This is a genomic window from Microbacterium sp. Ru50 (assembly GCF_002920555.1).
Lineage (GTDB): Bacteria > Actinomycetota > Actinomycetes > Actinomycetales > Microbacteriaceae > Microbacterium > Microbacterium arborescens.
Window position 1 is genome coordinate 1 of sequence record NZ_PQSV01000005.1, and the last position, 56690, is coordinate 56690.

General features: G+C 71.1%; 52 protein-coding genes, 1 pseudogene and 1 riboswitch (1 of these 54 running past the window's edge). Of the genes and pseudogenes, 28 read left to right on the top strand and 25 right to left on the bottom strand.

Annotated features, from left to right (window positions below):
- From C3481_RS14320 to C3481_RS14340, 5 genes are all read left to right on the top strand, one after another.
- Positions 1–367 (top strand): hypothetical protein (locus C3481_RS14320; RefSeq protein ID WP_219817673.1); only part of this gene is annotated, 367 nt, incomplete at its 5' end.
- The gene (locus C3481_RS14325) at positions 364–1491 is read left to right on the top strand and encodes a hypothetical protein (protein WP_023955666.1); all 1128 of its coding nucleotides are present in this window, start codon (positions 364–366) and stop codon (positions 1489–1491) included. The genes C3481_RS14320 and C3481_RS14325, both read left to right, overlap by 4 nt.
- Positions 1491–2132 carry a hypothetical protein gene (locus C3481_RS14330; RefSeq protein ID WP_064955740.1) on the top strand — a complete coding sequence of 214 codons (642 nt, stop codon included), beginning with the start codon at positions 1491–1493 and terminating at the stop codon, positions 2130–2132. Before C3481_RS14325 ends, C3481_RS14330 begins: the two co-directional genes overlap by 1 nt.
- Before the next feature lie 10 nt (positions 2133–2142).
- Positions 2143–2817, top strand: a complete 675-nt coding sequence (locus C3481_RS14335) for a hypothetical protein (RefSeq protein WP_023955662.1) — start codon at positions 2143–2145, stop codon at positions 2815–2817.
- Between the two features lie 43 nt (positions 2818–2860).
- Complete coding sequence (locus C3481_RS14340) at positions 2861–3670, top strand: hypothetical protein (protein WP_103843004.1); 810 nt, start codon at positions 2861–2863, stop codon at positions 3668–3670.
- 31 nt (positions 3671–3701) lie between these two features.
- Here C3481_RS14340 and C3481_RS14345 read toward each other — a convergent pair whose 3' ends face one another.
- Positions 3702–5129 (bottom strand): NAD(P)/FAD-dependent oxidoreductase, encoded by a 1428-nt coding sequence (locus C3481_RS14345; protein WP_103843007.1) that lies wholly within the window; start codon positions 5127–5129, stop codon positions 3702–3704.
- A gap of 274 nt (positions 5130–5403) precedes the next feature.
- Here C3481_RS14345 and C3481_RS14350 point away from each other — a divergent pair, with 274 nt between their 5' ends.
- The 8 genes from C3481_RS14350 (at position 5404) to C3481_RS14385 (ending at position 14900) form a co-directional block, all read left to right on the top strand.
- The gene (locus C3481_RS14350) at positions 5404–5697 is read left to right on the top strand and encodes a hypothetical protein (protein ID WP_023955656.1); all 294 of its coding nucleotides are present in this window, start codon (positions 5404–5406) and stop codon (positions 5695–5697) included.
- Positions 5694–7385 (top strand): alpha/beta hydrolase, encoded by a 1692-nt coding sequence (locus C3481_RS14355; protein ID WP_088380576.1) that lies wholly within the window; start codon positions 5694–5696, stop codon positions 7383–7385. The genes C3481_RS14350 and C3481_RS14355 overlap by 4 nt, the downstream gene beginning before the upstream one ends.
- Before the next feature lie 57 nt (positions 7386–7442).
- A complete protein-coding gene (locus tag C3481_RS14360) occupies positions 7443–8087 on the top strand; it encodes a hypothetical protein (protein ID WP_141097151.1) in 645 nt (214 codons plus the stop codon).
- On the top strand, positions 8065–8733 hold the full coding sequence (locus C3481_RS14365; RefSeq protein ID WP_146053663.1) for a hypothetical protein: 669 nt from the start codon (positions 8065–8067) through the stop codon (positions 8731–8733). Before C3481_RS14360 ends, C3481_RS14365 begins: the two co-directional genes overlap by 23 nt.
- A gap of 147 nt (positions 8734–8880) precedes the next feature.
- Positions 8881–10395 (top strand): AlkA N-terminal domain-containing protein, encoded by a 1515-nt coding sequence (locus tag C3481_RS14370; protein ID WP_103843011.1) that lies wholly within the window; start codon positions 8881–8883, stop codon positions 10393–10395.
- A complete protein-coding gene (locus tag C3481_RS14375) occupies positions 10392–10952 on the top strand; it encodes a methylated-DNA--[protein]-cysteine S-methyltransferase (protein ID WP_103843013.1) in 561 nt (186 codons plus the stop codon). The genes C3481_RS14370 and C3481_RS14375 overlap by 4 nt, the downstream gene beginning before the upstream one ends.
- Positions 10953–11256: 304 nt before the next feature.
- Entirely contained in the window at positions 11257–13092 is a 1836-nt protein-coding gene (locus C3481_RS14380; RefSeq protein WP_103843015.1) for an ABC transporter ATP-binding protein, read from the top strand.
- Positions 13089–14900, top strand: a complete 1812-nt coding sequence (locus tag C3481_RS14385) for an ABC transporter ATP-binding protein (RefSeq protein WP_103843017.1) — start codon at positions 13089–13091, stop codon at positions 14898–14900. The genes C3481_RS14380 and C3481_RS14385 overlap by 4 nt, the downstream gene beginning before the upstream one ends.
- Positions 14901–14986: 86 nt before the next feature.
- On the opposite strand, the gene C3481_RS14390 is transcribed toward C3481_RS14385, so the two are convergent.
- Together C3481_RS14390 and C3481_RS14395 are read right to left on the bottom strand one after the other, a co-directional pair.
- On the bottom strand, positions 14987–15904 hold the full coding sequence (locus C3481_RS14390) for an N-acetylglucosamine kinase (protein ID WP_103843019.1): 918 nt from the start codon (positions 15902–15904) through the stop codon (positions 14987–14989).
- Positions 15901–16881 carry an acetylxylan esterase gene (locus tag C3481_RS14395; RefSeq protein ID WP_103843021.1) on the bottom strand — a complete coding sequence of 327 codons (981 nt, stop codon included), beginning with the start codon at positions 16879–16881 and terminating at the stop codon, positions 15901–15903. Before C3481_RS14395 ends, C3481_RS14390 begins: the two co-directional genes overlap by 4 nt.
- 115 nt (positions 16882–16996) lie before the next feature.
- Between C3481_RS14395 and C3481_RS14400 the strand changes: the two genes are divergently transcribed.
- Positions 16997–19213, top strand: coding sequence for an NADP-dependent isocitrate dehydrogenase (locus C3481_RS14400; RefSeq protein WP_103843023.1), 2217 nt, complete (start codon positions 16997–16999; stop codon positions 19211–19213).
- Positions 19214–19288: 75 nt separating this feature from the next.
- On the opposite strand, the gene C3481_RS14405 is transcribed toward C3481_RS14400, so the two are convergent.
- From C3481_RS14405 to C3481_RS14415, 3 genes are all read right to left on the bottom strand, one after another.
- Positions 19289–19741, bottom strand: coding sequence for a GNAT family N-acetyltransferase (locus C3481_RS14405; RefSeq protein ID WP_103843024.1), 453 nt, complete (start codon positions 19739–19741; stop codon positions 19289–19291).
- A gap of 68 nt (positions 19742–19809) precedes the next feature.
- Positions 19810–21249 carry a L,D-transpeptidase family protein gene (locus C3481_RS14410; RefSeq protein ID WP_103843026.1) on the bottom strand — a complete coding sequence of 480 codons (1440 nt, stop codon included), beginning with the start codon at positions 21247–21249 and terminating at the stop codon, positions 19810–19812.
- Positions 21250–21371: 122 nt separating this feature from the next.
- The gene (locus C3481_RS14415; protein WP_023955636.1) at positions 21372–21809 is read right to left on the bottom strand and encodes a hypothetical protein; all 438 of its coding nucleotides are present in this window, start codon (positions 21807–21809) and stop codon (positions 21372–21374) included.
- A gap of 173 nt (positions 21810–21982) precedes the next feature.
- Here C3481_RS14415 and C3481_RS14420 point away from each other — a divergent pair, with 173 nt between their 5' ends.
- From C3481_RS14420 to C3481_RS14440, 5 genes and pseudogenes are all read left to right on the top strand, one after another.
- Entirely contained in the window at positions 21983–23131 is a 1149-nt protein-coding gene (locus C3481_RS14420) for an ROK family transcriptional regulator (protein WP_071919188.1), read from the top strand.
- Positions 23132–23226: 95 nt separating this feature from the next.
- A complete protein-coding gene (locus tag C3481_RS14425) occupies positions 23227–24486 on the top strand; it encodes an extracellular solute-binding protein (protein WP_064955728.1) in 1260 nt (419 codons plus the stop codon).
- Positions 24487–24550: 64 nt separating this feature from the next.
- Complete coding sequence (locus tag C3481_RS14430) at positions 24551–25489, top strand: carbohydrate ABC transporter permease (protein WP_023955630.1); 939 nt, start codon at positions 24551–24553, stop codon at positions 25487–25489.
- A complete protein-coding gene (locus tag C3481_RS14435; protein WP_023955628.1) occupies positions 25486–26451 on the top strand; it encodes a carbohydrate ABC transporter permease in 966 nt (321 codons plus the stop codon). Before C3481_RS14430 ends, C3481_RS14435 begins: the two co-directional genes overlap by 4 nt.
- Positions 26448–27206: pseudogene (locus C3481_RS14440) on the top strand (ROK family protein); the annotation flags it as partial. The gene C3481_RS14435 and the pseudogene C3481_RS14440, both read left to right, overlap by 4 nt.
- A gap of 113 nt (positions 27207–27319) precedes the next feature.
- Here the strand turns inward: C3481_RS14440 and C3481_RS16815 are convergent.
- The 5 genes from C3481_RS16815 to C3481_RS14465 all read right to left on the bottom strand — a co-directional run bounded on the left by C3481_RS16815 (position 27320) and on the right by C3481_RS14465 (position 32273).
- Complete coding sequence (locus tag C3481_RS16815) at positions 27320–27733, bottom strand: NUDIX domain-containing protein (protein ID WP_258039134.1); 414 nt, start codon at positions 27731–27733, stop codon at positions 27320–27322.
- Positions 27730–29097: an FAD-binding oxidoreductase gene (locus C3481_RS14450; RefSeq protein WP_023955622.1), complete on the bottom strand. Its 1368-nt coding sequence runs from the start codon at positions 29095–29097 to the stop codon at positions 27730–27732. Before C3481_RS14450 ends, C3481_RS16815 begins: the two co-directional genes overlap by 4 nt.
- A complete protein-coding gene (locus C3481_RS14455) occupies positions 29094–29492 on the bottom strand; it encodes a YrdB family protein (RefSeq protein WP_023955620.1) in 399 nt (132 codons plus the stop codon). The genes C3481_RS14450 and C3481_RS14455 overlap by 4 nt, the downstream gene beginning before the upstream one ends.
- Before the next feature lie 61 nt (positions 29493–29553).
- Entirely contained in the window at positions 29554–30714 is a 1161-nt protein-coding gene (gene nagA, locus C3481_RS14460) for an N-acetylglucosamine-6-phosphate deacetylase (protein ID WP_103843028.1), read from the bottom strand.
- A complete protein-coding gene (locus C3481_RS14465; protein ID WP_103843030.1) occupies positions 30702–32273 on the bottom strand; it encodes a family 20 glycosylhydrolase in 1572 nt (523 codons plus the stop codon). The genes nagA and C3481_RS14465 overlap by 13 nt, the downstream gene beginning before the upstream one ends.
- Positions 32274–32341: 68 nt before the next feature.
- Positions 32342–32425: riboswitch (ZMP/ZTP riboswitch) on the top strand.
- Positions 32426–32477: 52 nt separating this feature from the next.
- Between C3481_RS14465 and glyA the strand changes: the two genes are divergently transcribed.
- Both glyA and C3481_RS14475 read left to right on the top strand, forming a co-directional pair.
- Positions 32478–33752: a serine hydroxymethyltransferase gene (glyA, locus tag C3481_RS14470; protein WP_088380563.1), complete on the top strand. Its 1275-nt coding sequence runs from the start codon at positions 32478–32480 to the stop codon at positions 33750–33752.
- Between the two features lie 168 nt (positions 33753–33920).
- Entirely contained in the window at positions 33921–34802 is an 882-nt protein-coding gene (locus C3481_RS14475; protein ID WP_023955612.1) for a bifunctional methylenetetrahydrofolate dehydrogenase/methenyltetrahydrofolate cyclohydrolase, read from the top strand.
- Positions 34803–34885: 83 nt separating this feature from the next.
- Here the strand turns inward: C3481_RS14475 and C3481_RS14480 are convergent, their stop codons facing one another.
- From C3481_RS14480 to C3481_RS14490, 3 genes are read right to left on the bottom strand one after another with little or no spacing between them, the layout of a single operon-like run.
- Positions 34886–35665, bottom strand: coding sequence for an amino acid ABC transporter ATP-binding protein (locus tag C3481_RS14480; RefSeq protein WP_103843032.1), 780 nt, complete (start codon positions 35663–35665; stop codon positions 34886–34888).
- Positions 35662–36507 (bottom strand): amino acid ABC transporter permease, encoded by an 846-nt coding sequence (locus C3481_RS14485; protein WP_023955608.1) that lies wholly within the window; start codon positions 36505–36507, stop codon positions 35662–35664. Before C3481_RS14485 ends, C3481_RS14480 begins: the two co-directional genes overlap by 4 nt.
- Before the next feature lie 20 nt (positions 36508–36527).
- Entirely contained in the window at positions 36528–37382 is an 855-nt protein-coding gene (locus C3481_RS14490) for an ABC transporter substrate-binding protein (RefSeq protein ID WP_023955607.1), read from the bottom strand.
- Positions 37383–37617: 235 nt separating this feature from the next.
- On the opposite strand from C3481_RS14490, the gene C3481_RS14495 reads away from it, so the two are divergent.
- Complete coding sequence (locus C3481_RS14495; RefSeq protein ID WP_181021948.1) at positions 37618–38745, top strand: winged helix DNA-binding domain-containing protein; 1128 nt, start codon at positions 37618–37620, stop codon at positions 38743–38745.
- A 90-nt stretch (positions 38746–38835) separates the two neighbouring features.
- Here C3481_RS14495 and C3481_RS14500 read toward each other — a convergent pair whose 3' ends face one another.
- On the bottom strand, positions 38836–40278 hold the full coding sequence (locus tag C3481_RS14500) for an XRE family transcriptional regulator (protein WP_103843036.1): 1443 nt from the start codon (positions 40276–40278) through the stop codon (positions 38836–38838).
- Between the two features lie 118 nt (positions 40279–40396).
- On the opposite strand from C3481_RS14500, the gene C3481_RS14505 reads away from it, so the two are divergent.
- Positions 40397–42295 carry a phosphoenolpyruvate carboxykinase (GTP) gene (locus tag C3481_RS14505; RefSeq protein ID WP_071919197.1) on the top strand — a complete coding sequence of 633 codons (1899 nt, stop codon included), beginning with the start codon at positions 40397–40399 and terminating at the stop codon, positions 42293–42295.
- Between the two features lie 101 nt (positions 42296–42396).
- On the opposite strand, the gene C3481_RS14510 is transcribed toward C3481_RS14505, so the two are convergent.
- Positions 42397–44349 (bottom strand): ABC transporter ATP-binding protein, encoded by a 1953-nt coding sequence (locus C3481_RS14510; protein WP_103843038.1) that lies wholly within the window; start codon positions 44347–44349, stop codon positions 42397–42399.
- 96 nt (positions 44350–44445) lie between these two features.
- On the opposite strand from C3481_RS14510, the gene C3481_RS14515 reads away from it, so the two are divergent.
- The gene (locus tag C3481_RS14515) at positions 44446–44982 is read left to right on the top strand and encodes a hypothetical protein (protein WP_103843040.1); all 537 of its coding nucleotides are present in this window, start codon (positions 44446–44448) and stop codon (positions 44980–44982) included.
- A 4-nt stretch (positions 44983–44986) separates the two neighbouring features.
- Here the strand turns inward: C3481_RS14515 and rraA are convergent, their stop codons facing one another.
- The 5 genes from rraA to C3481_RS14540 are packed head-to-tail and all read right to left on the bottom strand — an operon-like array spanning position 44987 to position 49781.
- Positions 44987–45454, bottom strand: a complete 468-nt coding sequence (gene rraA / locus C3481_RS14520; protein ID WP_103843042.1) for a ribonuclease E activity regulator RraA — start codon at positions 45452–45454, stop codon at positions 44987–44989.
- A 22-nt stretch (positions 45455–45476) separates the two neighbouring features.
- Complete coding sequence (locus tag C3481_RS14525) at positions 45477–46328, bottom strand: sulfurtransferase (protein WP_088380556.1); 852 nt, start codon at positions 46326–46328, stop codon at positions 45477–45479.
- Between the two features lie 60 nt (positions 46329–46388).
- Positions 46389–46772, bottom strand: coding sequence for a RidA family protein (locus tag C3481_RS14530; protein ID WP_023955592.1), 384 nt, complete (start codon positions 46770–46772; stop codon positions 46389–46391).
- A 43-nt stretch (positions 46773–46815) separates the two neighbouring features.
- The gene (locus C3481_RS14535; protein ID WP_103843044.1) at positions 46816–48408 is read right to left on the bottom strand and encodes an amidohydrolase family protein; all 1593 of its coding nucleotides are present in this window, start codon (positions 48406–48408) and stop codon (positions 46816–46818) included.
- The gene (locus C3481_RS14540) at positions 48405–49781 is read right to left on the bottom strand and encodes an MFS transporter (protein ID WP_258039135.1); all 1377 of its coding nucleotides are present in this window, start codon (positions 49779–49781) and stop codon (positions 48405–48407) included. The genes C3481_RS14535 and C3481_RS14540 overlap by 4 nt, the downstream gene beginning before the upstream one ends.
- Before the next feature lie 187 nt (positions 49782–49968).
- On the opposite strand from C3481_RS14540, the gene C3481_RS14545 reads away from it, so the two are divergent.
- Entirely contained in the window at positions 49969–50652 is a 684-nt protein-coding gene (locus C3481_RS14545; RefSeq protein ID WP_023955586.1) for a transcriptional regulator, read from the top strand.
- Between the two features lie 14 nt (positions 50653–50666).
- Here the strand turns inward: C3481_RS14545 and C3481_RS14550 are convergent, their stop codons facing one another.
- The 3 genes from C3481_RS14550 to C3481_RS14560 are packed head-to-tail and all read right to left on the bottom strand — an operon-like array spanning position 50667 to position 53439.
- A complete protein-coding gene (locus C3481_RS14550) occupies positions 50667–51887 on the bottom strand; it encodes a putative amino acid aldolase or racemase (protein WP_023955584.1) in 1221 nt (406 codons plus the stop codon).
- Complete coding sequence (locus C3481_RS14555) at positions 51884–52504, bottom strand: bifunctional 4-hydroxy-2-oxoglutarate aldolase/2-dehydro-3-deoxy-phosphogluconate aldolase (RefSeq protein ID WP_103843048.1); 621 nt, start codon at positions 52502–52504, stop codon at positions 51884–51886. Before C3481_RS14555 ends, C3481_RS14550 begins: the two co-directional genes overlap by 4 nt.
- A complete protein-coding gene (locus tag C3481_RS14560; RefSeq protein WP_258039136.1) occupies positions 52501–53439 on the bottom strand; it encodes a sugar kinase in 939 nt (312 codons plus the stop codon). Before C3481_RS14560 ends, C3481_RS14555 begins: the two co-directional genes overlap by 4 nt.
- 176 nt (positions 53440–53615) lie before the next feature.
- On the opposite strand from C3481_RS14560, the gene C3481_RS14565 reads away from it, so the two are divergent.
- From C3481_RS14565 to C3481_RS14575, 3 genes are read left to right on the top strand one after another with little or no spacing between them, the layout of a single operon-like run.
- Positions 53616–54557, top strand: a complete 942-nt coding sequence (locus tag C3481_RS14565; RefSeq protein ID WP_103843050.1) for an ABC transporter ATP-binding protein — start codon at positions 53616–53618, stop codon at positions 54555–54557.
- Positions 54554–55414 (top strand): ABC transporter permease, encoded by an 861-nt coding sequence (locus C3481_RS14570; RefSeq protein WP_023955576.1) that lies wholly within the window; start codon positions 54554–54556, stop codon positions 55412–55414. The genes C3481_RS14565 and C3481_RS14570 overlap by 4 nt, the downstream gene beginning before the upstream one ends.
- Positions 55411–56238, top strand: coding sequence for an ABC transporter permease (locus C3481_RS14575; RefSeq protein WP_103843052.1), 828 nt, complete (start codon positions 55411–55413; stop codon positions 56236–56238). The genes C3481_RS14570 and C3481_RS14575 overlap by 4 nt, the downstream gene beginning before the upstream one ends.
- 22 nt (positions 56239–56260) lie before the next feature.
- Here the strand turns inward: C3481_RS14575 and C3481_RS14580 are convergent, their stop codons facing one another.
- Positions 56261–56690, bottom strand: the 3' end of a protein-coding gene (locus tag C3481_RS14580) for an NADP-dependent oxidoreductase (RefSeq protein WP_181021949.1). Its footprint extends 551 nt past the window's final position; the window shows 430 of its 981 coding nt (coding positions 552–981); its start codon lies off the right edge, out of view; the stop codon is at positions 56261–56263.

Genomic DNA, 56690 nt, shown 5'->3' on the forward strand with positions numbered 1-56690 from the left:
TCTCGTCTTCCCGGAGCCGAGGCGTCCTGGGCGCCTCGGCTCCGCTCGATTCTCGGAGGTGACCATGGTCGACGTGCGGATCGACTACGGCGCGATGCGCGCCAGCCGCAACGCTTACGCGAACATGCGGGATGTTCTCGACGGGGCGACACGGGCGATGTCGAACGTGTCGGGCGCGGCCGTGCCCCAAGACGTGCTGCGGCGGCGTCTCGAGGATCTCCACGATTCGTGGGGTGGCGGTATCGACAAACTCGCCCGCTATGCGGAAGACGCGGGCACGGGACTCGAGGGCATTCTCGAGGCATTCCAGCAGCTCGACACCGAGCTCGGCAACAGCATGGTTCCGCAGGAAGGATCGGCGTCGTGACCGACTTCTCCGCTCTCGGCTTCGACCCCGCCCCTGGCGATGTCGCGACGCTCTCCGGATATGTGGATGCGCTCACCACCAGCTGCGACGGCGTCGATGACGCGCTGTCGATGATGGACGGCTCCGACGACGGCGCCTGGATCGGAAAGTCGGCGACGGCGTTCCGCGCCGCACTCAGCGAGGACTTCCGACCGCACCTCAGTGACACCGGCGAGGCGTTGCGCACATCGCGGACCGCCCTCGCGACCTGGACCGATCAGCTCACCAACTATCAGCGGCGTGCCGCAGCGCTCGCGGAGGAGGCCTCAGCGGCATCCGCGAGCGTCGCCTCATCGGAATCGGCCCATGCGCAGGCACAGGCGAACAAGGACGCCGAGGACGCCGACCCGGATGCCGTGTCGAACGCGTCGACGGCGCTGGCGAACGCGCAGGGCGAGCTGGAGTCGATCCGCGCGCGTGCTCGTCAGCTCAAGGACGAGGTCGACGCCGATGCTGCCGCCGCGGCCGGAGCGCTGCTGTCCGCGAGCGACACGCTGAACTCCTACGCCGGCAATCCGGTCATGAACTTCCTGGGCTCGGCCGGCGACTGGCTCGCCGACGCAGGCAACTGGCTCATGGACAACGTGGTGCCGATCCTGGAGGACATCCTCCGGGCGGCGCTGCCGATCATCGCGATCCTCTCGCTCTTCATCCCCGTCCTCGGCACGGTGGCGCTCATCATGTCCATCGCGCTCGTCGCGATCGACGGCCTGCAATGGGCGACCGGTCGCGGAACGTTCGCCGAGTTCGCCACCGGCGCCCTCGGACTGCTCGCGGGTGGCGCGCTCGGGCAGGCTGCAAAGGCGCTGATCGGCCCCGGTGGACAGGTGCTCATCCCGTCGATCCAGGGCATGACGCCGGCCATGGCCGGCGGTGGGGCCGCGGCGGGAAGCGTCGCCGTGGCGCTCAACGTCAATCTGCCCAACATGGTCGCGAACACCTACTGGACCGTGAACAGTGCGATGGACGCCCACAGCAAGGGGACGGACTTCGTCGACAGTCTGACCGGGCCGTGGCAGAACCTCTCCGAGCGGTTCAACAACACCCTGCGCGGCAACGGTCCGCGCACCGACGAGGAGGTCTGATGACCGAGCAGGAGGCGACGCTCGACCCGATCGCGGCTGAGGGTGCGCCGCTGCGGGTCTGGCAGCGCGTGCCCCAGGGGTGGATCGAGTTCCGCTCGTTCGGCGATCGTTCGCCGCAGGAGTGGCTCGACTGGTACCTCGTGAGTGCCGAGGGCTGGCTCCCGGATGCTGCGCGCGACGCGATCGTCGACGGCTTCCGCGCCGGCGTCGAGCTGTTCGCCGACACAGCCTTCGCCTTCGCCGGTGTCTCGCTGACGTTGGGCGAGCGCCCGGCGGCGTTCTTCCTCTGCACGAACGTGGTGCCGGGGACGGCCGAGACCGACGCCGCCGCGACGGCGTTCCACCGGCTGCTCCCGCTCGCGCGGTTCGGCGAGGGCGGGCGCAGCGAGAGCTTCACCACCCCGGACGGCCGCGTCGGCACCATCACCCTCGGTGCGTCGGCGGACGGCGGGATGCCGCACCTCACGGCGGTCGGCGAGATCCGTCTTCCCGGCGGGGCGGGCACCGCCGTCGTCATGGGGTTGTGCTCCGACCCGCAGCAGTCGGCCGAGCTGGCGCTGCACGTCGCGTTCGCGCTCACGACCACTCAGGCTCTGCCCGAGGGTGTCGAGCCCGCGGAGCCCGAGCCCGCCGCCACGTAGCATTCTGTCCATGGCGTTCGCTTTCATCCAGGCAGCATCCCGCCCGCTCCTCGAGACGGGCGAGGCGGGGGAGCCTGCGGCATCCGCGGGGCCGTCCGACGCCGATCGTGCTGTCGCCGTCCTGCGTGCCGACTACGAGCGATGGTCGCGCTGGGCGCTCGGAATCGTCGGATTCGTCGCTGCCGCGGGCGGCGTGTTCTTCGCGGGCGGGCTGGTCGCGACCGTCGTGGCGATGGGCGTCGTGACACCGGACACCGTCATCGTCATCGTCATCGCAGCGGCGATCGCGCTCGGAGGCGTCGCACTGCTCGTGGTGTTGTGGCGCACGGGTCGCGCTTTGACTCGCGCTGCGTCGTTCTGGCTGCGCGCACCGTACGTCGCGGGCCAGCGCGCGCCGCGCGCCGCAGGATGGGTACAGGCACGTACCGTCAACCTCGAGCCGCGCATCCTGGTCCGTCTGAGCACGGCGACCTTGGCGCTGCTCGTCGCCATCGGCGGTGTCGCGGTCTTCGTGCGCGACCTCGGCGCCGGCGTCTCGGTTTTCACGGTGCCGGTCCTGCTGGTCGGCATCTGCGGCGCCCTCAGCGGCATCGGTCAGATCGGCGGCGTATTGCGCATCGTCAACGGCCTGAGTGCGGGTGACCCGCTGTGGGCGTGGCTGACGGGCTCGGTGCGCGCGCGCTGAGGCACGCTTCACCTGCCGCATACGCTGACGCTGCCGGTGGCTCATGAGCTTTCTCCACACCACGGCTCGCGGCTGGGCGGAAGACCACTCGCTCGCCGCCGACGTCCGATTCGCTCAGCTCGAGGCCGTGGCCTACCAGCGGCATCCGGAGATCTTCCAGCACTTCGGCGCCGACGGGGCCGCGATGGCGCACCGCCTGCACGCGAACGCGAAGAGGTCGCCAGTGCGCGGCGTCCTCGACGTCGTGCTGTGGGCCGTCGTGATCGGCGCGTTCTTCGCACCGATCGCGGGTCTCGCCGTGCTCATGGGCGACCGCTTCGACTTCCACCGCATCGAGGCCCAGCGGGCGATGCCGATCGCGGGCGCGATCTTCACCGTCGCGGCGGTCGCCCAGACCATCCTCCTGGTCATCTGGCTGGTCCGGGGCGCCCGGTTCTCGTGGCCGGAGTTCTCCATCCACCTCGTGGCGGGGACGATGGCCATTCTCGCGCTCGGCACGATGCCGGGCATCGCCGAGCTCGACGACTACATCGGGTGGCAGCAGTGGCGGGGTCCGGTCCTCATCGCGCTCGGCGTCGCCGGGCTGGCAGCCCTCGTGATGCTGGTGCGTTTCCGCGTGCGCGAGCCCGATGGCGACGGCGAGGCCGTGCCCGAGACGGGTCTCAGCGTCGGCGGCATCCGCGCCCGCATCGCGGCGCTGCCGGGGGATGAGCGTCAGGCCATCGTCGACGACCGCAACGCGGCCCTCGCGGTGCTGCACGAGCGCGGCCTGATCGATGCCGGCACCCTCGAGCGGGCCCTCGGGTGCGAGCCGGGAACGCTGTTCCTCCTCGACGCCGAGCGGCGCGCGTGAGGCGGTGGCTGCGGCGGCCGGCCGTTCCGGCTCAGACGGTCGGACGGCCGTAAGTCTCGAGGAAGCGCAGCCACACCTCGCTGAGCGTCGGGTACGCCGGCACGGCGTGCCACAGACGTGCGAGCGGAACCTCGCCGACGACCGCGATCGTCGCGGACTGCAGCAGCTCGCCGACATCCGCCCCGACGAAGGTCGCCCCGATGAGAACGCCGCGGTCCTCGTCGACGATCGCGCGTGCCTGCCCGGTGTAGGCGTCCGACCGCGTCGACGCGCCCGCGATCCACGAGAGGTCGTAGTCGAGCACGCGGATGTTGCGTCCCGCAGCACGCGCGGACGCCTCGGTCTCACCGACCGAGGCGACCTCGGGGTCGGTGAACGTCACCTGCGGCACGGCGCCGTGGTCGGCAGTCGCGACGTGCGCACCCCACGGGGCGTCGTCGACGGTGCCACCGGTCGCCCGGGCGACGATGACGTCGCCGGCTGCGCGGGCCTGGTACTTGCCCTGGTGCGTGAGGAGGGCGCGGTGGTTGACGTCGCCGACCGCGTAGAGCCAATCGGATCCGCGGACGAGCATCGTGTCGTCGACATCCAGCCACGAGCCGGGCTCCAGGTCGACGGTATCCAGCCCGAGATCCTCGGTTCGCGGGACGCGTCCGGTCGCGACGAGCACCTCGTCGGCGCGGACGCGCGTGCCGTTCGACAGCTCGAGCTCGACCTGACCGTCGTCGACGCGCTGCGCGGAGACGAGGTCGGTGTGAAGCAGCACCCGCGCACCTCGGTCGGTGAGGGACTGCGCGACGAGGTCGCCCGCGAAGGGCTCCATCGGTCCGAGCAGCCGGCTGCGAGCGATGAGCGTCACCTCGCTGCCGAGGTCGACGAAGGCCGTCGCCATCTCCGCGGCGACGCCGCCGCCGCCGACGATCGCGAGCGAGCCCGGGACCTCCTGCACGGCGGTCGCTTCGCGGCTCGTCCACGGAGACACATCGGCCAGGCCGGGGACGTCGGGGAGGAGCGCCGCCGAACCGGTGCACACCGCGACGGCGTGACGTGCGACGAGGGTGGTGAGCGAGCCGTCGGGTCCGGCGACCTCGACGCGCTTCTCGCCGGAGAGGCGGCCGTGCCCGCGCACGAGGTCGACGCCGGCTCCCTGGAGCCACTCGACCTGCGACGCGTCGTTCCAGTCGGAGGTCAGCGAGTCGCGGCGGCGAAGCACCCCGGCGACGTCGATGTCGCCCGTCACGGCCTGCTTCGCGCCGTCGACCGCGCGCGCTGCGCGGAGGGCGGCGCCGGCCCGCAGGAGACCCTTCGACGGCATGCACGCCCAGTACGAGCACTCGCCGCCGACCAGTTCGCTCTCGACGATGGCGACGCTCAGGCCGCCCTGCACGGCGCGGTCGGCGACGTTCTCTCCGACAGGACCGGCTCCGATGACGACGAGGTCGTAGGTGCGTTCGCTCATGTCGCGACGCTAACCCCGGTTGCCGGCTGTGCGCCAGCACTTGCGCTCAGCGCGGTCGCGCATTGCCGGTCGTCGCGGGTGCGCGTGCCGCCAACAGGCTGAGAGGCTCGATGCGACCCGTGAGCGGGCATGGCGAGGGGGTGAGCCTGTTTGGGGCACGAGGCGACGGCGGGTCGCCGGCCGGCGAGGCAGGGGAGTTCTCCCCATCGACGCGGCGTGCGGGCCCCCGATAGCGTGTGAGCGTCGGCCGGACCGAGCCGGCGGAGGGGGCCCGATGTCAGACGTCGAGATCTACTACCACGCGCTCACGAGCGCCGCGGATGCGATCCAGACGCGGGTCTCGAGCGCGGTGATGGACAACGCCGACATCCAGGGCGACGACACCGGTGTCGAGAACCCCGCGCACCGGGTCGCGCTTCGTCTCGAGATGAACCGGCGGCTGAGCGGGCTGAATCGCGCCGTGCTCGAGCGCACGACCGCAGCATCCGAGGTCGGCGCCCTGCTGACCGCGATCACGACGCGCTACTCCGACCTCGATGTCGAACTCACCGGTCAGGAGCAGCCGTGACGCTCACCTCACCCAACCGCGGCTACCCGCTCGAGCGCCTCGAGGGCAATCCTGGGTCGATGAGCTGGTGGAGCGGCGCGTTCAGTCGCGTGGCGGCGTCGCTCGGCGACCTCCGCACCACCGTCCAGGCCGCGACCGACCTCGACGGTGTCGGTGCATCGATCCGCTCGGCACGCTCGAAAGCGCAGGAAGTCGCCAACGGGCTGGCTACGGAGATCGCCGAGGCGGAGCTTCTCGCGGGGGTGCTGCAGCGGTACGCGGACGCGTTCTCGTCGTCGGCGGAGTCGGCGAACCGGCTCATTGACGACATCGAGTCGGCCCACGCGTCGTTGTCGTCGGCGTCAGCCGCGGCCGATGAAGCCGGGCTGAACGCGCTGTGGACCTCTCGCTCCGGCGAGCCGGCCGACGTCCGGCGCGCGAATGACGCCGCACAGGATGCCGTCGCGACCCGGGATGCCGCGGCGCGGGATCTCGCCGATCTGTGGGAGCAGTTCGAGAGCCACTACTCGGCATGGGACGCGGCCTACGACGCGGCGCTCGCCGAGCTCGCCGGCGGTGCGGGGCCGGCGATGACGTCGCAGGCGCAGAACCTGCTCGACCAGCTGCTCGCGGCGGACACCCCGCAGGCCGTGCTCGAGCTGTGGCTCGCGCATCCCGAGCTGCAGGATGAGATCGCCCGAGCGCATCCCGATATCATCGGCAACCTCGACGGCATCCCTTACGACGTCCGCGGACGGATCAACCGCGAGCGCCTGGAGGCGCTGCGCGCCACGAACCCGGACGGTGCGCTCGGCGACGATGTCGCGGCGTTGTGGGAAGAGCTGACGGATGGCCCTCCCTTCCCGCTCCTCGTCTCGTTCGATCCCGACGGCTCAGCGCAGACCACCGCGGCGTTGGCATACGGCGATCTCGCTGCTGCAACCGACATCAACGTGCTCGTCCCCGGTATGAACTCGTCCGTGGCGGGTATCGGCGAGTGGGGAGACTCGGCTCGCGCTCTCAACAACGCGGGGCCGGGCCTGGCGACGATCGCATGGTTCGGTTACGACTCTCCCAACGAGATCGAGGAGCCCGGGATGGAACGGGCGCGCGATGGCGCGGCAGCGCTCCGCTCGTTCCTGCTCGGGATCGATGCGGTGCATCCCACCGCGGAGAAGGCCGTCATCGCGCACTCCTACGGCAGTACGACCGCTGCCCTCGCGATCGGGTCGCGTCCGGACGCACTCGGCGTCGACCAGTTCATCGCGGTCGGATCGGCCGGGTTCCCGAGCGACCCGCAGATCCTGTCGAATCTCCAGAACGCCGGGGGCCTGCGCATGTACGCGACGCTGTCGGAGAACGACGCCTGGGCCCGGATCGGCCGTGACACGAGCTGGGGCGGCGCGCACGGCACGGTTCCCGAGACGCTCCCCGGCGTGACCGAGTTCGGCAGCGACGGCGGTTATGCGGACGGCGAGCACCTCGCACCCACCCCGGGACACGGCGCGCACGAAGGCGGCAACGGCCCGCTTCCCTCCGGCGACGGCGAGGGGTACCTCGTGCAAGGATCGGAGTCGTTCTACAACATCCAGCAGATCGTCCTGACCGGTGAGCCTGGAACGGAGATGGACGGCGAAGGCAGCGAGCGCGGCTTCTGGGATCTGCCCGATTGGCTGGAGTGGCTGCCCGTTGACCCTTACCGGACGTGATTGATGAGATCGACCTCGCGAATGACGATGACGGCCTTCGCTGTCGGATTGGTGTTGATGATGAGTTCGTGTGCGGCGACACCGGGTGACGAACAGCCGGCCGCAGACCTGTACACCCAGGCGCGCGAGCAGTTCACGGCGATGGCCGACGAACTGCACACCGTGATCATGGCGATCGAGCCGACCGAGTGGCGCGTCGATCAGGGGCAGTACGGAGCGCGCCCGAGCGGATGCCAGCTGGGCGTGAGCTCGGAGACCGGATACTCGTTCACGGCGGTGCGCGCGCTCGAGCTGCCGGATCGGGATGCCGCGGAGATCGCGGCAGCGGCATCGAAGGGCTTCGCCGAGCTCGGTATCGACGCGGAGACCGTCGAGCGCGGTTCGGGGGATGCGCGAGAGGTGACGGTCGTGGGTGAGAGCGACGCCGCCCGTACCGTGGTCGTGATCCGGCCCCTCGATGGTCGTGTGCTCGTCTCCGGTGAGACCGCCTGCACGGCGGGCGCGAGCTCGGACATCCTCACGACGATGTTCGGTGAGGAACTGTACCCCGACGACGTCTGGCGGCGGCTCCCCGCGACGGAAGGCCCCTTGTCGGTGCCGCAGTTCTTCTTCCCGCCCGACGGCCCGATCTACTACAACGAAGACGGAACGCCGGTGCAGCCGCAGCCGGTCGTGACGGATGCCCCGGTCCCCTCGCGATGAAGGCCTGCGCCGCTGGCGGACGTTGCGCGAGACGAGCGCGGGCCGCCTCGGCATCGCCGCCGTCGTGATTCTCCCCGTGCTGCTGGCGAGCGGATGCGCGAATCCGGTCGGGCTCGAAGGCGGCGAGACGTATGCGCAGGCGCGGGACCGCTTCGTCGCGATGGCGACGGGCGTGCACACGGTGGTCATGGCGATCGAGCCGACCGAGTGGCGCGTCGTGGACGGGTCGTACGGCGCTCACCCGACGGGATGTCAGCGCGCGCTCAACGAGGGCGGGGGATACCGCCTCGTCGCCGTCCGCGGTCTCGAGCTGCCGGGACGCGACCCTCGGGAAGTGGCCGGGGTGGCAGTCGAGGCTTTCGCCTCGTTGGGCATCGACAGCCACATGGCCGACCGGGGGCAGGGCGAGGCGCGAGAAGTGACCGTCGTAGCCGAGGGCGGCATAGCCGAGCGGGCGGTCGTCAGCATCCGTCCCGCGACGGGCCAGGTGCGGGTTTCGGCCGAGACAGAGTGCGCCCCAGGATCGGCGCACGATCTCGCGACTGAGGTCTTCGCCGAAGAACGCCTACCGGACGATGTCTGGCGCCGCCTCCCCGCCGTCGACGGTCCGGCCTCCAAACCGTCGTTCTCGTTCCCGCCGCCGTGACCCGCCGCCCCCGTCGACTCGCCAGAAAGCGCGGATTCGGAGGGGGCGGCATCCGCATTCTGTGGCGAGTCGACGGGGGAGGGAGCCGGGGACAGTCGTGTCCGATTTCCGCGAGCCGGTGTCGGCGGGGCATGTCAGGCTGGGGGCATGGCCAGTGACGGGATGACGTTCGACGAGCGGTACCGCGCGATCGACGCGCGCGACCGCCGCTTCGACGGCCAGTTCGTCACGGCGGTGCGCTCGACGGGCATCTATTGCCGCCCGAGTTGCCCCGCGCGCACCCCTCGGCCCGCCAACGTGACCTTCTATCCGACGAGCGCCGCCGCCCACGAGGCCGGATACCGCGCGTGCAAGCGCTGCCTGCCCGAGGCCACCCCCGGGTCGCCGCAGTGGAACCTTCGCGGCGATCTCGCAGCACGGGCCATGCGCCTCATCGCCGACGGTGTCGTCGACCGCGAGGGCGTTCCGGGGCTCGCATCCCGCCTCGGGTACTCGTCGCGCCACCTCACCCGGCTCCTCACGGCGGAACTCGGCGCGGGCCCGCTCGCCCTCGCCCGCGCCCACCGGGCCCACACCGCGCGCACGCTGCTGGTCGACACCGACCTGCCGATCGCCGACGTCGCCTTCGCCGCAGGGTTCGCGAGCATCCGGCAGTTTAACGAGACGGTCGGCGAGGTCTTCGCGATGCCTCCCGGCCAGCTGCGTGCGCGACGGCAGGCGGGGGAGCGGATGCCGGGCCGCATCGACCTCGTCCTGCCGGTGCGCGAGCCGTTCGACGCCGCGGGCCTGTTCGGATGGATGCGGGCCCACGCGATCCCCGGCGTCGAGTCGGGCGACGAGCGCTCGTTCGCCCGCGTGATCCGTCTCGCCGGCGGGCCGGCGTGGTTCGAGGTGCGCCAGGATGACGCGGGGCGTGTGCGCCTGCGTGCCGAGCTGGCCTCGCTGGCCGACCTGTCGACCCTCATCGCCCGCGTGCGTCGGCTGTTCGATCTCGATGCCGATCCGACGGCCATCGACGAGGCCCTCGCGCGGCATCCCGAGATCGCGCCTCTCGTGGCGCGGATCCCGGGCGTGCGCCTGCCGGCGGCGATCGACCCCGACGAGATGCTCATCCGCGCGATGATCGGCCAGCAGATCAGCGTCGCCTCCGCCCGCACCGTGCAGGGGCGCCTGACCGCCGAGCTCGGCGAGCCGGTCGAGACCGCCGCCGGCCCCGCCACCCTCTTCCCGACGATGGCGGCGATCGCCGAACGAGGCGCCGAGGTCCTGCGCGGGCCCGGGGCCCGCATCCGGGCGATCGTCGGTGCCGCCACCGCGCTCGCCGACGGCTCGCTGCGCCTGTCTGCCGGCGACGACACCCACGAGCAGCGCGCTGCGCTCCTCGCCTTGCCCGGCATCGGGCCCTGGACCGCCGACTATGTGCGGATGAGGGTGCTCGGCGACCCGGACATCCTGTTGCCCGGCGACGTCGCGGCACGCGCGGGCGCTGCCGCCGCCGGCATGCCGGCCGGCCCGTCCGAGCTGGTGGCCTGGGCCGAACGCACGGCGCCCTGGCGCAGCTACCTCATGGCGCATCTCTGGTACGCCGCACCCGTCACGCAGGCTTGGCGCGAAAGCGCGACCGAGCCGACCCTCCCGACGTCTCGAAAGGCCCGCACATGACCGCCGTCTCCGACGCTCCCACGTCGCTCGAGCCTGCCGCGACCGCGGCCGCGCGGGGCGAAATCGCCTCGATCCAGACCGTCGCGACCCCCGACGGTCCCTTCACGATCCTCGAGGCCGGCGGAGCGGTGCTGGCGTCCGGGTGGACGGCCGACCCGGTCGCGATCCTCGACCGACTTCGGCCCGCCGCCCGCCCCGCACAGGTGGTCGAGGGAACGACGGATGCCGCCGCCGCGGTCGCCGCGTACTACGACGGCGACCTCGCGGCGATCGACGCGGTGCCGGTGCGCCAGTCGGGCACGGCGATGCAGAGCGCCGGCTGGCAGGCGCTCCGCGGGATCGCGCCGGGCGAGCCGCTGACCTACACCGGCTTCGCGGCGGCGCTCGGCTCGCCCGGCGCGGTGCGCGCGGCGGCATCCGTCTGCGCGCGCAACGCCGCGGCCCTCTTCGTGCCGTGCCACCGCGTACTCCGCACGGGTGGGGCGCTCGGCGGGTTCGCCTGGGGCGTCGAGGTGAAGCAGCGACTGCTGGCGCGGGAGGCGCGGCACAACGGCTGAGCGCGGATTCGTCCTTGCACTCAGCGAATACTCAGGTATAGCCTGGAGGGCTCCCGTGTGTGCAGCGGGTGCTCTGTCCGCTCGACCTCAGGAGGAAGCCATGTCCCCGGCCATCGTCATCACGAAGTCCGTCGCTCTCCTCGTCACGGCCGACGGACGCCCCGCACACGGAGGAATCGCCCGGTAGCTCCGGGAAGCGCTTCGCCGCTTCCGACGTTTCCTCCCGCGGGGCCCCGGTCCCGCTTCGCCGCGCTCGCGCGCGCCCCTCGCCGTCTTCGGCATCCGCTCGACACACCTCAGGATCATGACTTCCTCGACGCCCCCTCGTCTGTCCACGCCGCGCGCGCTCGCGCGTCTGCTCCCCTTCGCCAAACCGGTGCTGCCCCGGCTGAGCCTCGGCTTCGTCAGCGCGCTCATCGCGAGCCTGCTCGCCCTCGGCATCCCGCTCGTCCTCGAGGTGATCGTCGGTCCCGAGGGCCCGATCAACTCGGGCGACCCGTGGCTCATCGTCCTCGGCGCCGGCGCCGTTCTCGCCCTCGGTCTGCTCGAGGCACTCATGGTCTGGGCGCGCCGCTGGTTCGTCCTCGCCCCGGCGACCAAGGTCGAGTACGAGCTGCGCACCGACTTCTTCGCCCGCCTGCAGCGACTGCCGGTCGCCTTCCACGACCGCTGGCAGTCGGGTCAGCTGCTCAGTCGGATGATGCAGGACATCAGCCTCATCCGCCGCTGGCTCGCCTTCGGCATCGTCCTGCTCGTGGTGAACATGCTGACCATCGTCGTCGGCTCGATCATCCTGTTCCGGTGGCACTGGCTGCTCGGCACGATCTTCGTCGTGGTCTCGGCGCCGCTGTGGATCGCGGGATTCGTCTTCGAGAACCGCTACGGCCTGCTCTCCCGCCAGAGCCAGGACCAGGCGGGCGACCTCGCCACGGCCGTCGAGGAGTCGGTGCACGGCATCCGCGTGCTGAAGGCGTTCGGCCGCGGCGGACACGCCCTGCAGAAGTTCACGCGTCAGGCCGAGACCCTGCGCGAGACCGAGGTGAAGAAGGCCAAGGCGGTCGGCTGGATCTGGTTCTGGCTCGTGCTGCTGCCCGACATCGCCTTCGCGCTGTGCCTCGGGGCGGGTATCTACCTCGTCCAGGCCGGTGAGCTCGGTGTCGACTCGCTCATCGCCTTCTTCGCGATGGCGACGATCCTGCGCTGGCCCGTCGAGTCGATCGGCTTCCTCTTCTCGTTCCTCGTCGATGCGCGGACGGCGACCGACCGTATCTTCGAGGTCTTCGACGAGCAGAACACGATCGTCGACCCCGAGAACCCGACGACCATCGCGCAGCCGCGGGGCGCGCTCGTCTTCGAAGGCGCGCACTTCCGGTACCAGGACGCCCCCGAGAGCGAGCGCGACCTGCTCGACGGCATCGACCTGGCGCTGCGACCGGGCGAGACGATGGCCCTCGTCGGCCTCACGGGTTCGGGCAAGACGACGCTGACGACCCTGCCCGGGCGCCTGTACGACGTCACGGGAGGCCGCGTGCTGCTCGACGGCGTCGACGTGCGCGACCTGCGGCTCGACGAGCTGCGCCGTCACGTCGGCATGGCGTTCGAGGACGCGACGCTGTTCTCGCAGACCGTCCGGGAGAACGTGCTGCTCGGTCGCGAGGACCTCGAACGCGGCAGCGCGGAAGCCGAGCGCGTCATGCGCGAGGCGCTGTCGGTCGCGCAGGCGAACTTCGTCGACACGCTTCCCGAGGGAGTCGACACGGTCATCGGCGAGGAGGGGTTGAGCCTGTCGGGCGGACAGCGCCAGCGCCTGGCGCTCGCCCGTGCCGTGGCCGCCCGCCCGGCCGTGCTGGTGCTCGACGACCCGCTGTCGGCGCTCGACGTCGACACCGAGGCGCTCGTCGAAGACGCGCTCCGCGAGGTGCTGGCCGACACGACGGCGCTCATCGTCGCGCATCGCCCCTCGACCGTGACCCTCGCCGACCGCGTGGCACTGCTCGAGGAGGGGCGCGTGACCGCCGTCGGCACGCACTCCGAGCTGCTGCGCACGAGCGAGCACTACCGGCACGTCATCTCGAGCCTCGAGGACGAGCAGGAACGACACGACCAGGAACGACACGACGAAACGGAGGTGACCCTGTGAGCACCGTCACCGGGACGAGCGGCGAGGACCGCTCCGACTACACCCGCGAGGAGAGCCGCGAGATCCGGCGTCGCTCGCTGCGCCTGCTCGGGTCGCTGGTCTCACCGCTGCGTGCGCAGCTCGCGCTGGCCGCGGTCGTGCTCGTCGTCTCGACGGCGCTGCGCGTCGCAGGCCCCGCACTCGTCGGCTGGGGCATCGCCAACGCGCTGCCGGCCGTACAGCAGGAAGCGGACTGGATGCCGACCATCGCGGTCGTCATCGTCTTCCTCATCACCGCTCTCGGCGGTGCCGCGCTCATCGGCTGGTACGCCGTGGTGGCGGCGCGCCTGACCCAGGCGGTCATGATCGACCTCCGCAAGCGCATCTTCCGCCACACGCAGCGGCTCAGCCTCGAGTTCCACGAGTCGTACACGTCGGGACGCATCATCTCGCGCCAGACGAGCGACCTCGACACCATCCGCGAGCTGCTCGACGGCGGCCTGAACGAGCTCGTCTCGGGTCTGCTCTACGGCGGGTTCACGCTCATCGCGCTGCTGCTGCTCGACTGGCAGTCGGGGATCATCCTCGCGGTCATGGGCATCCCGCTGTTCCTGCTCATGCGCTGGTTCTACCTGCGGTCGCAGGTCGTCTACCGCGAGTCGCGCGTCATCAGCGCGAAGGTGATCGTGAAGTTCGTCGAGTCGATGACCGGCATCCGTGCGGTCAAGGCGTTCCGCAAAGAACCCGCGAACGACACCGAGTTCGGGGGGCTCTCGAGCGACTACCGCGATGTGAACATGCGCTCGATCCGCCTGTTCGGAACGTTCGAGCCGGCGCTCATGGCGGTGGCATCCGTCTCGCTCGCCCTCGTGCTGGCCTGGGGCGGATTCCGGGTGGTCGACGGCACGCTGAGCCTCGGATTCCTGCTGTCGGCCGTGCTGTACGTGCGGAACTTCTTCGCGCCGATGCAGGAGGTCGCCTTCTTCCTCAACTCGTACCAGTCGGCGACGGCGGCGCTCGAGAAGGTCTCGGGTGTGCTCGAGGAAGACCCGACCGTCCCCGACCCGACCGATCCGGTCGAGCTGCGCGAAGCCCGCGGGCACCTGCGCTTCGAGGACGTGACGTTCGGGTACTCGGATGCCGTGACGATCCTGCCCGACTTCGCGCTCGACATGCCCGCCGGGCAGACGATCGCGCTGGTCGGCACGACAGGTGCGGGCAAGTCCACGCTCGCCAAGCTCGTCGCGCGGTTCTACGACCCCACGAAGGGGCGCGTCACGCTCGACGGCGTCGACCTGCGCCAGCTGCACCCGAAGGATCTGCGCCGGGCGATCGTCATGGTCACGCAGGAGGCGTACCTGTTCAGCGGGACGGTCGCCGACAACATCGCGCTCGGCAAGCCCGACGCGACGATGGACGAGATCCAGGCGGCGGCGAAGGCCGTCGGGGCGCACGAGTTCATCGAGCGGCTGCCCGACGGTTACGCCACCGACGTCAACAAGCGCGGCGGCCGGGTGTCGGCGGGGCAGCGTCAGCTGATCTCGTTCGCCCGGGCCTTCCTCGCCGACCCTGCAGTGCTCATCCTCGACGAGGCGACGGCGTCGCTCGACATCCCGAGCGAGCGGCAGATCCAGGAAGCCCTGGGCACGCTGCTGGCCGACCGCACGGCGATCATCATCGCGCACCGCCTGTCGACGGTCGCCATCGCCGACCGGGTGCTCGTGATGGAGCACGGTCGCATCATCGAGGACGACACCCCCGCCGCGCTCATCGCCGGCACCGGCAAGTTCGCCCAGCTGCACAGCGCCTGGCGCGAGTCGCTCGTCTGAGGCCCGCCGAGAACGCACCGCCGTCGCGAGAACGCACCCGAAACGGTGCGTTCTCGCGGGCGCGGTGCGTTCTCGGTCGCGGCGGCTCAGCCGGCGCGGTGGGTGACCGCGGCGAGGGGATGCGCGGCGTCGAGGTCGGCGAGGGCCACGACCCCGTCGATGCCGACGCCGACGGGCGCCACCAGGCGCACCGACGCGTCGCCGGCGTGCAGGTCGGCGGTGAATGCCTCGAGCAGCGGTGCCGAGCCGAAGACACCGCCGATCGCGCACACCGGGAAGGTCTCCTCGTCGGTGCGGACCTGGGCGATCGCCGCGCGCACACTCTGCGCGAGCTCGTGCGCGGCACGCACCGAGATGTCCTGCGCGACGGCGTCGCCGGCGACCGCGGCACGCGCGACGACGGCGGCGAAGCTCGCGACGATGCGGACCCGGTCGGGGTCGGCCTGCAGACTCATGTAGGCCTGCGACAGGTCCGGCCAGTGGTCCGAGACCGCCGCCGTCAGCTCGGTCGTCGGCCCCCGGCCGTCATAGGCGCGCATCACGGCATCCAGGGCCTCACGGCCGATCCAGTATCCGCTGCCGGCGTCGCCCATGATCCAGCCCCACCCGTCGACGCGAGCGGTGGTCTCCGCGCCGACGGCGAGGGTGACGACCCCGGTGCCGGCCGCGACGACAGCCCCACGCCGGTCGCCGAGCGCGCCGAGGAACGACGTCGTCGAGTCGTGGGCGAGGACGACGCGGCGCACGCCGTGGGCCGCCGTGAGAGCGAGCATCGCGTCGGCGTCGGCATTCGCGTCGGTCAGCCCCGAGATGCCCGCGACCACCACGTCTGCCGGTGCGCCCGTGCGTGCGATCGTCTCGGCCACGACGGATGCGAGCTGGGGGAGGAGCGGCTCGCCGGTCCGGATGCCGGGAAAGAGCAGGTCGCCGCCGGATGCCGCAGCCGCGCGCACCTTGATCCCGCTCTGTCCCGCGTCGATCGCGAGCACTCGCCGTGTGCTCATGCGCTGCCGCCGAGCACACGACGCAGGAAGGCGGCCTGCGCCTCCCACTGGTATCCCTGGCCGCCCTCGTGCTCGTTGAAGGGGAAGACCGACATCTCCTTGTGCTCGACGCGGTAGGCGTTGAACGCGGCGTAGACCGTCGAGGGCGGGCACACGGGATCGAGCAGTCCGACCGAGAACAGGGTCGGCGCGTCGGCGCGGCGAGCGAAGTTCACGCCGTCGAAGTACGACAGTGTCTCGAAGGCCCGCGCCTCGGCGCCGCGGTGCACGGCGAGCCAGCGCACGACCTCCTGGTAGGGGTCGCTGCCGGTGAAGCCGATGGCGCGCTCGAAGTGGCAGAGGAAGGGGACGTCGGGCATCGCCGCGACGAGACCCTCGCTCAGGCCGGCTGCGGCGATCGCGATGCCGCCGCCCTGGCTGCCGCCGGTGACGGCGACCCGGGAGGCGTCGACCTCCGGCAGCGATCGCACGGCGTCGACCGCGCGCACCGCGTCGGTGAACACCCGCCGGTAGTAATAGGTCTCGGGCGACTCGATGCCGCGCGTCATGAAGCCGGGCACGGCCGGGCCCGAGCCGTGGGGGTCGGGGGTCTCGCCGCCGCTGCCCCACACGCTGCCCTGTCCGCGGGTGTCCATGACGAACGAGGCGTACCCCGCGGTGGCCCAGGCGAGCCGCTCGGTCGGCAGACCGCGTCCGCCGCCGTAGCCGACGAACTCCACGACCGCCGGCAGCGGCCCCTCGCGATGCGCGGGGAGGATCAGCCACGCCTTCACGGGGTCGCCGCCGTACCCCGGGAAGGTCACGTCGTGCACGTCGACCGTCGCGTACAGCTCGGATGCCGCAGACACGGTCACCTCGCCGCCGGCCTCACGCGAGCCCGCGATCGTGGCGGACCAGAAATCGTCGAAATCGCTGGGCTCGCTCACCTCCGGGCGGTAGTCCTGAAGTTCGGCGAGCGGGAGATCGAAGCGCGGCACGCGCTCACCCTAGCGCGAAGCCCGCAGGCGTGAGAGATATCTCGACATCGAGAGAACCACGCCCGTGCGATACGCTGAGGATCGACCCTCGACGCGCTTTTTGGAGAGACGACACGTGCCCGACTCGACCATCATCTACACGTACACCGACGAGGCGCCGGCACTGGCCACCGCCTCCTTCCTGCCCATCGTCGAGGCCTTCGCCGGCGCGGCCGGCGTGGCCATCGAAACCCGCGACATCTCGCTGGCGGGCCGCATCCTCGCCGCCTTCCCGCAGAACCTCACCCCCGAGCAGCAGGTCGGCGACGCCCTGGCCGAGCTCGGCGGCCTGGCGACGCTGCCCGAGGCCAACATCATCAAGCTGCCGAACATCTCGGCCTCGATCCCGCAGCTGAAGGCGGCCATCGCCGAGCTGCAGGCCGCGGGGTACGACATCCCGAACTACCCGGACGAGCCGCAGAACGTCGACGAGAAGGACGTCCGCGCGCGCTACGACCGCATCAAGGGCTCCGCCGTGAACCCCGTGCTGCGCGAGGGCAACAGCGACCGCCGTGCGCCCCTGTCGGTGAAGAACTACGCGCGCAAGCACCCGCACCGCAACAAGCCGTTCGCCGAAGGGTCGAAGACCCGCGTCGCGACGCTGGGGCACGACGACTTCAAGTCGAACGAGACCTCGACGGTCATCGAGGGCGACGACGTCCTCGCCATCCGCTTCACGGCTCAGGACGGCACCGTCACCGAGCTGAAGTCGGGCCTGAAGGTCCTGCCGGGCGAGGTCGTCGACGCGACGTTCCTCTCGGCCGCGGCCCTCGACGCCTTCCTCGCCGACACCGTCGCGCAGGCCGCATCGGATGACGTGCTGTACTCGGTGCACCTGAAGGCGACGATGATGAAGGTCAGCGACCCGATCATCTTCGGCCACGTCGTGCGCGCCTTCTTCGCCGACGTCTTCGCGCGCTACGGCGACGACCTGGCCGCCGCCGGTCTCACCCCCAACGACGGTCTCGGCGCCATCCTCGCGGGGCTCTCGCAGCTCGCGAACGGCGACGAGATCCGCGCGGCCTTCGAAGCGGCCATCGCCTCCGGCCCGCGCCTGTCGTACGTCAACTCCGACAAAGGCATCACGAACCTGCACGTGCCCTCCGACGTGATCGTCGACGCCTCGATGCCCGCCCTCATCCGCAACGGCGGCAAGCTGTGGGGCGCCGACGGCGGCGAGGACGACACGATCGCCGTCATCCCCGACTCCTCCTACGCCGGCGTCTACCAGGCGACGATCGAGGACGTCATCGAGCACGGCCCCCTCGACCCCGCCACCATCGGCTCGGTGCCCAACGTCGGTCTGATGGCTCAGGCCGCCGAGGAGTACGGCTCGCACGACAAGACCTTCGAGATCCCCGCCGCGGGAACCGTCGAGGTCGTCGACTCGTCGGGCGGTGTCCTGCTGTCGCACGAGGTCCAGGCCGGCGACATCTGGCGTGCGACGCAGACGAAGGATGTCGCGGTGCGCGACTGGGTGAAGCTCGCCGTCACCCGCGCGCGTGCGACGGGCGTGCCCGCCGTGTTCTGGCTCGACGAGAACCGGGCGCACGACGCGAACCTCATCGCGAAGGTGAAGACCTACCTCGCCGACCACGACACCGACGGCCTCACGATCGAGATCCTGGCTCCCGCCGACGCGACGCGCTACTCGCTCGAGCGCATCCGTCGTGGCGAGGACACCATCTCGGTCACCGGCAACGTGCTGCGCGATTACCTGACCGACCTCTTCCCGATCCTCGAGGTGGGCACGAGCGCCAAGATGCTCTCGATCGTCCCGCTGCTGGCCGGTGGTGGTCTGTTCGAGACCGGCGCGGGCGGTTCGGCTCCGAAGCACGTGCAGCAGCTCGTCGCCGAGAACTACCTCCGGTGGGACTCGCTGGGCGAGTTCTTCGCCCTCGCCGCCTCGTTCGAGCACCTCGCCGAGTACACCGGGAACGCTCACGCGAAGGTGCTCGCCGACACGCTGGATGCCGCGACCGGAACGTTCCTCGAGCAGGACAAGTCGCCGGGCCGCGCGCTGGGCACGATCGACAACCGCGGCAGCCACTTCTACCTCGCGCTGTACTGGGCCCAGGAGCTGGCGGCTCAGACGGTCGACGGCGAGCTCGCCGCGGCCTTCGCTCCGGTCGCCGAGGCCCTCGCCGCGAACGAGTCCACGATCGTGGAAGAGCTGATCGCGGTGCAGGGTTCGACGGCCGAGATCGGTGGCTACTACCGTCCCGACGCCGAGCTGGTCGCCGCCGTCATGCGCCCCTCGGCGACGCTCAACCGCATCATCGACGGGCTCTGAGCTCTTCTCGATACGGCGGAACGCCCCGGTCGCTGCGGCGTCCGGGGCGTTCCTCGTCGTGCGCGGGGGAGTCCGTCAGAAGCGGATCTCGGCGACGACCTCGCCGTACTCGGTCTCGTCGACAGGTGTGAAGCCGACGCGCGTGAAGAACGCCTCGGGGCCGCCCTCGCCCGCCTCGTAGATCACGTTGAGGCAGTCGAATCCGCGCGTGCGCGCCTCGTCGACCAGTTGCTCGACGGCGAAGCGTCCGACACCGCGGCCCTGGTCGTCGGCGTCGACGTTGATCCGCCACAGCACGGAGCGGAAGTGCTCGTGCGGCGCGTCGGGGTCGAAGCCGGCGCTGACGAAGCCGACGACCTCGTCGCCGTCGAGGATGACGCGCTGCCAGGACGTCGCCGGGTCGACCACGGTCGCGGCGATGGCGTAGCTCTCGGGCACGACGAAGCGCTCCTGCCCGGGCTTCAGCGACAGGTTGTTCACCGCGACGATCGTCGACGCCGACAGTTCTTCCACTCGGAGGTCAGCCATGGTCACAGGCTAACGGTGATCGATCCGCCGCGCATCGGTCGATCGGACGATGAGACGGGATGCGCCGATCAGGCGTGGACGTAGACGTCGGTCCCGGCGACGGCCCACTCGTAGATCTGGGCCGCGCGCGAGTCGGGCATGCCGACGCAGCCGGCGCTCATGCGATTGCCCCAGTTGCTGTGCCAGTAGACGCCGTGGAACGCCTGGTCGCCGTTGAAGTACATCGCCCACTTCACGTCGGGCTGCACGTAGCTGACGCCCGAGTCGGCCGCGGTGCCGCGCATGTCCTGGCGCGGGGTCTTCCACCCGATCGTGTAATAGCCGGTCTGCGTGTCGGCGCCGGGGCGGCCGGTGGAGACGAGCCACGAATCGACGACGACGCCGTTCTCCTTGAGGTACAGGCGCTGTTCGCTCAGGTCGACCTCGAGCAGGCGGGTGATCGTCTCGGTGGTGACGGGAACGACCTCGACCGGCAACCGATAGGCGGCATCGCCCGTCGCGAGCTGTTCGGCGAACCCGGCGGCGATGCCGTCGGTCGAGGTCAGCGTGCGGCCGTCGAGACCGGCGTCGGAGTCGTCGATGATCTCCCCGGCGGCATTGGCGAACACCACGCCGTTCACCGGCGCGCGATCGACAAGCGCCGGAAGCGTGTCGACGACGGGCTGGATCGCGGCGGCGTCCGCGGTGATCTCGAACGAGCCGTCGTCCTTCGTACCGATCGTGAGCCAGCTCGCGGCCGTCGCGCGGTCGACGGGCACCGTGCGCTCGTCGCCGACGTAGAAGCCGACGCCGTCGAGCATTCCGTTGAGCGAAGCGGCGGCCTCCTCGGCAGCGGCGGTGGTCGTCAGTGCGGACACGGGGGTCAGCTCGGGGTCGATGACGGCCTCGGTCGTGCCGGAGTCGAAGGCGCTCTGCAGGCCCGCGCGGGCCGCCTCGGGATCGACTCCCGCGCCGGGGACGTCGGGACTGACGACATACGACGTGCCGTCGAACGAGAGGGAGGCCGGCGTGGGCTCGACGTACAGGTCGCCTGCGGCGCTGCGCAGAGCGTCGGTGGCAGCCGCCTCGTCGAGCGTGATCGGTGCGTCGATGGGGTCGCCGAACCACTGCGTGATGTTCCAGGCGGGCCGGGCGTCGAAGGCCGAAGTCGCGAGGGCGGTGCCGTCGACCTGCGCTCCGAGGTCGGCGCCCGAGATGCTCGCGCCGCCGTCTCCGAGGGTGACGGTGGTCTGGTCGAGACGGTCCTGCACGGCGGATGCCGCGGCGCCGGGCGTCATGAATCCGACCGGGACCCCCGAGATGGTCGTACCGGGGGCGATCAGGAAGAATGACGCAGCAGCGGCACCGAGGGCGACCACGCCGACGGGGACGCCGATCCACAGGCCGAGGCGCCGCTTCTTGCGCGCCGGCTCGACCGGTGCCCACTCGACGCGCTGTCCGGGATCGCTCGAGAGCACGTCCGACTCGGCCGTGCTCTCATGATCGTGCTTCGACGCGACATCCGTCACCGCTGTACCCCCGTCTGCGCGTTAACGCGCACTCGGAACTCATGGTACGCGACACCGGTCCGAGAGCGGCCTGAGTGAAACCAGAGCGTTATGCAGCGGCGTGAACCCGATCGCGCCCGACGTCAGTTGGTGCCGCAGAGGTCGGTGTACGTGTCGATGCTGCCCTGCACGTCGCTCAGCGCCGTGGTGAGCTCGGTCGCCCGATCGGTGTCGCCAGCGGCGACGGCTTCCATCGAGTCGGCGGCCGAAGAGAACGCGGCCTGCAGATCGGGCAGGATGCCGGACACCTCCGCGTTCGTCACCTCGGCGGCCGCGTCGCCCATGCCGTCCGAGATCGTCCGCAGTGCGCCGGCCGCGGCGGCGGGGTCGGAGGGGTCGATCTCCTGGATGCCCTGCGTCGCCTCGGTCATGACGTCGTTGACCTGCGTGCACGCCTCCTCGACCGACTGGGTGCTGGCGGGGCTCGCGCCGCCGGCTGCAGAGTCGTTTCCTCCGGTGCAGCCGGTCAGGGCGACGAGTGCGAGAGCGGTGACGGCGAGGGCGGGCAGGCGACGGTTCATGGGGGTTCTCCTCGGGGCGGCGATTCCTCCACCCTACGGAGGAGCAGCGCTCGAACGTTCCCCTTGACATCGGCCGGGGATGCGGAGCGCGGATGTAACAGGTTTGTAAACATCACTAGCAAACCCCGGCCCGCGGGTTGTGCGCGACCCATTCGTAAGGTCTACTAACAAACATGACGAACACCGAGACCGAGGCCCCGCGGCGCACGACGCGCACTCGGCGCCCGGGCGCGAAGATCCTGCCCGAGCACGCTCGGGCGCACAATCGCGCACTCGTGCTCGAGCGGCTCTTCCACGGGGGAGCGATGAGCCGCGCCGACCTCGCGCGTGAGACCGGCTTGACCCGCGTCACGATCTCGGACCTCGTCGCAGAGCTCATCGGCGACGGCTTCGTCGCCGAGCAGGGCACGCGCGAGGCCGCGGGCCCGGGCAAGCCCGCCATCCTCGTCGATCTCGCCCGCGACGGGCACCGCATCGTCGGCCTCGATCTCTCGGGCAATGACCACTTCACGGGGGCCGTGATGACCCTCGACGGCGAGATCGTGGCCCGTCACGAGGTCGTCGTGCCCCGCGACCGCGCCGCGATCCTGCCGGCGGTCGTGGAACTGGCGCGCACGCTGGTGCGCGACGCGCACGCTCCCGTGCTCGGCGTCGGCGTCGGCACCCCGGGTGTCGTCGACGCCGCGGGGGTCGTGCTGGCGGCGCCGGGCCTCGGCTGGGAGGAGGTCGACCTCACCGGCATCCTGAGCGAGGCGGTCGGCGTGCCGGTACTGGTCGCGAACGACGCCAACGCCGCGGTGCTGGCGGAGCACACGTTCGGCGGTGCCGGCGACGACATCATCCTCGTGAAGGTCGGCCGCGGTGTCGGTGCGGGCCTGCTCACGGGTGGCGACCCGCTGCGCGGCGCGCGCTCGGCGGCCGGTGAGATCGGACACGTCACGGTGGGCACCGACGGCGGCCCCGACTGCGTCTGCGGCAAAGTGGGATGCCTCGAGGCCTGGATCTCGGTTCCCTCGCTCTCCGCCCGCATCGATGCCGGCGACGCGGACGACCGCGAAGGACTCCTGCGCGACGCCGGTGAGCGCCTGGGAATCGCCCTCGCGCCGATCGTCGGCGCTCTCGACCTGTCGGAGGTCGTGCTCTCCGGCCCCGCGGAACTTCTCGACGGGGCGCTCGCGAGCGCCGCGGCCGAGACGGTGCGCACCCGCACGCTCGCCACGTTCCACGACGAGCTGCAGGTGCGGATGACGGAGCAGGGACAGGACATCGTCCTGCGCGGTGCTGCCGTCATGGTCCTGTCAGGGCGCCTCGGCGTCTCCTGACCTCGCTCCACAGCTCCATAGCCCCACCTGCACCACCCGCTCCACACCCGGACGAGCCCATCCGACTCGTCGACACCAGAGAAGAAGGAATCACCATGAAGAAGAGCCTCGGAGCACTGTCGCTCCTCGGTGTCTCCGCCCTGCTGCTCGCCGGTTGCGCGAGCGGCGACGCGGGACAGAGCGCCGAGACCGGAGACCTGACCGTGTGGCTGGTCGGCACCGACACGCCGCAGGATGCGCGCGACTACCTCAAGAAGACCTTCGAAGCCGAGAACGAGGGCTGGACGCTCACGATCGAGGAGAAGACCTGGGCAGACACCGCGGACAACTATGTGGCCGCGCTGTCGTCGAACGACGCGCCCGACCTCGTCGAGGTCGGTAACACGCAGTCGCCCGGCTTCATCGACCAGGGGCTGTTCCTCGACATCTCCGATCTCGAGGCGGACCTGGGCGGCGACGAGCTGCTGCAGAGCTTCGTCGAGCTCGGGTCGGCAGACGGCAGCCTGTACGCCGCTCCCTATTACGCGGGGTCGCGCATCGTCTTCTACTCGCCCTCGTCCTACAGCGGCGAGGTGCCCACGACGCTCGAGGAGTACGTCGCCGACGGCATCGCCGCGACGACCGCCACGAAGTCGGGCATCTACGCCCCCGGCAAGGACTGGTACAACGCGTTGCCGTACGTCTGGGCGAACGGCGGCGAGATCGCGACGCAGGACGGCGACACCTGGAAGGGCGGATTCTCCAGCTCGGGCGGCATCGCCGGTCTGACGATGCTCCAGGACGTCTACCAGAACGCGACGATCGCGCCGGCCGACGCCGACGAGACCGACCCGCAGGTTCCGTTCTGCGCCGGTGAGATCGGCTTCCTCTCGGCTCCGGCGTGGGTGAAGTGGTCGATCCTCGCGCCCGCCGACGACGCGAAGGCCCCGGGCTGCCCCGAGACCGCCGGCGCCGACCTGAAGGCGTTCGCCCTCCCGGGCATGACCGCCGGCGAGGTCGCTCCCGTCTTCGCGGGCGGCTCGAACATCGCGATCGCGGCGAAGTCGGACGCGCCCGACAAGGCCGAGGCCGCGCTGAAGATCATCCTCTCGGAGGGCTACCAGAAGATCCTCGCCGAGAACGGGCTCATCCCCGCCCTGACCTCGTTCGCCGAGTTCCTGCCCGACGACGAGATCACGGCCGAGGCCGCGAAGGCCGTCGCATCGTCGAAGGCCGTGCCGGCGAGCCCGAACTGGTCCGAGGTCGAGTCGTCGGGTGTCATCAAGGACGCCCTCGTGAAGATCGCGCAGGGCGGCGACGTCACGGCGATCGCGACCGAGCTCGACGGCCAGATCGAAGCGATCCTCAACAAGTAGTCGAGCGTCGTGGGGCGCGGGGCCGGGCTCCGCGTCCCACGACGATCGCAGAGAGGGCAGGACGATGACTAACGTCCTCACGCGCACGCCGACCCCGCGAGAGCGGGCTCGCCGCCGTCGCGACAACGTCGGCGCGCTGACGCTCCTGGGCCCCTCGCTCATCATTCTCGGAGTGATGGTCGGGTATCCCGCCGTGCTGATGCTCGTGCAGTCGTTCACGGACTACGCCATCCGCAACAAGGTGCAGGGCACGCTTCCCGACTTCATCGGGTTCGAGAACTACCTCGAGGTCTTCACGCAGTCCGACTTCCCGGCCGTCCTCGTCCGCAGCCTCGGGCTGATGGTCGCGATGACCGTGCTGATCGTCGGGCTCGGCGCCCTGGTCGCAGTGCTCATGACGCGCCTGCGGCGCGGCTGGCGCATCCTCGTCTCGCTCGGTCTCCTGCTCGCCTGGGCGATGCCGCCGCTCGCGGCGACCACCGTCTGGGGGTGGATCTTCGACTCGCAGTACGGCATCGTCAACTGGGCCCTCAACACCATGACGGGATCCACCGACTGGACCAACCACTCGTGGCTGGCGAACCCGTGGTCGTTCTTCTTCGTCCTGACCGTCATCGTCGTGTGGCAGGGGGTGCCCTTCGCCGCCTTCACCCTGTACGCCGCGCTCGGCCAGGTGCCCGCCGAGGTGCTCGAGGCGGCATCCCTCGACGGCGCGGTCGGGTGGCAGCGGTTCCGCCTCGTCGTGTTCCCGTACCTGCGCAACGTCGTCACCGTCGTCGTCGTGCTGCAGGTCATCTGGAACCTCCGCATCTTCACGCAGGTCTACGCGCTGCAGCAGCGCGGCGGCCTCATCTCCGAGACCAACGTGCTCGGCACCTACATCTTCCGGCAGGGACCGGGGGAGTTCGGCGTCACGAGCGCGATCGGCGTGCTCATGGTCGTGCTGCTCCTCGCCCTCTCGTGGGGATACATCCGCACCACGCTCAAGGAGGAGGAGCTGTGAGCACCCAGGTCACCCCCGCGACCCAGCTCGGCACGATCGGGGTCGACGAGGTCGTCGGCGAGGTGGGCCGGGCGAAGCGTCCCCGGCCGCGTTCGCTCGCCGTCCGACGACCGCCGCGTCGCCGCATCCTCTCGCGAGCAGGGCTCAACCTCGCCGCACTCGTGGTCTTCGTGTGCTCGGTGTTCCCGGTGTACTGGATGCTGAACATGTCGTTCACGCGCGGCGAGAGCATCATCAGCCGCACACCGAGCTTCCTCCCCTTCGACTTCACGCTCGGCAACTACGCCACGGCGTGGACGCGCGAGGCGGCCCCGGGGCAGACCGACTTCGTGCACGGGCTGCTCTCGTCGACCCTCGTGACCGTGGGCGTGCTCGTCATCACGCTGGTGCTGGCCTTCCTCGCCTCGATCGCCGTCGCCCGCATCCGCTTCCGCGGGCGGCGCTCGTTCATCGTCGCGGTGCTCATCGTGCAGATGATCCCCGGCGAGGCGATGATGTTCACGATCTACGGCATGATCGACGACTGGCGTCTGATGAACACCCTCATCGGTCTCGGAATCGTCTACGTCGCCGCCGTCATCCCCTTCACGATCTGGACGCTGCGCGGATTCGTCGCGGGCGTTCCGGCCGATCTCGAAGAGGCGGCCATGATCGACGGCTGCACTCGCACCCAGGCGTTCTGGAAGGTGACGTTCCCCCTGCTCGCGCCCGGACTCGTCGCGACCGGCATCTTCGCCTTCATCCAGTCGTGGAACGAGTTCACGATGGCGCTGCTGCTCATGAAGGGCTACAACCTGACCCTCCCGCCGTGGCTGCTGTCGTTCCAGTCGGCGACGGCCGCGACGAACTGGGGCGCGGTGATGGCGGCATCCACTCTCATCTCGATCCCCGTCGTGATCTTCTTCCTCATCGTGCAAGGGCGGATGTCGGGCGGGCTCGTGTCGGGGGCCGTGAAGGGATGACGCTGCGCATCGGTGTCGACGTGGGCGGCACGAAGATCCTCGCCGTGTCCGTCGACGATGACGGCGGCGAGATCGCCCGCCGTCGTCGGCCGACAGGATGGGGCGGGGATGCCGTCGCCGACGGTATCGCGGCGGTCGTCACCGACCTCGCGGGGGCGGCGCCGGAGGTCGCCGTCGGCGTGGGCGTGCCCGGGCAGATCCGGCCCGGCAGCGGTGTCGTCGAGCATGCCCTGAACCTCGGGGTCGACCGGTACGACCTCGCGGGAGCCGTGGCGGCGCGGATCGGCGTCCGGCCGGCGATCGACAACGACGTGCGGTACGCGGCGGTCGGGGCGCAGGCGCTTCGTCCCGCGGGCGGATCGCTCGCCTACCTCAACCTCGGAACCGGCGTCGCCGCGGGCATCGTCGACGAGACGGGGCCCCGGCGCGGCGGGCGCGGCGCGGCCGGTGAGATCGGGCACATCCCCATCGATCCGAACGGTCCGCGCTGCCGCTGCGGACAGCGCGGATGCATCGAGGCGTTCTCGGGCGGCGGAGCGGTCGCCGAGCGATGGGGCGGTTCCGCGCCGCTGCCCATGCTCGCGGTCTTCGACGCCGCGGATGCGGGGGACGAGCGGGCCGCCGGCATCCGCGCCGACGTGGTGCGCGGCGTCGAGGCGGCGGTCCGGCTGCTGGTGCTCACGACCGATGTCGACGCGGTCGTCCTGGGCGGGGGCGTCTCCGCGCTCGGCGACCGGCTCCTCGTCCCGGTGCGGGCCGCGCTCGCCGCATCCGCCGGCGCATCGCCGTTCCTGCGGTCGCTGCGTCTGGACGAGCGGGTCGAGCTCGTGCCCCGCGATGTGCCGGTAGGAGCGCTCGGCGCCGCCGTTCAGGCCCAGGCGAGCGGGAGCAGATGCTCGGTGCTGAGCGGGGCGAGCGGCAGCGCCGCGGCCTCGGAGGCCGTGAGCCAGCGCGCCTCGGCGATCTCGGCGGCGGCGCTGACCGACGCGGGATCGAGCGTGACCGCGAACGTCTCGGCGATCACGCGGAAGCCCGGCTCGTTCGCGGCATCCGACTCGAACCGCCCGAGATAGGTCAGGTCGTGCTCGGCGACGACGACGCCCAGCTCCTCGTGCAGCTCGCGCACGAGGGCGGAGCCGGCCGACTCGCCCGGCTCGGGCTTGCCGCCGGGAGCCATGAACCGCTCGGTGCCGCGCTTGCGGACGAGGAGCGTGCGCGCGTTGCCGTCGGTCACGACCGCCGCGCTGACGTGGACCTCGCGGGCGGGGGCGGGCCCGGTCACGACGCGAACACCTTTCCCGGGTTCAGGATGCCGGCGGGGTCGAAGACCCGCGCGATGCGTCGCTGCAGCTCCCACTGGTCGTCGCCGAGCTCGTCGGCGAGCCAGCGTCGCTTCAGGACGCCGACGCCGTGCTCGCCGGTGAGGGTGCCGCCCAGGCGCAGAGCCGACCGGAAGAGGTCCTCCGCCGCCTCCCAGATGACCTCCGGGACCTCGTCGCCGTCGAAGATGAAGTTCGGGTGCAGGTTGCCGTCGCCGGCGTGGCAGACGGTCGGGATCGTCAGACCGAAGCGCTCCTCGATGCGGGCGATCTCGTCGAACATCGCGGGCAGCGCGCTCCGCGGCACCGAGACATCCTCGATGAGCGCGGTTCCCAGCGTCTCCATCGCTGGATGCATCGACCGCCGCACCGTCCACAGCTGCTGAGCCTCGGCGTCGTCGGCGGCGAGGCGCACCGTGCCGCCGGACGCGGCGAGCACCGCGACGACAGCCTCCGCCTCGGCCGTCGCGCCCGGGCCGTCGGTCTGAACCGTCAGCTGCGAGGCGCCGGGCGTGGGGGCGGAAAGCCCGAGGAGGCGGTGCGAGGCGGCGAGGGATGTCGCGTCCATCAGCTCCATGATCGCCGGCTGGATCCCGGCTGCCGTGACCGCCGATGCCGCGACCGCGGCGGAGCGGACGTCCGTGAACGTCGCGGCGATCGTGCGCGCCTCGCCGGGGACGAGGCGGCGGAGCTTCAGCGTCGCGGCGACGACGACGCCCAGAATGCCCTCCGAGCCGATGACGAGCGAGGTCAGGTCGAGGCCCGTCACGCCCTTCACGGTGCGGTGTCCGAGACTCATGAGGCGGCCGTCGGCCAGCACGAGGTCGAGGCCGAGGACCGCGTCTCGCACCACTCCGTACTTCGCGCAGAGCAGGCCGCCCGCGCCGGTGGCGATGTTGCCGCCGACGGTGGAGATGTCGCGGCTCGCGGGATCGGGTGCCCACCAGAGCCCGTGCTGCGCGAGTGCCGCGTTCAGCTGCCCGTTGAGGATGCCGGGCTCGACGACGGCGATGAGGTCGTCGGGGCGGACCTCGAGAATGCGGTCCATCGAACGCAGCGACAGCCCGATCTCACCGGCGCCCGTGTTCGCTCCGCCCGCCAGACCGGTGCCGGCGCCACGCGGTACGACGGGGGTGCCGGTGGCGGAGGCGATGCGCATCGTCGCCTGGACGTCCTCGACGGTGCGGGCGTGGACGACGGCGAGGGCCGATCCGGATGCCGCCTGGCCCGACTTGTCCGCCCGAGCGGCGGCCCGACCGGCATCCGAGACGTCGACGCGGTCGCCGAGTTCGGCCACGAGCCGCGCGACGACGTCGGGAGCGGTCATGACAGGCGCCGGCGCCCGGCGATCACGCCGCAGGTCACCGCGATGACTCCGAACACCAGGCCGATCCAGGCCTGGTCCATGCTCCACCACGCGATGGTCGCCGAGGCGTAGACGAACAGCTCGACGAGAGCGCGCACGAACGGGTGCACCATGAGCACGGCGCGGGGCGAGACGAACAGAGCCCACAGGAGGATCGCGACGACGGGAGCGCCGATGCCGAAGACCAGGTTGAGGGGGAAGTCCCATGCCGCGAAGCCCCAGATCGCGAAGGTCGCGAAGGCGAAGAGCTGGCAGGCGAAGGCGAGGAGCTCGATCGCCGAGAGAGCGCGTCGCGTGCCGGCCGCCTGCTGCGGCGCCTCGGGGGTGGCGGGACGGACGTTCGGCAGTTCGGACATGCCTCCGATTCTAGGCGCCGGCCTCACGTCGCCGACCCGGGAGCGACCTCGGGCGAACGGGTCACGCCCGACCGGTCCAGACGCGACGGACGCGCAGGTCGGCATCGAGGAGGACCGCATCGGCTGGGCTGCCGATCTCGAGCGTGCCGAGGTCGGGGCGTCCGATCGCGCGCGCCGGCGTGGACGTCAGCGCCGTCACGGCCACCGGGAGCGCCACGCCCGCGGCGACGGCCGTCCGCAGCGCGGCATCCTGGGTCAGGGTGGAGCCGGCGATCGTGCCGTCGGCGAGCCGCGCCACGGTGTGCTCGACGCGCACCGCGAGCGCCCCGAGCACGTAGTCTCCGTCGGCCGATCCGGCGGCCGCCATCGCGTCGGTCACGAGCGCGATTCGCCCGGGGGCGGCGGCGAAGGCGATCCGTACCACTTCGGGGGCCAGGTGCACGCCGTCGGCGATGACTTCCAGCGTCACCCGAGGGTCGGCGGTGGCCGCGCCGATCGGACCGGGCTCGCGGTGGTGGAGGCCCGGCATGGCGTTGAAGGCGTGCGTGAGGATCGTCGCGCCGGCGTCGAAGGCCCGCCGCGCGGTCTCGGCATCGGCGTCGGTGTGCCCGACGGCGGCGGCCGCACCCGCCGCGACGATGCGCTCGATCGCGGTGAGAGCGCCCGGCAGCTCGGGGGCGAGCGTGACCTGTCGGACGGTGCCGCGACCGGCCTCGAGCAGCCGGGCCACGGCGTCGGCGGCGGGGCGGACGAGCAGCTCGGGGTCGTGTGCGCCGTGGTGCCCGGGATCGAGGAACGGCCCCTCGAGATGCGAGCCCAGCACCGCGGCATCCGTCTCCGCCAGATCGGCGACGGCGGCGACCCGGCGGGCGAGGTCGTCGACGGATGCCGTGACGAGCGAGATGACCGCCCGCGTCGTGCCGTGCGCGCGATGCAGCTCTCGGGCCACGCGGATCGCCTCGGCGCCGTCGTCGTACGCCGCGCCCCCGCCACCGTGGCCGTGGATGTCGATGAAGCCGGGGGTGAGCGTGGCGCCGGGGCCGGCGACGTCGGCGCCGTCGAGAACCTCGTCGACCGGTTCCTCGGCTATGGCATCCCGCCACGCTGGCCCGGTGCCGCGCGTGGCGACCCGGCCGTCCCGCACGACGAGCCAGGAATCGGCGATCTCGCGACCGTCGTCGACGAGCCGGACCGAATGGATGACGCGGTTCAGAGCGTCCATGACACCTCCGGCGACGCGGGGAAGCGGATGCCGAGCGTCGTCCACAGTGGTCCGAGTCCGCCGACCCGCTTGCGGAAGGACTCCCAGGTGCGGCCGGCCGCGGTGCCCGCCGGAACCGACCAGGCGGCTTCGGCGGCCGCCGCGACGCGGGGGAAGGCGAGCGCATCGATGTCGTCGAGGTCGCGGACGGTCTCGGTCCACAGCGGCGCCTCGACGCCGAGGATGTCGTCCTCCGAGATGCCGGGAACGATCTCGCACGGCTCCCAGGAGTAGGCGCGTTCGAGGCTGGTCGGACCGTTCGCCCAGGTCAGCCCGAGAGGAGAATCGGCAGCCGGCTTCATGTCGAGGTACACGGCGTCGGCGGGGGAGAGGATGACGCGGCCGCCGCCCGCGACGAAGGCCCGCGCACGTTCGTCCGCGCCGTCGGTCGGCGAGACGAGGCCCCAGTACTGGCCGATCGTTCCGGGCGCGAGATCCGCGGCGACGCCGGCCTCGTGCCAGGCGATCGGCGTCTTGCCGAGGTCGGCGATGACTCGCGAGGTGCGGGCGACGAAGGCCGCGAAGTCTGCCGCGGGGGTGCCGTGCGCCTCGTCACCTCCGAAGTGGAGGTAGGGGCCGGGGGTCAGCTCCGCCAGCTCCGTCAGGATGTCGTCGACGAAGGCATCGGTCTCCGGGGCGCCGATGCGCAGCGACGAGAAGCCGACGCCCATTCCCGTGTACGTCTCGCCGGCGACGGGAGTCGGACCGCCCGCGGCGTCCCACCCGTCCAGCGCCGGTGGTGCGGCGACCTCGGGGTAGGCCAGGCCGACGGCGTGGGTGTGGCCGGGCATGTCGAACTCGGGCACGACGGTCATGTGGTTCGCCGCGGCGTGAGCGATGATCGCGCGGTAGTCGTCGGACGTGAAGAAGCCGCCGGCCCCGCCGCCCACCGCGCTCGCCGCCGCACGGGCGGTGAGCTCCGGCCGGCGGGTCAGCGCGAGCCGCCATCCCTGGTCATCGCTGAGGTGCAGGTGCAGGACGTTGAACTTCAGGCTCGCCGCCCGCTCGAGGTAGGCGGTGACGGTCGCGACGTCGTGGAAGTGGCGCGCGACATCGAGCATGACACCGCGGTACGCGAAGCGGGGGGCGTCGTCGATGTCGACGCCCGGGATCACCCAGCCCTCGGGCGAGCCGGTGATGAGCTGGCTCAGGGTCTGCACGCCGTAGAACAGTCCGGCCGCGTCGGCACCGCGGACGGTGACGCGGTTGTCCGCGACGGTCAGCCGGTACGAGTCGGGCGGGCCGTCGCCGTCGACGGTGACGTCGATGACGGCGCGGCCGGGCTCTGCGATGCCGGGCTCTGCGATGCCGGGCTCTGCGATGCCGGGCTCTGCGATGCCGGGCTCCGCGGAACCGGGGGATGCGGTGAGGTGGAGGCCGGTCCGGGTCAGGATGAGCCGGTGCAGGACCCCCGCGGCATCCGGGTCTCCCGTCACGGAAACGGTATGAGTCAGGGCGAACGTCACCCCCTTCGCGGGCGTGACCGAGGAGGGCAACGGGACCAGCGGCAGCGACGTCATCGCGCCCCTATCTGTAAGGGTGCCTAACAAACTTTCGAGCCAGCGTACCAGCGCGGCATCCGTTATGCTCGACGCGTCGCGACTGGCGTTGAGGTGGGCCACCACCGGGGAGCGACCGACACGGCATTCGACCGCACGCCTGGGCCGATGCGGAACTTCTCTGCTCGTGAAATCCGTCCCGAAAGCCGTCGTCTGGAGATCGTCATGACCGATTCGTACTTCAACGCCCCGCTCGCCGAGGTCGACCCCGAGATCGCGCAGGTCCTCGAGCGTGAGCTCGACCGCCAGCGCGGCTACCTCGAGATGATCGCGTCCGAGAACTTCGTGCCCGTCTCGGTGCTGCAGTCGCAGGGGTCGGTGCTCACCAACAAGTACGCCGAGGGCTACCCGGGTCGCCGCTACTACGGCGGCTGCGAAGAGGTCGACGTCGCCGAGGAGCTCGCGATCGAGCGGGCCAAGTCGCTCTTCGGTGCCGAGTTCGCCAACGTCCAGCCGCACTCGGGCGCGACGGCGAACGCCGCCGTCCTGCACGCGATCGCCCGCCCCGGCGACACGCTCCTCGGCCTCTCGCTCGACCACGGCGGCCACCTCACGCACGGCATGAAGATCAACTTCTCGGGTCGGCTGTACGACATCGTCGCCTACGGCGTGAACCCCGAGACCTCGCTGATCGACATGGACGAGGTCCGTCGCCTCGCCCTGGAGCACAAGCCGAAGGTCATCATCGCCGGCTGGTCGGCCTACCCCCGTCAGCTCGACTTCGCCGCGTTCCGCGCGATCGCCGACGAGGTCGGCGCGTACCTCTGGGTCGACATGGCGCACTTCGCCGGTCTCGTGGCCGCCGGCGTGCACCCCTCGCCGGTGCCGCACGCCCACGTCGTCTCGTCGACGGTGCACAAGACCATCGGCGGCCCGCGCTCGGGCATCATCCTCACCAACGACGCCGACCTGGCGAAGAAGATCAACACCGCCGTCTTCCCCGGACAGCAGGGCGGTCCGCTCATGCACGTCATCGCGGCGAAGGCGACGGCCTTCAAGCTCGCCGCGACGCCCGAGTTCAAGGAGCGCCAGGAGCGCACCGTGCGCGGCGCCGCGATCATCGCCGAGCGCCTGACGCAGCAGGATGTCGCCGACGCGGGCATCGCCGTGCGGTCGGGCGGCACCGACGTGCACCTCGTGCTCGTCGACCTGCGCGACGCCGCGATCGACGGCAAGCAGGCCGAAGACCTGCTGCACGAGATCCACATCACCGTGAACCGCAACGCGGTGCCCAACGACCCGCGCCCGCCGATGGTGACCTCGGGCCTGCGCATCGGCACGCCCGCCCTCGCGACGCGCGGCTTCGGCGACGCCGAGTTCACCGAGGTCGCCGACATCATCGCGCTCGCGCTGCAGCCCGGAGCCGACCTCGAGGCCCTGCGCGCCCGTGTCGCGACCCTCGCCGACGCCTTCCCCCTCTACCCCTCGCTGCAGCAGTAACCCGGCCGGTCGGTCGTCGGTCGGTCGGTCGTCGGTCGGTCGCCGAGAACGCACCCTCCCCCCGAGAACGCACCTCGAACGGTGCGTTCTCGCCCGGACGGTATGTTCTCGGCGACCGGGACCGGCGACCGGGACCGGGCGACCGCGACCCCTCGAACGGAGAACGACATGACCGCGCAGAAGCTCGACGGGCGGGCCACCGCCGCTGCCATCAAGGCCGAACTGGCCGATCGCGTCGCCGCGCTGAAGGCCCGTGGGATCACCCCGGGCATCGCGACGGTGCTGGTCGGGGCCGACCCGGCATCCCAGCTGTACGTCGGGATGAAGCACCGCGAGTCCGAGGCGATCGGCATGAACTCGATCCAGATCGAGCTTCCCGCCGAGTCGACGCAGGCCGAGGTCGAAGAGGTCATCGACCGCCTCAACGCCGACCCGACGTGCCACGGGTACATCGTGCAGCTGCCGCTGCCGAAGCACCTCGACACCGATCGCATCCTCGAGCGCATCGATCCCGCGAAGGATGCCGACGGCCTGCACCCCGTCAACCTCGGCCGTCTCGTGCTGAACGTCAACGACCCCATCACGACTCCGCTGCCATGCACACCGCGCGCCGTCATCGAGCTGCTGCAGCGCAACGGCTACGACCTCGCCGGCAAGAACGTCGTCGTCGTCGGGCGCGGCGTGACGATCGGCCGGTCCATCGGCCTGCTGCTGACCCGCCGCGAGATCAACGCGACGGTGACCCTGACCCACACCGGAACCGCCGACCTGGGCGCGCACCTGCGCGAGGCCGACGTGATCGTGGGCGCCGCGGGTGTGAAGCACCTCGTCACCGCCGCCGACGTCAAGCCGGGCGCCGCCGTCCTCGACGTGGGGGTCACCCGCGAGAACGACCCCGAGACCGGTAAGTCGAAGGTCTACGGAGACATCGCACCGGATGTCGCCGAGGTCGCCGGCTTCCTCTCGCCCAACCCGGGCGGCGTCGGCCCGATGACCGTCGCCCTGCTGATGACCAACGTCGTCGAGGCCGCCGAGCGCGCGACCGCCTGAGCCTGCTCTTCCGCCGTCGACTCGCCAAGGACTGCGGATGCCGGTGCATCCGGATCCGCGTTCTCTGGCGAGTCGACGGGGGCTCAGAGGAAGCGGGACAGGAAAGCCCGGGTGCGGGGCTCGCGAGGAGCGCCGAACACCTCCGACGGTGCGCCCTCCTCGATGATGACTCCCTGATCGAGGAAGACGACCCGGTCGGCGACATCCCGCGCGAACGCCATCTCGTGCGTCGCCATGAGGATCGTCGAGCCCGCCAACGCGAGGTCGCGGACGAGCTCGAGCACCTCACCGACGAGCTCGGGGTCGAGCGCCGAGGTGATCTCGTCGAGCAGCAGCACCTCGGGATCCGTCGCGATCGCACGGATGATCGCCGCCCGCTGCTGCTGTCCGCCCGAGAGCCGGTCGGGGTGCTCACCGGCCTTGTCGGCCAGCCCGATGCGCGCGAGCAGCTCACGCGCACGCGCCTCGGCCTCGCGCCGCGGCACGCGGTGCACGACGCGCGAGGCGAGGGTCACGTTGTCGAGCACCGACAGATGGGGGAAGAGGTTGTAGCTCTGGAACACCGCGCCCAGCCGCGCGCGCACCGCGTTCGCGTCGACCCGGGGGTCGGAGATGTCCTTCCCGGCGAGCAGGATCTGCCCGTCGTCGATCGGCTCGAGCAGGCCGAGGCATCGCAGCAGCGTCGACTTGCCCGAGCCGCTCGCGCCGATGAGGGCGACGACCTCGTTCCGGGCGAGCGACACGTCGACGCCGCGCAGCACCTCTCGGTCGCCGAACGACTTGCGGATGCCGCTGGCGTGCAGCACGTCGGTGACACTGCCGGTCTCGGTGTCGGGCGTGGTGCCGGATCCGTTCTGCGTCACAGGATCGATCCCGTCTGCTCGCGGCGGCGGAGCCTCGCGGTGTACCAGTCCGTCAGCCGGATCGTCGGGATCGCGAGCAGCACGAACAGCACGCCCGCCACGACGTAGGGGGTGAAGTTGTAGGTCGTCGCGACCACGCCCCGGGCCTCGGCGATCGCGTCGAACGCCGCGAGGATCGAGATCAGCCCGACATCCTTCTGCATCGAGATGAAGTCGTTCATCAGCGGCGGCGTCATCTTGCGCAGCGCCTGCGGCAGCACGACCCGCACGAGGGTCTGCGGATAGCTGAGTCCGAGCGCGCGGGCGGCGAGACGCTGCGACGGATGCACTGACTCGATGCCGGCCCGCACGACCTCCGCGACATAGGCGGAGTAGGTCAGGGTGATGGCGAGGACTCCCAGAAGCACCGGGTCGATGCGGGTGTTCAGGATGGTCGGCAGCCCGAATCCGATCAGATACAGCACGATGACGAAGGGCAGGCCGCGGAAGAGGTCGGTGTAGGCCGCAGCGATGAGGCGGAGCGGGAAGAACACCGGTCCGCGCAGGGTGCGCAGCAGCGCCAGGACCAGCGCCACGGCGGCGACCGTGAAGACTGAGATCGCGAGCACCTGCAGATTGACGAGGAAGCCCTGCCACACCTCGGGGAGCGCCTGGAGCGCGACGGCGGGATCGAAGAAGCTCCGCTGGACGGTCGCCCAGCCCTCCGTGTTGATCACGGTCACCCAGACGACGGCGGCGAAGGCCAGTGTCGAAGCGACGGCGATCAGCACCGACCGGCGCTCGCGGCCGCGCCGATACGCTCGGCGCTCGAGTTCGAGCGCGCTCGGGACGGAGGTGGTCACGGATAGACGCTAGCGCGCCCTCACTGGAGGAGCGTCACGCCCTCCGTGAGCCCCGACAGCCACGTCTGCTCGAGCTCGGCGAGCGTCCCGTCCTCGCGCAGTTCGTCGACGGCGGCCGTCACGGCCGGGGTGAGCGGGGAGTCCTTCGCGAGCAGCAGACCCCACTCGTCCTCGATCCCGGCCTTCGGCAGCTCGCCGACGAAGAACGAGTTCTCGATGTAGAAGTTGACCGCGAGGTAGGCGGTGGGGGTGTCGAGCACGATCGCGTCGATCTGTCCTGCGCCGAGCGCGGCGACGGCATCCTCGTTCGAGTTGTAGAGCCGGGCCTCGGCGTCGGGCGCGACCTCTGCGAGGGTCTGCGCGCTCGTCGAGTTGGCCATCGCGCCGATCGTCAGGTCGGTCAGGCCCGCGATGTCGGAGACGCCGTCGGCCGCGCCACCGGAGATCGCGACGATCGACTGGCTCGCGGAGTAGTAGGGCGAGGAGAAGTCGACGCCCTGCTTGCGCTCGTCGGTGATCGTGTACTGCTGGACGTTGATGTCGAAGCTCTTCGGACCCGGCGCGATCGCAGCCTCGAAGCTCGTCCTCACCCACACGACGTCCTCCGGGGCGAACCCGAGCTTGTCGGCGACGGCGTAGGCGACGGCGGCCTCGAAGCCCTCGCCCGACTCGGGGTCGTCGTCGACGAAGTAGGGCTCGTAGGCCGTCTCGCCCGTGGCGAAGGTGAGCTTGCCCGGGGTGACGTAGTCCTCGGCGGCGGGGCCGGACGCGGCGTCGCCCGAGGCGGCGGGCGCGGGCGAGGACGAGCACCCGGCGAGGACGATCGCGAGCGCGGCGACGCCGATCGAGGCGGCACGGACGAGAGAGCGGGACATCGGGGAACCTCCGGGTGCGGATGCCGCGCATCGGCGTGCTGTCACCGGCGGCTGCATCCATTCTCACCCGGTCCGGATGCCGCGGCGCGCGCGGGTCGTCGTGTTACGCCGCCTCCGGGCGGGCCCGAACCCCGCGAGGTCCCACTTGGGCCGGGTAAGCGCGGCTCAAACCCGGCCCAAGTGGGACCTCGCAGGGGGTGGACCCGCGGGGGCGGGGTCGGGCAGGATCGGCGGCGTGCGAGACGACGGCGGTGGGGGAGGATGCAGCGCAGCGGGGCCGACCGCGGCGCAGCGGCTGCGCTCGCACCTGCTGAGCGAGCCCGCGTCGTCACTCGGCGAGACCGCAGCCCACATGCTCGCGGTGCAGGCGCAGGAGTTCTGGTCGGGGCGATGGGCGCTCGCCGTCCGTACCGCCGGCGAGCCTGTGCTCCGCGCGGTGGATGCCGCGTTCGAGAACGGCACGCTCGTGCGCTCGTGGACCCAGCGCGGCACCCTGCACATCGTGCGCTCGGTCGACCTCGCCGGGATGCTCGCGGTGACCGCCCACCGGCAGCAGCGCGCGGCGGCCGGCATCCTGCGCGGGCTCGCGATCGACGAGGCGGTGCTGGCGACGGCCGAGCGCGCGGCTCGACACGCGCTGCGCGGTGGGAACCGGCTCACGCGTGACGAGTTCGCCGACCTCCTGCGCGGCGCCGGCATCGAGACCGAGCGCTCCCGCGGCAACCACATCCTCTCGGCGCTCGCCGTCCGCGGCGTTCTCGCGTTCGGCCCCGTGGTGCCGCGCGAGGGCGGCCCGAGTCGTGACCAGTTCCTTGTCGCGGTCGACGACCTGCCGTCGGTGCGGGTGCCCGACGATCCGCTGGCCGAGATGTTCACCGGCTACATCCGCTCGCATGGGCCGGCGCGCGTCGAGGACTTCCGCTGGTGGGCGGGGCTGCCGATCGGGCTGTCGCGACGCGCGGCCGAGGCGGCGGGTGATCGGGTCGTCGAGATCGAGGCCGGACTGTTCGCGGCACCGGCCGCCGCTGAGCCCGCTGTGCCGGCATCCGTTTCCGGCCCGAGCCCCGACCTGGGCAGCGGGGACGTCGTCGCCCTCCCCGCCTTCGACGAGTACTATCTGTCGTATGCCGACCGGACGACCGTCTGCGCTCCCGACCTCGCGGCTCGGATCGGGCCGACCCTGAACGGTCAGGTCGCGCCGATCCTGGTCTCCGGCGGACGGGTCATCGGCACCTGGCGCCACTCCGTCGCCGCGGGGCGGCACCATCTGCCACCCGGCCCCATGCTCGTCGCAGACCCGGCGGTCGCAGCATCCGCCATCGAGGCCTCACTCGCCCGGGTCTCGCGCTTCCTCGCCGACTGAGCTCGCGCAAGGCTCCACCGAGGTCCCACTTCGGCCGGGTATCTCGGCGTCATTCCCGGCCGAAGTGGGACCTCGAGCGCTGCCGGCGAGTCAGCCCCCGGCGTGGCGGTCGAGGAAGGCGTAGACCTCGCCGTCGTCGACGCCGGGAAAGTTGCCGCGCGGCAACGGCGAGAACATCTGCATGTGCACGCGGGCGCTCGGCCACGCTTTGCCCTCCCAACGCGACGTCAGGTCGGGGTCGGGCCGGCGGCAGCATGACTCGTCGGGGCACGTGGATGTCGCCCGCTTCTGCGTCTCGCGTCCGCGGAACCACCGGGCGTCGTCGAACGGCACGCCGACGGTGATCGAGAACTCGCCCTCGGCCGTGGTCCCGGTCTGGCTCGAGCACCAGAAGGTGCCGCCCGGGGTGTCGGTGTACTGGTAGTGCTCGACCGTGCGGTTCTGCTCCTCGAACGCCGACCGCGCCGAGAACCTGCGGCACACGACCTGACCCTCGACGCTGCCGGTGACGTCCATCGGCAGCGGCAGGCCGTCGTTCTCGTAGACCCGTGTGATGGCGCCCGCGCCGTCCACGCGCAGGAAGTGCAGCGGGATGCCGAGATGCCGGGTCATGAGGTTGGTCATGCGCATCCCGGCTGCCTCGTGCGTCACCCCGAAGGCGTCGCGGAAGTCCTCGACCGCGAGGTTGCGGTCCTTCTTCGCCTGGGACAGGAATGTCACCGAGGCCGTCTCGGGCATGAGGCAGCACGCGGCGTAGTAGTTGATCTCGAGGCGCTGCTGGAGGAAGTCGGCGTAGTCGCTGGGGGGAGTGTGGCCGAGCAACCGGTGCGCCATCGCCTGCAGCGCCATCGAGCGCAGGCCGTGTCCGCCCGGGATCGACGCCGGGGGAAGGTAGATGCGCCCGTTCTCGAGGTCGGTGACCGAGCGGGCCGAGTGCGGAAGGTCGGCGACGTAGAGCAGCTCGAACCCCAGCTGCTCGGCCATGATGCTCACGGTGCGGTGCGTCAGCGCGCCCGAGGTGTGCCCGGCTGCCTTGAGCTGCTTCTCGGCGAGGCGCTCGATGTCGGGCAGGTAGTTCGCGGCCTCGCGCATCCGCAGGCGCAGCTCGGTGTTCGCCCGTCGCGCCTCCTCCGGGGTCGCGATCGCCTCGCGCTCGCGGCGCTGTAGCTCGCGATGCAGTCCGAGGATCGACTCGAGCGTCTCGTCGCTCATCGTCTTGCCCGCGCGCACCGGTGCGATGCCGAGTCGCCGGAAGACGGAACTGGCTTGCGCGCGCTCGAGCTCCAGCTCGAGCGCGGCTCGCCGGTTCGGCGGTTCGGGTGAGAGGAGGTCGGTGACGTCGGTACCGGTCGCCGAGGCGATCGCCTGCAGCAGCGACAGCTTCGGCTCGCGGCGACCGTTCTCGATCAGGCTCAGCTGGCTGCCGGCCACGCCGACCTGAGCACCGAGCTCGTCGAGCGTCATCCCGCGGGCGACGCGGTGGTGGCGGATGCGATGCCCGAGGGTGGCGAGTTCGATTCCGGATGCGGCCATTCCTTGATCATAGGGAAAGAATCGTGTTTCTTGAAGGTGATGCGGCCCGCAAGACGAGGTCTTCCTGCGTTGGAATCGTCAGGTATCACCGATCTCGCCGCCGACGTAGGAGACCGACATGGCCATCGCCGACCTCTTCACCCGCCCTGCCAGCACCGGCTCAGCTGCCGCACCCGCCGCGCAACGCCGCGCCCGGCCCGACCTCGGGGCCCGCCCCTCGGCGGCATCCGGTCCGCTCGCCGATCTCGTCGCGTGGGTCGACGAGATCGCTGCGCTCACGCAGCCCGACCGGGTCCACTGGGTCGACGGCTCGGCGGCCGAGAACGACGCGCTGCTGCGCGAGATGGTCGACGAGGGCAAGCTCATCAAGCTCAACCCCGAGTGGCGGCCCGGCTCGTACCTCGCCCGCTCGCACCCGAGCGACGTCGCCCGCACCGAGGCGCGCACCTTCATCGCGTCCGAGCGCGAGGAGGATGCCGGCCCGACCAACAACTGGGTCGCGCCCGACGACATCCGGGCGACCATCACGCCCCTGTTCGCCGGGTCGATGCGCGGGCGCACCATGTACGTCGTGCCGTTCTCGATGGGAGCGGTCGGCGGCCCGCTCTCGCACATCGGCGTGCAGGTCACCGACAGCGCCTACGCGGTGGCATCCATCGGCATCATGACCCGCGTCGGTGCGGCGGTGCTCGATGAGATCGCCGGCGGCAAGCCGTGGGTCAAGACCGTCCACTCGGTCGGTGCGCCGCTGGCGCCCGGTGAGGCGGATGTCGCGTGGCCGTGCAACGACGAGAAGTACATCGTGCACTTCCCCGACACCCTCGAGGTGTGGTCGTTCGGCTCGGGCTACGGCGGCAACGCCATCCTGGCCAAGAAGTGCTTCGCGCTGCGCATCGCGTCGGTGATCGGCCGTGACGAGGGCTGGCTCGCCGAGCACATGCTGCTCATCCGGGTCATCGACCCGGCCGGCAAGGCGTACCACGTGGCCGCGGCGTTCCCCTCGGCCTGCGGCAAGACGAACCTCGCGATGCTGCGCCCCACGATCCCCGGATGGCGGGTCGAGACCCTTGGCGACGACATCGCGTGGCTGCGTCCGGGATCCGACGGCCGGCTGTGGGCGATCAACCCCGAGGCGGGCTTCTTCGGCGTCGCCCCGGGCACCGGGGAATCGACGAACGTCACCGCGGTCGAGACGCTGTGGGGCAACACGATCTTCACGAACGTGGCGCTGCGTCCCGACGGCGACGTCTGGTGGGAGGGCCTCACCGACGAGGCGCCTGCCGAGCTCATCGACTGGGAGGGCAAGCCCTGGACGCCCGACTCGGGTCGGCCGGCCGCGCACCCCAACTCTCGCTTCACCGTCAGCGCCGCTCAGTGCCCGCAGATCGCGTCGGATTGGGATGCCGCCGAGGGCGTGCCGCTCGACGCCATCCTCTTCGGCGGCCGCCGGGCGACGAACGTCCCCCTCGTCGTCGAGGCGACCGACTGGACCCATGGGGTCTTCATCGGATCGACCATCTCGTCGGAGCGCACGGCAGCGGCCGAGGGGACGCTCGGCGAGCTGCGCCGCGACCCCTTCGCCATGCTCCCGTTCTGCGGCTACAACATGGGCGATTACTTCGCGCATTGGCTCAAGGTCGGGCAGAAGCTGCGCTTCGACCGGGCTCCGCGCGTCTTCCAGGTGAACTGGTTCCGCAAGGGCTCCGACGGGCGCTTCCTCTGGCCCGGGTTCGGCGACAACTCGCGGGTCATCGACTGGATCGTCCGGCGCCTGAACGGCGAGGTCGGCGCGGTCGACAGCCCGATCGGACGGCTGCCGCACACGGCGGACCTCAACCTCGACGGCATCGAGGTGCCGCAGCGCGATCTCGACGAGCTGTTCGCGGTCGACACGGAGTCGTGGCTGCGCGAGGCCGACCTCACCGAGGAGTTCTACGACACCTTCGGCGAGCGGATGCCGGCGGCGCTGCGCGCCGAGCTCGAGGCCCTGCGCTACCGCCTCGGCCACCGCGCCTGACACCGCTCCGCCACGAGAACGCACCGTCGCCGCGAGAACGCACCGCACAGGGTGCGCGTTCGCGGCGACGGTGCGTTCTCGCGGGCCAGCGGGCGGCCGCGTCAGACCAGGAGCTGGTGCTTCGCGAGGTCGCGGTACAGCGGGACCGTGGCGACGAGCTCGGAGTGCGTGCCCTGGCCGACGACCCGGCCGTGGTCGAGCACCACGATGACGTCGCTGTCGACGACCGTCGAGAGCCGGTGCGCGATGACCACGAGGGTGCGACCCGTCGCGACCGCGTCGATCGCCTCGCGCATCCGCTGCTCGTTGAGTCCGTCGAGCGATGACGTGGACTCGTCGAGCAACAGGATCGGGGGAGCGGCCAGCAGCGCGCGGGCGATCGCGAGGCGCTGACGCTCGCCGCCCGAGAGCATGACGCCCGCCTCGCCGACGGACGCCTGAAGACCGAGCTCGCTGCGCTCGAGCACCTCGCCGAGGTTGACGGCGCGCAGCACGCGCTCGCAGTCGGCGTCGGTGGCCTCGGGGGATGCGAGCCGCAGGTTGTCGGCGATCGTGCCCGCGAGCGTGGGGGCGTCCTGCTCGACATAGCCGAGTTGCGCGCGCAGCTCGGCGCGGGGGAGCGACCGGATGTCGTCACCCCCGACGAGCACCGCTCCGCCGGTGACGTCGTAGAACCGCTCGATCAGGGCGAGGGTCGTCGACTTGCCCGCCCCCGAAGGGCCGACGAGGGCCACGCGCGCACCGCGGGGAACGCGGAAGCTCACGCCGCGGAGCACCTCGCCCTCGGAGACGGCGGTCGCTCCGACTGTCGCTGCAGACGAGGCGGCGTCCGCACCGCTCTCCGGTGAACCCGTCTCATCGGCCGTGACCGCAGCGACCGCCGAGGTGTCGACGCGTGCGTCCGCGAGGGTTCGCAAGGCTTCGTCCGACGCCGAGCGCCGAGCCGCGACGACGGCCTCCGGGTAACGGAAGTGGACGTCGCGGAACTCGATCGCGACGTCGCTGTCGCCCGAGACGGCGACGCCGGCAGCGGCATCCGCATCCGTCGAGTCCTCCGTGGGCAGGTCGAGAACCTCCTGGATGCGGCCGAGCGCGCCGAGCGCCTGGTTGACCGAGGTGATCGCCCCGAGGAACGACGCCAGCGGCTGCACGAGGAAGAACAGGAACATCACGAACGTCACGAGGCTCGCGATCGAGATGGCTCCCGAGGCCACCCGGTATCCGCCGACGCCGAGCACGACGAGCAGCGACAGCTGCAGAGCGACGCCGGCGACCGGAACGACCAGGGCGGACGCCTTCGCGACGCGCACACCCGCGTCGTACGCCTGGCGCGCGGCTCCCGTGACGGCGGCCTCCTCGCGTTCGGTGGCTCCGGCGGCACGAATGGTGCGGATCGATCCGATCGCCCGCTCGACGCCCGACGCCAGCTCTCCGACCCGCTCCTGCTGCTCGCGCGTGGCGCGACGGATGCGGGTGCTGAGCCCCACCACGACGGCGACCGAGGCTCCGATCACGATGACGATAAGCAGCAGCAGAAGGGGGTCGATGAAGAGCATCGCGACGATGGCGCCGACGAAGATGAGCGCATTGCCGACCGAGTCGGCGAGCCCCTGGGTGAGCACGGCGTAGAGCAGGGTCGTGTCGGTTCCCACCCGCGAGACCAGGTCGCCGGTCCGCCGAGCGTCGAACTCGGAGATGGGCAGCCGGAGCAGGCGCGCGATGAGCCGGCGGCGGCTCGAGAACACGACCGCCGTGCCGGTGCGCTGGAGCAGATAGTGCTGGAAGGCTCCGATGGCCGACGAGACGACGACGAGGATCACCAGCGCCCAGACGAGGATGCCGAGGGTGTCGCCCGCCTGCACGCGCTCGATGACCTGTCCCACGACGACGGGCTGTCCGAGGGTGGCCACCGCCTCGACGATGCTGAGCACCGCGACGGCCACGAGCACGCCCTTGTGCTCGAACAGGTAGGGGAGCAGCTGCGAGAGGCGGGCGCGGGGGCCGTCGTCGGTACGGCGGCGTCCGCCGCGCATGCGGCTGCGGGTGTCGGACATGCGGTCCCCTCGGTTCGTTGAAGCTCTCTCCTTCGACCGTACTTTCTTTCGTCGAGGGTGGTTGTCCGTTCGCGGTATCGATGGAAGAGTTCCCGGATGCGTTCGCTCACGAAACGTCAGTCGGCACCCCTTGCCGCGGTCGCGTTCGTCGTGCTCACCCTCACCGGTTGCACCGGTCCGGTCGCAGACGGCGAAGCGACAGAGTCGCCGGCATCCGCCGGTTCCACGCCATCTCCCACGCCGACATCCGACGCGCGCACCGACGAGCAGCAGTTGCCCCTGCCGGTCGATGAGATCGCGGACTGGGCCAAGACAGCGGTGCCCCGGTCTTCGGACACCGCCGGCATGGGGACGCTGTCGGGGTGGCTGAGTGAGCACACGTCCCCGCGCCAGACCTCGCAGTTCTCGTCGCTCCCCGCCGGGACGTATCAGGCGCAGGTCGCGTGCCGCGGCGGCGGCACGATCACGGTGACCGCGGGCCCGATCGACAGCGCGTCATCGGGCGATCCCGTGACGTGCGACAACAGCACGATCGCCTTCGACGTGACCATCGAGCAGCCGGGTGTGAGCGTCACCATGGACCTCGTCGGCGACCCCACCGTCTACGCGCTCTCGCTGGAGCGGACTGCTTAGCCGCTCAGCGCTCGACGAGCACGCCGTCGGCGTCGGCCCAGACGTGTCGCCCGGGCGTGAAGACGACGCCGCCGATGGTGACCGGAACGTCGAGCTCGCCGAGGCCGTCCTTCGCGCTCTTGCGGGGGTTCGAGCCGAGCGCCTTGACGCCGAGATCGAGCGACGCGATCGCCACCCGGTCGCGGATCGCCCCGTTCACGATGATGCCCGCCCAGCCGTTCTCGACCGCCGACGCGGCGATCACGTCGCCAACGAGAGCCGACTCCAGCGACCCGCCGCCGTCGATGACGAGCACCGCCCCGCCGCCCGGCGTCGCGAGCACGCGCTTCACGAGCGCGTTGTCGCGATGGCAGCGGATCGTGCGGGCGGGGCCGTCGAAAGACGTTCGGCCGCCGAGGTCGAGCAGCGGGAGGGCAAGGGAGTCGAGCTCCTCGCCGCGTTCGTCGTAGAGATCGGCGGTCGCGGTCGTCATGCCGACAGACTAGCGACGCAGTTCAGGCACCGGTCGCGGCGGGCCGATCGGGATGCTGCGACCACTGGCTCCACGAGCCGGGGTAGAGCACCGGCCGGTATCCCGCGAGGCTGAGGGCGATGGCCTCGTGCGCGGCGCTGACGCCCGAGCCGCAGTAGACGCCGACCGTCGCGCCGGGTTCCGCACCGAGCGCGGCAAACCGTTCGCGCAGCTCGTCCGGGCTCCGGAACCTCCCCGAGTCGTCGTTGTTCTGCGTCGTCGGCGCGGACACCGCGCCGGGGATGTGCCCGGCCCGCGGGTCCATCGGTTCGACCTCGCCGCGGAACCGTTCGCCGGCGCGGGCGTCGAGCAGCAGTCCGGTGCGGGCGAAGGCGAGGACGTCGTCGATCCCGAGCATCGGCAACGTCCCGGGCGAGACGACCGCGGTGCCCGGACGCACGGCCGGGGCGTCACCCTCCTCGAGGTCGAACCCCGCGTCGGTCCAGGCGGCCAGGGCGCCGTCGAGCACACGGACGTCGGCGATGCCGGCATCCCGCAGCACCCACCAGGCGCGGCCGCTCGCCAGGTTGGCGACATCGTCGTAGACGACGACGGTGTCGCCCCCGTCGATGCCCCAGTCGCGCACGGCCGCTTGCAACGTCTCGGGAGAGGGGAGCGGATGCCGGCCCTGCGCCGGCTCGCCGTGTTCGGCGAGCTGGGTGTCGAGGTCGGCGTAGCGCGCGCCGGGGATGTGGCCCGCGCGGAACGCGGGGCGTCCGTCGGGGCGGTCGAGCCACCACCGGACGTCGAGCACGCGCACGGGGCCGCCGTCGGGGTAGCGGCCGGCCACGAGCGCGGTGTGGAGTTCAGCGGCAGTGGTGAGGATCGACGACATCCTCTGATTCTGCCGTGCGGGCCCGGACCGTGAGGAGGCCCGGACCCGCAACGAATCGGATCAGCCCGCGATGCGTGCGACGAGATCGATCTCGACGAGGATGTCGGCCAGCTGCGAACCGACGGTCGTGCGCACCGGGAACGGCTCCGAGAAGAACTCGCGGTACGCGACGTTGAACTCGTCGAAGTCGGCGAGGTCGGCGAGGTGCACCGTCACCTTGAGGGCGTCGTCGAGGGTCGCGCCGTGCTCGGCGAGGACCGCCTGCAGGTTGCGGAGCACCTGGCGGGTCTGGTCGCCGACCGACTCCGGCTTCTCGCCGGTCACCGGGTCCTGCGGACCGAAGCCCGCGGTGAACAGCAGGTCGCCGCTGACGATGCCCTGGCTGTACGGGCCGGCGGGCTGCGGTGCGTCGGCGGTGCGGATGGCCTTCTTGGTGGTGGTCATGGGATCCCTTTCGTTTCTTGGGCGGGGTTCGGATGGGGCGTGGTCACGCCGCGGCAGCGGCCGCGTGGCGCAGCCCACCCCCGGGCGTGGCACCCGTGAGCTCGCCGTGCCGGAGCACGGTGCGCCCCGAGACGACGACGTCGTCGATGCCTTCGGCGAGCCGGAGCGGCTCATCGTACGTCGAGGCGTCGCGGACGCGCTCGGGGTCGACCACGGCGATGTCGGCGATCGCGCCGGGGCGGATCCGGCCCCGATCGCCGAGGCGGAACCGGTCGACCGGGTTCGTCGACAGGTGGCGGACGGCGGTCGGCCAGTCGAGGAAGCCGTGCTCGCGCACGTACGTCGCGAGGTACGACGCGAAGGTGCCGCGAGCGCGGGGGTGCGGGTGCGCGCCGATGAAGATGCCGTCTGACCCGCCCATGTGGTCGGGGTGAGCGATCAGCCGTCCGAGATCGGCTACCGGCCGCTGGTCGCGGACGGCCATGATCACGTTCGCTTCGAGCCGCGACGCGGCAAGCAGGTCGAGCGCGGCGTCGACGGCATCCGTGCCGCGCTCGGCGGCGATCTCGGCCAGGGTGCGACCGTGTGCCCAGGCGAACTCGGGCGCGGGCGTGTGGGCGACCGTGATCATCTCGGGCCACTCGGGGCCGAGGCTCGGGTTGCGCGCCACGAGGGGGAACCACTCGCGACGCAGCCGGTCGCGCTCGGCCGGGTCTGCGAGCGCGGTGACCGCATCGGCCGGATCGGCGGCGTTCAGTGACGGGGGCAGCATCGTCATCGCCAGCAGCGAGCAGCCGCGCGTGTAGGGGTAGGCGTCGAAGGACGCGTCGACGCCCCGCTCTCGCAACAGTGCCATCAATCGCCACGCCTCGTCGGCGGGCGTGTGGAAGTGCGAGACGTGGACGGGAACCCCGGCGGTGAGACCGATGCGGGCGGCCTCGTCGACGCCGACCTCGGAGTTGAGCTCGTACCCGCCCCGCATGTGGGTCACATACGGAAGCCGGTGCTCGGACAGCGGCGCGCACAGGGCGGCGATCTCATCGGTGCTCGCGAACAGCCCGGGCACGTAGTCCAGGCCCGTCGACAGCCCGACCGCGCCCTCGGAGATGCCCTCGGCGACGAGCGCCACCATCCGCGCCCGCTCGTCGGCGGACGCGGGGCGGTCGCTGTCGCCCATGACCTGGTGGCGCACGGTGCCGGCGGGCACGAGGTACGCCACCCGCAGCGGGATCGCCCCGTCGTACGACGCGAGGAGCCCCGCGACACCACCGCCGCGGTAGCGCGGGTGGGGCCCGTTGATCGCCGCGAAGTAGCGGCTCGCGTGGCGCCCGTCGCCCGGCGCGAACGAGATGCCGTCCTGACCGCCGATGACCGTCGTCACACCTTGGCGGAGGAGCGCGAGCTGCACGTCCCGGTCGAAGACGGCACCCTCCGCGTGCGAGTGCGCGTCGACGAAGCCGGGCACCACGAGGCGTCCGCCGGCGTCGAGCACCTCGAGGTCGTCACGCTCCGCGAAGGATGCGCCGGGCGCCGTCACCGCTCGGATGCGCTCGCCGTCGACGAGGACGTCGGCGGCGACGGGCTCCGCGCCCGATCCGTCGACGACGACCCCGCCGGTGATGAGCAGACCGGTCATGCTGCGGTGTTCCGGGGCGCGTGGATCCGCCCGGCGTCGGCGGTGTCGGGGCGGATCGTCGCCGTCATGGTGGCGATGGCGCCGATGACGCAGATGACGGCGGCGTAGATCACGACCGGCCAGATGGCGCCGCTGGCCCAGCCGACGAGCGCCGTTGCGATCAGCGGCGCCAGTCCGCCGCCCAGGGTGTTGGAGAGCTGGTACCCGATGTTGACGCCGGTCGTGCGCTGCTCGACGTCGAACATCTCGGTGAGCATCGTCGACAGGGTGGCCTGCATCGCGACACCGGGGATCACGAAGCCGATGATCATGCCCAGCCAGATGAGCCAGGGCACGTGCGTGCCGTAGAGCATGAACGTGGGCCAGATCAGCAGGGCGAAGCCGAGGCAGCCGGCGACGTAGACGGTGCGACGGCCGATCCGGTCCGAGAGCGCGCCGTAGGCCGGGGCGACGAACACCTGCAGGAGCCCGACGATCATGGTCCCGATGAACCCGACCTGCGCCGCCGTGCCCGACGAGACCATGAACGACAGGCCGTAGGTCAGCACGATGTAACCCGCGATGGACTGCGGAAGGCCGATGAGGATGCCGAGCAGGGTGTTCTTCGGGTGACGGAAGACCTCGATCAGGGGAGAGCGGGGCTTGAGCCCCTGGGCGCGCACGGTGCGGGTGTGCTCGGCGAACTCGTCGGACTCTTCGAGCTTGCGGCGCAGCAGGATCGCGATGACCGCGAGGACGAGCGCGAACACGAACGGGATGCGCCATCCCCACGTCATGAAGAACGAGTCGGGGGTGAGGCCCAGGGCGGCCATCGCGCCGGCCGACGCGACGTTCGCGATGCCGGCTCCGGTGATGAGGAAGGCGCCGAAGAAGCCGCGTCGTCCCACCGGGGCGTGCTCGACGACCATGGTGGCCGCCCCGCCCATCTCGCCGCCGACGAACAGACCCTGCAGCGACCGCATCGTGATCAGCAGGATGGGAGCTGCCGCGCCGATCATCGCGTCCGGCGGGATCAGGCCGATCGCGGCGGTCGTGAGGCCCATGCCGATGACGGTGATGAGGAGGGTGATCTTGCGGCCCATGCGGTCGCCGATGTACCCGAAGACGATGCCGCCGAGCGGGCGGAACAGGAAGCCGACCGCGAAGGTCGCGAACGATGAGAGCTGGGCGATGAAGGGGTCGTTCGCCGAGAAGAACACCGCGGGGAACACGGCGGCGGCCGCGAGACCGTACAGGTAGTAGTCGAAATACTCCATCAGAGTGCCGATGGATCCGCCGGCGATGGCTCGCCGCTGCGCCTTCGTCAGGGGCTGTCCGGCGGTGCGGGTGCGGGTCGCGCCGCTGCGGGGCGGTGCGGTCGGTGTCGTGTTCACCATGTTCTCCTCGGTATGACCGCAACGTCGCGGCTGGCCTGCATCGGGGTGGAGCTTCCCGGATACGAATCTCGGGCGTCGAAACGCTAGCACGATGCTTACTGCGATTCTATGTGGTTAGCAGAAATTATTAATACACGCGTAACGACCGTGACACAATGGGCGCACGACAGACGGGAGATCCACCGTGAACAAGCTCCTCCCCGCCGAAGGAGCGGTCTTCGCCGACATCGAGGACGCCCATCGGACGCTCGCGCCGCTCATGACCGCCATCGCCGCGGCCGTCGGCGACCACTGCGAGGTCGTGCTGCACAACCTCACCGCGGGCGACCTCGAGCACTCGGTGTACGCGATCGTCAACGGGCATGTGAGCGGGCGCGGTGTCGGCGGCCCGTCGACGAACCTCGGGCTCGAGGTGCTCCACGACGAGACCGCCGATCACAACGCGTTCGGATACCGGGCGCGCACGCACGACGGCCGCGACCTGCTCAGCTCGTCGGTGTACTACCGCAATCCCGAGGGGCGCATCATCGCGGCCTTCTGCATCAACATCGACCTCACCCCCATGCAGCGCGCCGCAGACCTCGTGGCGTCGTTGGTGCCCGCGCCCCGCGCCGCTGCCGACGCGGCTCCCCAGGAGCTCGTCGGACAGGACGTCTCGAGCGTCCTCGACGAGATGATCACCGACGCCATCGCCATGGTCGGCAAGTCGCCCTCGTCGATGTCGAAGGCGGATCGCATCGAGGTGCTGCGTCTGCTCGAGACCCGCGGTGCGTTCCACATCAAGCGCGCAGCCGACAAGGTGTCGTCGCGTCTCGGCGTCTCGCGTGTCACCGTGTACGGCTACCTCGACGAAGTGCGTCGCGGCTGACGCCTCCGCCGCGCTCAGAAATACGTCTCGACGGCCTCCGTCACCGCCGCCGCGCCGTCGGTGACCGGGACGAGTCGCCATTTGTCGAACGCCGTGCAGGGATGCGACAGCCCGAGCCGCACCACCTCGCCCACCTGGATGCGCTGTTCACCCGTCCAGCGGAGGAAAGCGTGCTGATCGTTCATCGCGCTGATCTCGGCTCGCAGCGGCCGTTCCGGGGCGCCCAGTTCGCCGGCGATGCCGAGGGGTACCGGCAGGCCCTCGTCGAAGGGCAGATCGCGCTTCCCGCCGTCGAGGAGGGCGAGGCCGGGCTCGGGCTGCGAGACCACGCGCGCGTAGGCGAACATCGCGGTGCGCAGCGGGATGTCGTCGTCTCGCACGCGGTCGGGGTCGAGAGGCGAGATCGACCGGTAGAAGCCGCTGTCGTGCGCGAGGTACGCGCCGGAGCGCAGGATCGCGCGCGCGTCCGGCATCCCGCCGATGCCCTCGGCGACGAGGTCGAAGAACGCGCTGCCGCCCGCTGTCACCCAGGGCACCTCGGGCATGAGCGGACGCACGCGCTCGACGAGGTCGCGCATGCGCGAGCAGAAGGCGCGGACGGCCGCGAGGGCGACCTCCGAGCGGTCGTGGGCGAGAGCGCCTTCGTACCCCGCGATTCCGCGCAGGGTGAGCCGGTCGGATGCGGCGATCGCCTCGGCCGTCGCGATCGCCGAGGCGTCGTCTCGGGCGCCCGTGCGTCCGTGCGCTGCGCCGATCTCGGTGAGGACGCCCCAGCGCGCGCCCGCCGGCAGCTCCGCGGTCATCCGGGCGACGACCTCGCGCGAGTCGGCCCAGCTGACCACCTCCTGATCCGGGTGCTCGTCGAGCCAGTCCGCGATGCGGCGCAACAGGGCCCCGTCCGTGCACGCGTTCGCGATCTGCACGGTCGGCACGCCGGCGCGCAGCGCCACTTCTGCCTGCCATCCGGTGGCGACGGTGATGCCGGTCGCCCCGGCCGCGAGCTGACGCCGCCACAGCTCCGGCGCCATCGTCGTCTTGCCGTGCGGCATCAGCTCGAGGCCCCGGCGCTGCGCCCAGGCGGCCATCGTGTCGATGTTGTGCTGGAGGGCGGGGCCGTCGAGCACGAACAGCGGGGTCGAGAACGAGCTGAGGGGAGTGTCGAGGTCGTCGATCGGGCGGCCGTCTAGGCCGGCCGGGAACGACTTGTCGCGCCACGAGACCGTGCGGGCGCTCACTTGTTCACCACCTCGGCGAGACGCGCCAGTTCGGCAGCATCTGCGAGGGCGGATCCGACGGCTACGACGCGCGCGCCTCCGTCGAGGAATGCCGGCGCGTTTCGCGCATCCATCCCGCCGGTCGCGACGAAGGACACGTCGGGGAAGGGGCCGCGCATCATGGTGAACCACGACGGGCCGAGCGCGGCCGCGGGGAACGCCTTCAGCCAGCGCAGACCGGCGCGTCGCGCCTGGTGGATCTCAGACGCTGTCGCGACTCCCGGAAGCGACGGCATCCCCGCGTTCTCGCTGGCTCGCACCACCTCGAGGTCCCAGCCGGGACTCACGGTGAACGTCGCGCCGGCCGACGCGGCGTCGCGCACGGTCCGCGCGTCGACGATCGTTCCCGCTCCCACCTGCTTGCCGCGGGCGCGGCCCGCCTCGACGACGGCGGTCAGCGCATCGAGGTCGACGGCGGTCTGGATCGGCACCTCGACCGCGTCGATACCGAGGTCCCAGGCGGTCTCGGCCAGCTGCAGGCTGCGCTCGACGCCCATCCCGCGGAGGATCGCCATGATGGGTGAGCCCGCGAACGCGTGGTCGAACCACGAGCCGGCGGTGTCTGCGGGGGTGTTCATGCTCGTCCTCTCGACGATGGTGACGGATCGGGCTGGGGAACGTCGGATGTAGCCGCGAGAGCGCGGGCGGCGGTCGCGTGTCCGTTCTCGAGGCGGCGCCGGGCATCGCCGCCGCGGATCAGCTCGCCGAGCCATCCCGCCGCGAACGCGTCTCCGGCTCCCACGGCCTCGACGACCTCGACGCGGTGCGCGGGCACGGTGACGACGTCGACCGGTCCGAACTCCGTCGCCTCGACGTCGGCGTCTTTCACGACGAGGTGCGGGACGTGCGGGAGATGCGAGCGGATGTCGGCCGCCGTGCTCGTGCCCCACAGCCGTTCGGCCTCGTCCCGGCCGACGAAGACCGCGTCGGCGCGCGCCGCGGCGTCGGCGATCGTTCGCGCGGCCGCCTCCGCATCGGGCCACAGGGCGGGTCGATGGTTCACGTCGAAGCTGACTCGAACGTCGTGCGAGCGCGCGGCGTCGATGGCGGCGTGGACGAGATCGCGGCACGAGGGGGAGAGGGCGAGCGTGATGCCCGTCAGATGGACGGTGTCGACCGTGGACCAGTCCACGACATCGAGCGCCGCGGGCGACAGGCGGGATGCCGCTGAGCCGGCGCGGTAGTAGTGGACGCCGTGGCCGGGGTCCTTGATGTAGACGCCGGTCGGTGCGCCGTCGTCGATGACCACGCCGTCCGTGCTCACACCGTGGCTCTCGATCCGGCGCCGGATGCGGTGTCCCAGCGGGTCGTCGCCGAGGGCGCTGAACCATCGGGCGCTCAGCCCGGCGGCGGCGAGGTGGCAGGCGAGGTTCGACTCCGCGCCGCCCGCCTCCAGGCGGAAGTCGTCGGCGGACTCGAGCGACTCGGCTCGCGCCGGGACGACGAGAGCCATCGTCTCGCCGATGCTCAGTACGTCGATCGCCCGAGACCGCGGGTTCGCCGGTTCGCTCACGCGACCCCCCTTCCGCGGGCGGGCCCGCTTCGCGTTGGTTTGACTCTTCCGCGGGCGGGCCCGCTTCACGATGGTTTAACTCGAATTATGCGGGGTTGACGAAAATCTTGCAAGAGTGATCCGCCGGCGGTCTCCGGCGCCCCGGCGATGTCCGGCCGCATCGCTAGTGTTGTCGCGTGCCAGAATCCGTCATCTCCGCTCGTGGGCTGCGCAAGACCTATGCCGTGAAGGACAAGCCCGACTTCGTCGCCGTCGACGACCTGTCGTTCGAGGTGGCGCCGGGCGAGTCCTTCGGGCTGCTCGGCCCGAACGGTGCCGGCAAGTCGACGACGATGAAGATGATCGGTGCGGTGTCCACCCGCAGCGGCGGTGACCTGCAGATCCTCGGGCTCGATCCCGATCGATACGGACCCGAGATCCGGTCGCGGCTCGGCGTCGTGCCCCAGCAGGACAACCTCGACGGCGAGTTGAACGCCCGCGAGAACCTCTACATCTACGGGCGGTACTTCGGTCTGCCGGGCAAGGTGTGCCACGAGAAGGCCGACGAGCTCCTCGCCTTCGCGCAGCTCGAGGACAAGGCGAAGAACAAGGTCGACCAGCTCTCGGGCGGCATGAAGCGGCGCCTCACGATCGCGCGCGGTCTCATCAACGATCCGCGCATCCTGCTGCTCGACGAGCCGACGACGGGCCTCGACCCCCAGGCCCGCCACGTGCTGTGGGACCGGCTGTTCCGGCTGAAGGAGCGCGGCACGACGCTCGTGCTCACGACGCACTACATGGACGAGGCCGAGCAGCTGTGCGACCGGCTCATCGTCGTCGACAAGGGGCGGATCATGGCCGAGGGCACCCCGGCCTCCCTCATCCGCGAGCACTCGAGTCGCGAAGTGCTCGAGGTGCGGTTCGGCTCCGACCGCAACGAGTCCGCAGCGGTGCAGCTGCGAGGCATCGGCGACCGCGTCGAGGTGCTTCCCGACCGCATCCTCGTCTATGCGCACGACGGCGAGGCCGCCCTCGAGCGCGTGTCCGCAGCCGGCCTCACGCCGCTCACGAGCCTCGTGCGCCGCTCGAGCCTCGAAGACGTCTTCCTGCGCCTGACCGGACGGTCGCTGATCGAATGAGCACGCGAACCGCGCACCCCACACTCGACGAGCTGCGCGCCGAGGCGCTCGCCGGCGGTCGCAGGCCCCGGCGCTACGGCACCTGGTACGTCGCCGAGCACATGATCCGCGCCATGCGCGCCTACGGCTGGACGATCGTGGTCGGCGCCGTCGGGCAGCCGATCATGTATCTGCTCGGGCTCGCGGTAGGCCTCGCGGCCCTCATCACCGCGCCGATCTCCTCCCACGGGCAGGAGGTCGGGTATCTGCCGTTCGTCGCGCCGGCGCTGCTCGTCACCGCCGCGATCGCGGTGGCCTCCGAAGAGATGACCTATCCGGTGATGGCGGGCTTCAAATGGCGCCGCTACTTCTACGGATTCAACGCGTCGGCACTGTCGAGCCCCCAGATCGCGAACGGCGTCATCATCGGTGCCACGGCGCGGATGATCGTCGCCGTCTCCGCGTACTACCTCTTCATCTGGCTCCTGCCGTTCGGGGCGGTGCCGAATCCCGCCACGGGGTGGCTGTCGATCCTCGCGGGCGTTGCGGCCGGTATCGCCTTCGGCATCCCGCTCATGGCGTACGCCGGTTCGATCCAGGACGACAAGGGGCAGTTCGCTCTCGTGCAGCGGTTCATCTTCATGCCGATGTTCCTGTTCTCGGGCACGTTCTACCCCGTCGAGACCCTGCCGATCGGCCTGCAGTGGATCGCGTGGATCTCGCCCTTGTGGCACGGCGCCGAGCTGGGGCGCGCGGCGACCTACGGGGCCGACATCGGTGCCGGGATGATCGCCGTGCACGTGCTCTACCTGCTCGCGCTCGCCGCCGTCGGGTACCTCTGGGGCCGGCGCGTCTTCACCGAGAGGCTCGCGAAATGAGCGCCGTGATCGAGCGGGGTGCACCGGCGGGACGGCGCGGCGGCGTGAGGGCGCTGTGGGCGGGCAACCCCGGCGCAGTCGTGCAGCGCGGTCTCATCGCGGCGCGCTCGTCGAGCTGGATCGTCGTGCTCTCGGGCTTCTTCGAGCCCGTGTTCTATCTCGCGTCTCTGGGCATCGGGCTCGGGGCCCTCATCGGCGAGGTCGAGACCTCGTCGGGCGCTGCGGTCCCGTACGCCGCCTACATCGCTCCCGCGCTCCTCGCGGTCTCGGCGATGAACGGCGCCGTGTACGACTCGACGTGGAACGTCTTCTTCAAGCTCAACTACGGCAAGCTCTACGAGGGCATGCTGTCGACCTCGCTGGGCCCGCTCGACGTCGCCCTCGGCGAGATCCTCTACGCGCTGCTGCGCGGTCTGGTCTACGCCACCGGATTCATGATCATCATGCAGGTGCTCGGCCTCAATCTCGCGTGGACCGCCGTGCTCGCGCTCCCGGCGGTGCTGCTCATCGCCTTCGGGTTCGCGAGCGTCGGAATGGCGGTCACGAGCTATATGAAGACGTTCCAGCACATGGACTGGATCAACTTCGTGCTGCTGCCGATGTTCCTGTTCTCGGCGACGTTCTACCCGATCACGGTCTATCCCGAGTGGGTGCAGGTGATCGTGCAGGCGCTGCCGCTGTGGCACGGTGTCGAGCTGATCCGCGGCCTGACGACCGGCATTCTCTCCGCCGGAATGCTGTGGCACGTGCTCTACTTCGTCGTCATGATCGCGCTCGGTCTCGTCTTCACCACGAAGCGGTTACGCGCCCTGTTCCTCGACTGACCGTGCCCGGGCGCGATCGGCGCTACGACTCGATGACCTCGCGGGCCTTGCGGATCCGCCGAGGGTTCACGGGGTGCGTGGCGAGCACGACCTTGCCCCGGGAATGCAGCTTCTGAAGGTCATCGTACGCCTCGGCGACATCGGCGAGCGGGTAGAAGCCCGACACGAGCGGAGAGACCACCCGCTTCTCGGCGAGCTCGACGACCTTTCGCAGTTGCGCCGTGCCGTGGGCGACGGCGTCGGGGCTGTCGGAGAGCAGGGCCACCTCGCGATCGCGACGATCGGCGCTCGACCGGAACCGTCCCGCGGGCACGCCGAGAGCCTCCGCTATCTCGTGCCCGTCCTGCCCGAAGTTGTCGATGAACGCTGTCACGCCCCCGGGCGCGATGGCGCGGATCCGCTCGACGATCCCCTCGCCGTAGCGAACCGGCTTCACGCCGAGCTGGCGCAGA

Bases quoted from the DNA above. Each gene is read 5' to 3' on its own strand.
- C3481_RS14330 (WP_064955740.1), top strand. From the start codon at position 1,491: ATGACCGAGCAGGAGGCGACGCTCGACCCGATCGCGGCTGAGGGTGCG.
- C3481_RS14335 (WP_023955662.1), top strand. From the start codon at position 2,143: ATGGCGTTCGCTTTCATCCAGGCAGCATCCCGCCCGCTCCTCGAGACG.
- C3481_RS14340 (WP_103843004.1), top strand. From the start codon at position 2,861: ATGAGCTTTCTCCACACCACGGCTCGCGGCTGGGCGGAAGACCACTCG.
- C3481_RS14345 (WP_103843007.1), bottom strand. From the start codon at position 5,129: ATGAGCGAACGCACCTACGACCTCGTCGTCATCGGAGCCGGTCCTGTC.
- C3481_RS14350 (WP_023955656.1), top strand. From the start codon at position 5,404: ATGTCAGACGTCGAGATCTACTACCACGCGCTCACGAGCGCCGCGGAT.
- C3481_RS14360 (WP_141097151.1), top strand. From the start codon at position 7,443: ATGATGAGTTCGTGTGCGGCGACACCGGGTGACGAACAGCCGGCCGCA.
- C3481_RS14365 (WP_146053663.1), top strand. From the start codon at position 8,065: ATGCCCCGGTCCCCTCGCGATGAAGGCCTGCGCCGCTGGCGGACGTTG.
- C3481_RS14370 (WP_103843011.1), top strand. From the start codon at position 8,881: ATGGCCAGTGACGGGATGACGTTCGACGAGCGGTACCGCGCGATCGAC.
- C3481_RS14375 (WP_103843013.1), top strand. From the start codon at position 10,392: ATGACCGCCGTCTCCGACGCTCCCACGTCGCTCGAGCCTGCCGCGACC.
- C3481_RS14380 (WP_103843015.1), top strand. From the start codon at position 11,257: ATGACTTCCTCGACGCCCCCTCGTCTGTCCACGCCGCGCGCGCTCGCG.
- C3481_RS14390 (WP_103843019.1), bottom strand. From the start codon at position 15,904: ATGAGCACACGGCGAGTGCTCGCGATCGACGCGGGACAGAGCGGGATC.
- C3481_RS14405 (WP_103843024.1), bottom strand. From the start codon at position 19,741: ATGGCTGACCTCCGAGTGGAAGAACTGTCGGCGTCGACGATCGTCGCG.
- C3481_RS14415 (WP_023955636.1), bottom strand. From the start codon at position 21,809: ATGAACCGTCGCCTGCCCGCCCTCGCCGTCACCGCTCTCGCACTCGTC.
- C3481_RS14420 (WP_071919188.1), top strand. From the start codon at position 21,983: ATGACGAACACCGAGACCGAGGCCCCGCGGCGCACGACGCGCACTCGG.
- C3481_RS14425 (WP_064955728.1), top strand. From the start codon at position 23,227: ATGAAGAAGAGCCTCGGAGCACTGTCGCTCCTCGGTGTCTCCGCCCTG.
- C3481_RS14430 (WP_023955630.1), top strand. From the start codon at position 24,551: ATGACTAACGTCCTCACGCGCACGCCGACCCCGCGAGAGCGGGCTCGC.
- C3481_RS14450 (WP_023955622.1), bottom strand. From the start codon at position 29,097: ATGACCGCTCCCGACGTCGTCGCGCGGCTCGTGGCCGAACTCGGCGAC.
- C3481_RS14455 (WP_023955620.1), bottom strand. From the start codon at position 29,492: ATGTCCGAACTGCCGAACGTCCGTCCCGCCACCCCCGAGGCGCCGCAG.
- nagA (WP_103843028.1), bottom strand. From the start codon at position 30,714: ATGGACGCTCTGAACCGCGTCATCCATTCGGTCCGGCTCGTCGACGAC.
- C3481_RS14465 (WP_103843030.1), bottom strand. From the start codon at position 32,273: ATGACGTCGCTGCCGCTGGTCCCGTTGCCCTCCTCGGTCACGCCCGCG.
- glyA (WP_088380563.1), top strand. From the start codon at position 32,478: ATGACCGATTCGTACTTCAACGCCCCGCTCGCCGAGGTCGACCCCGAG.
- C3481_RS14475 (WP_023955612.1), top strand. From the start codon at position 33,921: ATGACCGCGCAGAAGCTCGACGGGCGGGCCACCGCCGCTGCCATCAAG.
- C3481_RS14490 (WP_023955607.1), bottom strand. From the start codon at position 37,382: ATGTCCCGCTCTCTCGTCCGTGCCGCCTCGATCGGCGTCGCCGCGCTC.
- C3481_RS14500 (WP_103843036.1), bottom strand. From the start codon at position 40,278: ATGGCCGCATCCGGAATCGAACTCGCCACCCTCGGGCATCGCATCCGC.
- C3481_RS14505 (WP_071919197.1), top strand. From the start codon at position 40,397: ATGGCCATCGCCGACCTCTTCACCCGCCCTGCCAGCACCGGCTCAGCT.
- C3481_RS14510 (WP_103843038.1), bottom strand. From the start codon at position 44,349: ATGTCCGACACCCGCAGCCGCATGCGCGGCGGACGCCGCCGTACCGAC.
- C3481_RS14515 (WP_103843040.1), top strand. From the start codon at position 44,446: ATGCGTTCGCTCACGAAACGTCAGTCGGCACCCCTTGCCGCGGTCGCG.
- rraA (WP_103843042.1), bottom strand. From the start codon at position 45,454: ATGACGACCGCGACCGCCGATCTCTACGACGAACGCGGCGAGGAGCTC.
- C3481_RS14525 (WP_088380556.1), bottom strand. From the start codon at position 46,328: ATGTCGTCGATCCTCACCACTGCCGCTGAACTCCACACCGCGCTCGTG.
- C3481_RS14530 (WP_023955592.1), bottom strand. From the start codon at position 46,772: ATGACCACCACCAAGAAGGCCATCCGCACCGCCGACGCACCGCAGCCC.
- C3481_RS14535 (WP_103843044.1), bottom strand. From the start codon at position 48,408: ATGACCGGTCTGCTCATCACCGGCGGGGTCGTCGTCGACGGATCGGGC.
- C3481_RS14555 (WP_103843048.1), bottom strand. From the start codon at position 52,504: ATGAACACCCCCGCAGACACCGCCGGCTCGTGGTTCGACCACGCGTTC.
- C3481_RS14570 (WP_023955576.1), top strand. From the start codon at position 54,554: ATGAGCACGCGAACCGCGCACCCCACACTCGACGAGCTGCGCGCCGAG.
- C3481_RS14575 (WP_103843052.1), top strand. From the start codon at position 55,411: ATGAGCGCCGTGATCGAGCGGGGTGCACCGGCGGGACGGCGCGGCGGC.